Source organism: Streptomyces sp. NPDC127108 (assembly GCF_042677545.1).
Taxonomy (GTDB): Bacteria; Actinomycetota; Actinomycetes; order Streptomycetales; family Streptomycetaceae; genus Streptomyces.
The window spans coordinates 57,510-102,451 of the sequence record NZ_JBHXTE010000038.1 but is presented as its reverse complement, the minus strand read 5'-3'; the positions used below and the strand labels follow the sequence as shown (position 1 = coordinate 102,451).

Here is a 44,942-nt window from a genome sequence, read left to right as displayed (position 1 = left end):
CTCGTACTGGACGTACTTGGGTGATTCGGGCGTGCGGCGAGAGTGCGTGCCAGGCGTCGCGGGCCCGCGAAGATCCGCCGGACAGGCCCTAGGCCTTGCCCGCCCTGGGGTCGGGGAGCCAGGGGGCGAGCGGCACCCGGTCGTGCAGCGGAATCGCGGCGTACAGCGCCGACGCGGCCTCTTCCTCCGCGCGGGCGGCGTCCGGCCGCCCGGTGTCCCGCAGCAGCGCGGCCAGTTCCGTGCGTGTCTCGGCCTCGCCGTGCCGGTCCTGGATGCGGCGGCGGAGGGCGAGCGCCGCGCGGAGGTGCCGTTCGGCCTCCGCGGGGCGTTCCAGGTGCGCGGCGGCGCGGCCCAGCTCGTGGCGGGCCATGGACGCGGTGTGGGGTTCACGGACGCGCTCGGCGACGGCGGCGGCCCGCCGGAACCACTCCTCACCCGCCTCCTGACCGCCGCCGATGTGGTCGACGCCGCCCCCTGACCGGACGCCGACCTCGCCGCCTCCACCGCCGTGCACCAGCGCGAGCCCCACGCCGATCATCGCCCAGGCCTCCCCGTGCGGGTTGGCGATCGCCCGGGCGAGGGTGAGCGAGTCGCGGGCGTGGCGTTCGCAGGCGGCCGGGTCGCCCTGGTTCAGGGCGGTCAGGGCGAGGCCGAGCAGTCCGCTGGACTCGCAGTGCCTGTCGCCGAGGCGGCGGGACAGGGTGAGGCCGTCGCGCAGCAGGTCCTTCGCCTCGTCGTCGCGGCGCAGCCGCAGGCACAGATGGCCGAGTGAGGTCCGCGTCCACGCCTCGGTGTTGCGGTTGCCGGTGCCCGCGCACAGCGCGAGCGCCTCGCACAGCTCGGCCTCGCCCCGGCCGTACCGGCCCGTGACCCAGTGCAGGTACCCGAGCCGCTGCAGCATCGCGGCCTCGCCCTGCCGGTCGCAGATGTCCCGGAAGGCGGCCAGTGCGCGCAGCAGGTGCTCGTGGGCCTGCTCTGGCCGCCCGAGGTGCCACTCGGCGAGGCCGAGCCCGCCGCGCGCGAGAGCCTGCCCGCGCCGGTCGCTGATCTCCTCGAACAGCGTGAGCGCGCGCCGGTGGTGGTGGGCGCACTCCTCGTGGTTCCCGAAGGTCCAGTGTGCCATCCCCAGGTTGCTGAGCTCGATGGCGTGTCTGCGTACGTCCCCGAGCAGCCGGAACAGCGCGAGGGCGCGCCGGTGCCGCGCCGCGCTGCGGTGGTGCGTGCGGCCCGTGAACCAGTCGGCAAGGCCGAGCCCCGCGAGCGAGCAGGCCTCCCCGTGCCGGTCGCCCGTCTCCCGGAACACCGCCAGCGCCAGCCGGTGCTGCTCCGCGCTCTCCCGGTAGCGTCCGCGTACCGCGTACGTCCGGCCGAGGGCGCACCGCGCCATGGCCGCCCCGTGTGCGTCACCGGCGTTCTCGGACACCGCCAGGGCGCGCTGGTACTGCTCCGCCGCCTCGTCGTGCCGCCCGAGGCCGTCGTACACGACACCGATGTCGCGTACGGAGCGGGCCTGCCGGGCGAGGTCACCGGACCGCAGGGCCGCCTCCAGGCCGAGGCGGAGGCCCGCGAGGCTGTCCGTGCCGTACGCGTGCAGTCCCAGAAAGGAGTGGGTCGCGGCGGCGAGCCGCCAGGTGCAGTCGTGCCAGTCGCGGCGCGCGGCCTCCTCGGTGGCCGCCGTCAGGTTGGCGCGCTCCCGCTCCAGCCACTCCAGGGCCGCCGCGGCCGGAGCCGGTCCTGGCCCGGTCGGCAGGACGAGGCGGCGCCCGTCGTCCGCTGCCGACCGCCAGGGTTCGAGCCGCCGCCGCGCTTCCTCGGCGGCGTCGCAGTACCACCGGGCGAGCCGCAGCACGGCGGCCGTGCGCGCCTCCTCGGTGTCCTCGGCGTGGGTGCGGCCGTGCGCGTAGAGGCGCAGCAGGTCGTGGTGGCGGTAGCGGCCGTGCGCGAAGCTCTGCAGCAGGTGCTCGTCGAGCAGGGCTTCCAGGAGGTCCTCGGCCGTGTCGCGGTCCGTGCCGAGCAGGGCGGCGGCCGACTCCGGGGTGCAGTCGGTGCCGGGGTGCAGGGCGAGGAGGCGGAAGGCCCGGCGCCGGGGCTCGGGCAGCGACTCGTACGACAGCGCGAAGGCGGCGTCCACCGTCCTCCCGCCGACGGCGAGTTGGCGCAGTCGGCCCGCGTCGGCCTCCAGGCGCCGGGCCAGGTCCGTCGTGGACCAGGAGGGGCGGGTGCGCAGGCGGCGCCCCGCGAGCGCCACGGCGAGCGGCAGGTGGCCGCAGAGCTCGGCGACGCGCAGGAGCGCGTCGTCGGGTCCGGGGACCTGCGGGGACTTTGCCCCGGGGTGGTCCGGCGGGCCCGTCCAGGGGCGCTCGCGCTCCGTGACGCGGTCGATGAGCGCGGTGGCCTCCTTCGGGCTGAAGGGGGCGAGGCGGGTGGTGCGGGCGCCGTCGAGCCCGCCGAGGACACGGCGGCTGGTGATCAGGAGCAGGCAGGATCCGGTGCCGGGCAGCAGGGGCCGCACCTGCTCCTCGTCGGCCGCGTCGTCGAGGACCACCAGGGCGCGGCGGCCCGCGAGCCGGTCGCGGTACAGGGCGGCGCGGGCTTCCACCTGTTCGGGGACGAGGTCGCCCGGTACGCCGAGCAGGCGCAGGAAGTCCTCCAGGACGTGGGCGGGGTCGGCGGGGGGCCGGTCCGGGGAGAAGCCCTTCAGGTCGGCCCACAGCTGGACGTCCGCGAAGTGGCCCTGGGCGACGAGCTGGTGGGCGGCGCGGACGGCGAGGCGGGTCTTGCCGACGCCCGCCATGCCTTCGATGACGGCGACGATGACGCCGGTGCCGGTGCCGGTGCCGGTGCCCATGTCGGTGGTTTCCCCCACGAGCTCCCGCAGCTCGGCCTCACGGCCCGTGAACTCCGGTATGTCCATGGGGAGTTGGCGCAGCCCTTCGATGGCTCGCGCGCCGGCGGGCTCCGACGGCCCGTCGCCGTCCGTCACCCCCGCTCCCGGCCCGTGCGCGGAGCCCGTCACCCCCCGCCGGTCCAGGTCCAGCGACGGAGCGGACGTCAGGATCCGCCCGTGCAGCTCCCGCACCTCCGCCCCCGGGTCCACCCCCAGCTCCTCGCGCAGCCCGCGCCGCGTCCGCCGGTACACCCCGAGGGCGTCACCCTGCCGCCCGCACCGGTACAGGGCCAGCATCAGCAGCGCCGCGAACCGCTCGCGCAGCGGGAAGTCGCCGACGAGGCGCATCAGTTCGGGTACGACCTCCTGGTGGCGCCCGAGGTCGAGGTCGGCCTGGACGCGTTCCTCCAGGGCGGCGGCCCGCAGCTCGGCGAGTCGGTCGCGTTCCGTGTCCAGGAAGCCGCTCGTCACGTCGGAGAGGGCGGGGACGTCCGGGCCGTCCCACAGGGCGAGGGCCGCGCGCAGCTCCTCGGCCGCCCCTTCCGCGTCCCCGCGGGCCCGTGCGGCGCGGCCCCGGCCGACCCCGCGCTCGAAGGCGGCCGCGTCGACGCCGTCAGGGCCGACGTCGAGGACGTACCCGCCGGCGGACCAGTTCAGGACACCCGAGGGTGACCTGGGGCTCCGCTCGGGCTCCAGGACGCGCCGTAGCGCGGAGACGTACTTCTGGAGCTGCGGGACCGCGTAGGCGGGGGCAGGCTCGCCCCAGACCGCCCGGACGAGCTGGTCGCGGGTGACGGGCCGCCCTCCGCCGAGGAGCAGCACGGCGGCGACGGAACGCTGCCGCGGCGCCCCGAGGTCAAGGGCCCGCTCGCCCCGCCAGGCCCGCACGGGCCCGAGCAGCGCGAACCGTAACGGCCCCGCGGCCGCCCCGCTGTCGTCCGGTCCCAACAGAACACCTTCCGTCCCGCGTTCACGCCACCGTCACATCGCCGTGTACGAGCGACTGCCCGTGCATCGCCCAATGATTCACCCAATGGTGCGCCCAACCGTCCCGAGAACACTGGTGAGCCACGGGGGAACAAGACGAAAGGAAGTCGATGAGGTACGCACGGAAGCCGCTGCGAGCCATCGCTGTCTGCGCTGTCGCCACGGCGATGCTCACGGTCCCGGCGGGGTCGGCACTCGCGGACAACCACCAGACGTCGGCGCCCCAGCGTACGGCGTCGGCGCCCGCGTCCGGGGGCGAGTCGGCGGCCGCGTCGTTCCGGTGCCGGGACGTGGGCATCAAGTACGGGAAGACCAAGCGGAAGGCGCCCATCCGGGCGGGGATGTCGAAGCATGCCCGTATCAAGATGAAGGTCCCCAAGGGGAAGTACGTGCGCTACACCAAGCGGTGTGTGAGCTCCAAGGGGACGCACTGGGTGAAGACGACGACGTGGGCGCGGGGGTATCTGTACGTCGCCCACATCTAGGCCCCGGGGAACCAGGGGCCTCCAGGACCGGCCGGTGATCCGCGCCGGGGGGAGCCATCAGCGGATCGCCGGCCTCCACGTCCCGCTCGGGTCGGGTGCGGTGGAGGTGGCACGATCAGTGAATGACGCGCCTGCTGACCCACAGCGACCTCATCGCCCTCCTCGACCCCGCCGCCTGTCTCGACGTGCTCGCGGACGGGTTCCGTACGGCGGACGACGGGTCGATCGCCGGGCAGCGGGTGCGTACGGAGTTGCCGTTCCCGGGGACGGCGACGGCGTTGATTCCCGGGCTCCTGCCCGGTGTGGACGCGTACACCGTGAAGGTCAACGCCAAGTTCCCCGGCGCGCGGCCCGCGTTGCGCGGGGTGATCTGTCTGCACGGCGGCGCCGACGGCGAACTTCTCGCCCTCCTCGACTCGGCCACCGTCACCGCTTGGCGCACGGGCCTCGCCGCCGCCCTCGGCACGCACGCCCTCGCCGCCCCCGACCCCGCGGGCACCGCCGTGCTCGGCGTGATCGGCGCGGGTGCGCAGGCGGAGCTGATGGTGCGCGGGCTGCGGACGCTGCGCCGCTTCAGTGCCCTTGCTGTGTACGACACGGACGCGGGCCGCGCCGCCGACTTCGCCGCCCGCCACGACGGCGAGGTGTCCGCGTCCGCCGCCGACGTCGCAGCCCGCGCCGACGTGGTCCTCCTCGCCACCTGGTCCCGCACCCCTCTCCTCGGCCTCGCCGACACCCGCCCCGGCCAGCACTTCACCACCCTCGGCGTGGACGAACCCGGCAAGCGGGAGCTGGCCGCCGACCTCCTGCGGGACACCCTCCTCGTCGTGGACGACCGTGAACTCGCCGCCTCCATGGGCGCGTTGGCGTCCGTCGGCCTTCCGGCGTCCGCCGCCGACGCCACCCTCGGTGAGGTCCTGCGCGGCGAGCACCCCGGGCGCGTGGGCGCGAGCGCCTTGTCCGTGTACGCGCCCGTGGGTCTGCCTTGGCAGGATCTCGCCCTGTCGTGGCTCGCCCATCAGGAGGCGGAGCGGCGCGGCATCGGCGGCGCCGTCGACCTCCTGGGCTGACCTCGGGTCCGCCGCGCGGCGGAGCTGCTTCGTCCCGGTGGGCGATCCGGGCGGCGGGGCATGATCGCCAGGCTGGTCCCATGACGACGGACACCCGTACCGAACTCCCGCCTCCGCCCGGCCGGTTGCGGGCCTGCTGGGCCGCCGCCCACGCCCGCGCCGACGACGTCCCCCAGTGGGCGTGGCTGGCCGCGCTCGCCGTACCGCTGACCGTGCTGCCTTCGGGCGTCTGGCGCATCGCGGGCTGGTTCCTCGACGAGAGCAGCCACGGCAAGCGGGGTGACCTCCCGGTCTGGGTGCCGGGGTGGTCCTACATGCTGTTCCTGTCCCTCGTCTCGGAGCTGTTCGCCTTCACGGCGGTCGGCCTCGTCACGCGGTGGGGCGAGGTGTTCCCGCGCTGGGTGCCGTTCCTGCGGGGGCGCGCGGTGCCGACGATGGCGGCGGTCGTCCCGGCGGCGATCGGCACCGTGCTCGTCACGGCACTGTGGACGAGCGCGTTCGTGGCGGAGGCGGCCGGGGTCACGATCACGGGGGAGCCCCTCTCCGACGACTACCCGACCAGACAGGGCGCGTGGCAGGCCGCGGCCCTGTACGTGAGTTACGCCCCGCTGTTGTTGTGGGGGCCCTTGCTGGGGGCGGTCACCTGGGCGTACTGGCGCCGCCGCCGCACACCCCGCTGAGGAAGGTGGTCCAGGCGGGGGCGCCTATGAGGAGGACGGGGCCGCCGTCGGGGTCGGCTTTGCTGTCCCGGACGGGGACGACGCCGGGGAGTCCGGCGGCGACTTCGACACACTCGCCGCCTTCGCCGTTGCTGTAGCTGCTCTTGCGCCAGCACGCGTTGCTCAGGTCGTACTCGTGCATCGTCTGTAATCCTTAGCCGCCGATTCGACCAGGGCGAGGGACACCTCCGGCGACAGCGCGGCGCCCCTGAGCAGATCGTATGCGCGCTGTGCCCGCTTCACCACCGCCGGATCGTCCAGCAAGTCGCCCGAAAACGACGTCTCTGTATAGAGGGTTGGCGGCGCGTCGTCGAACTCCATCAACTGGAGCATGGCGGCCATCGACGCGCACGCTCCGTGCGCGCGCGGGACCACGGCCAGCAGCACCTTTCGTTGCCGTGCCAACGTGGCGATGTGCTCCAACTGCTCCGCCATGGCGATGGGCCCGCCGACGGGCACTCTCAGGGCGTTCTCGTGCAGGATCGCCCAATACTCGGGCCTCGTAGCGTCCTTCAAAATGCGGGACCGCTCCAACCGCGCGGACACGCGCTCGTTCACGTGCTCGTCCGTGACGAACGGATTGGCTGCGAGCGTGACCGCCTGCGCGTAGGGGGCGGTCTGCAGCAACCCTGGGATCACCGACGGGGCGAACTGGCAGATCTTGGTCGCCATCCGCTCCAGCTCGACGACCTCGGCGAAATAGTCGGCATACCGCTTGTCATCGATCAGCTTGCGCCACATTCGCTCGAAAAAGCCTGCGGTTTGCAGAACCGCGTCAATCCGCTGGGCCACATCCAACTGCGGCTTACGAATAGCCTGTTCGAACTGGCCGATGTACCCGCCGGAGACGAAAACCCGCGCCCCCAGCTCCACCTGCGTGAACGCGGCCTCCTCGCGCCGTCGCTTGAGTTCGGCGCCGAAGAACTCCCAGGCGGCCTGCCGGGATCCATGAGCACCTTTGGCCATGGATGAACTCCCCTCCTCAGCCGCGCACTTGTAGCGCACAGACTCCTGCCGAGTGTAGGCGGACGGCGTCATCGTGGAGACACGAAGCGTGAAATCCGACGGCAAAGGGGAGCCACGTGACGGCGATTAACGTCGCAGGCCACCGGCACTCTGCGGGTGGGCTCCAAGAGGTGGAGGAAACAGTGGAAGAATTGCGCGCCGCCCCGGAACTGACAGGAATTTCTTCGCCGAAAGCGGCCGGGCGCGGCCGGGGGGCGGTGCGGGCGTCATGAGGCTGCCGATCGGCACGTACGCGGTGGACACGAGGTCGGGCCGGGTGGGCCGGGTGATGGGCCACGAGGGGCCGTACGTACAGCTGCGGCCGTACGGGGGCGGCCGGGAGTGGGACTGCTCGCCGGAGGTGCTGAGGACGGCGACGAGCGCGGAGCGGCTGCGCGCGGCGACGGCGTACGCGAACGCCCGCAGCCGCGGTGAGGTGCCTTGACGGGAGACAGCGCGCCGGGGTGTAGAACGAGTAGTACGCTCGGAGTATGGCTGGAGACATGGAGTGCGGCGAAGAGGTCCCCCTGCGGGAGCTGAACCAGCAGACTTCCCGCGTAATGGCCCGAGTCGCGGCGGGTGAGACGGTCACGATCACCAAGGACGGCGTGCCGATAGGGGACATCGTGCCGAGGGGCGGCCGTCTGGGGCGGCCCTCGTACCCGTTCCGGACGGACGGGATGGGGCCGCTCGACCTCCCGGACCTCGACGGCCCGGCGCTCACCGACGACGAGATCGACGAGACCCTGCGCGGCATGGGCGGCATGGGTGGAACCGGGGGAGCGGCGGATGTCTGACGTGCCCGTGGCGATCGCGGACACCAACGCGCTGTACCGCCTGTTCACGCCGAAGGATCCCCGCCACGCCGCCCACAAGGCGGCGCTGGCCCGCGTCGGGCACCTGGTGGTCTCGCCCATGGTCCTCACCGAGCTGGACTACCTGCTGACCGAACGGGTCGGCGCCCAGGCGTCCATGACCGCCCTGGACTTCATCGCGCGCCAGGCGGAGGCGCGGCGCTTCGAGATCCCGGAGACCTTCCCGCACCTGCGCGGTGCCATGGCGGTGATGCGTGGCTACGGGGATGCGGCGGGCGGCAAGGGCGTCGGCCTGGCGGACGCCATGAACGTCGCGCTCGCGGCGGCGTTCCAGACGGCCGACATGCTGACCACGGACACGCACTTCCGCATGATGCGCCCCCTCACCGCGCACACCGCCTTCCGGCTTCTCCCCGACGACCTGTGAGGGTGCGCCGTACGCGAGAATGGCCCCATGAGCCTGTTCCGTGACGACGGTGTGGTGCTGCGCACCCAGAAGCTGGGTGAGGCGGACCGCATCATCACGCTGCTCACGCGCGGGCACGGACGCGTGCGGGCCGTGGCCCGGGGGGTGCGGCGGACGAAGTCCAAGTTCGGGGCGCGCCTGGAGCCCTTCTCGCACGTGGACGTGCAGTTCTTCGCGCGGGGCAGCGAACTGGTCGGCCGCGGACTCCCGTTGTGCACGCAGAGTGAGACGATCGCTCCGTACGGTAGCGGGATCGTGACGGACTACGCCCGGTACACCGCCGGGACGGCCATGCTGGAGACGGCGGAGCGGTTCACCGACCACGAGGGCGAGCCCGCGGTGCAGCAGTACCTGCTGCTGGTCGGCGGCCTGCGCACCCTCGCCCGCGGCGAACACGAACCGCACCTCGTCCTCGACGCGTTCCTGCTGCGCTCCCTCGCCGTGAACGGCTACGCGCCCACGTTCAACGACTGCGCGAAGTGCGGCCTGCCGGGCCCCAACCGCTTCTTCTCCGTCGCCGCGGGCGGCTCGATTTGCGCCGACTGCCGGGTGCCGGGCAGCGTCGTGCCGTCGGCGGAGACCCTGACGCACCTCGGCGCGCTGCTGACCGGTGACTGGGCGACGGCCGACTCCTGCGAGGCCCGGCACGCCCGCGAGGGCAGCGGGCTCGTATCGGCCTATCTGCACTGGCACATGGAGCGCGGCCTGCGCTCACTGCGGTACGTAGAGAAGAACTGACCAAGCAAGCTCAGCTAGGAGTGAGAGTCCCTCATGGCAGTCGCACGACGCGGAATCCTCGGACGGAGCCGCCGCGAGTACAAGGTGCCCGAGCCGCACCCCTCCGGCGCGCGTCCGCCGAAGATCCCCGGCGAGCTGGTCCCCAAGCACGTCGCCGTCGTCATGGACGGCAACGGCCGGTGGGCCAAGGACCGCGGCCTGCCGCGCACCGAGGGGCACAAGGTCGGCGAGGGCGTCGTCCTCGACGTCCTCAAGGGCTGCCTGGAGATGGGCGTCAAGAACCTGTCCCTGTACGCCTTCTCCACGGAGAACTGGAAGCGGTCCCCCGAAGAGGTCCGCTTCCTCATGAACTTCAACCGTGACGTCATCCGGCGGCGGCGCGACGAGATGGACGAGCTGGGCATCCGGATCCGCTGGGTGGGCCGTATGCCCAAGATGTGGAAGTCCGTCGTCCAGGAGCTCCAGGTCGCCCAGGAGCAGACCGTCAAGAACGACGCCATGACGCTGTACTTCTGCGTCAACTACGGCGGCCGCGCCGAGATCGCCGACGCCGCGCAGGCCATCGCACGGGACGTGGCGGCGGGCAGGCTCGACCCGTCGAAGGTCAACGAGAAGACCTTCGCCAAGTACATGTACTACCCGGACATGCCGGACGTGGACCTGTTCCTGCGCCCGAGCGGCGAGCAGCGCACGTCCAACTACCTGATCTGGCAGTCCAGCTACGCCGAGATGGTCTTCCAGGACGTCCTGTGGCCCGACTTCGACCGCCGCGACCTGTGGCGCGCCTGCCTGGAGTACGCCTCGCGCGACCGCCGCTTCGGCGGGGCCATCCCGAACGAGGAGCAGATCGCCAACAGCTAGACGGCGCGTACGCGAAGGGGCCCGCACCGCCGACCGGCGGTGCGGGCCCCTTCGTACGTCTGCGGGGCGGAGCTACTTCTTCTGCGCGCAGTCCGCACATGTGCCGAAGACCTCGACCGTGTGCGCCACGTTCACGTACCCGTGCTCCGCGGCGATCGTCTCCGCCCACTTCTCCACCGCGGGGCCCTCGACCTCCACGGCCTTGCCGCAGACGCGGCAGACCAGGTGGTGGTGGTGCTCGCCGGTGGAGCAGCGGCGGTAGACCGACTCGCCCTCGTTGGTGCGCAGCACGTCGACCTCGCCGGCGTCGGCGAGGGACTGGAGCGTGCGGTAGACCGTCGTCAGGCCCACGGAGTCACCGCGGTGCTTGAGCATGTCGTGGAGCTCCTGCGCACTGCGGAACTCGTCCACCTCGTCGAGCGCGGCCGCCACAGCGGCGCGCTGCCGGGTGGACCGGCCTCGTACGGGGGGTCCCGCAGCGGTCGTCACAGGTGCCTCCTAGCACTCGTCAGCACTCGTCCGCACTTTCGTGGTGCGTCGTCTCTCGCCCGGCCATTGTGCCAGGTCGCTGCCGGACGGTGACCAGAGTGATCTCAGACAGTGACCTCGTCCGACGCGCCCCGCGCACCCGGCACGTCCGCCGTGCACGCCGTCTCGCGCGCCGCCGAGGCCCGTGCGCGTCTGCGCGCGAGGGGCGTCGCGAGCAGCGTGAGCACGATGAACACGCCGATCGTGAGGAGCACGATCGTCGCTCCGGGCGGCACGTCCTGGTAGTACGACGTGACCGTGCCGCCGAGCGTCACGGAGACCCCGATGGCCACCGCGATCGCGAACGTCGCCGCGAAGCTCCGGGTGAGCTGCTGTGCCGCAGCGACCGGCACCACCATGAGCGCCGACACGAGGAGCAGGCCCACGACCCGCATGGCGACGGTGACCGTGACCGCCGCCGTCACGGCCGTCAGGAGGTTCAGGGCCCGCACCGGCAGACCCGTCACACGAGCGAACTCCTCGTCCTGGCTCACCGCGAACAACTGGCGGCGCAGCCCGACCGTGACGAGGACCACGAACGCGGCGAGCAGACAGATCGCCGTCACGTCCTCCTCGGAGACCGTCGACAGGGACCCGAAGAGGTAGGAGCTCAGGTTGGCGTTCGAGCCGCCGGGCGCGAGGTTGATCAGCATCACGCCGCCCGCCATGCCGCCGTAGAACAGCATCGCGAGGGCGATGTCGCCGCGTGTCTTGCCGTACCAGCGGATCAGCTCCATCGCGACAGCTCCGACCACCGCGACCGCCGTAGCCATCCACACCGGGGAGGTGGAGAGCAGGAAGCCGAGGCCGACCCCGGTCATCGCGACATGGCCGATTCCGTCACCCATGAGGGCCTGGCGGCGCTGCACCAGATAGATGCCGACCGCGGGCGCCGTGACGCCGACGAGGGCGGCGGCGAGCAGCGCCCGCTGCATGAATTCGTAGTTCAGGAATTCCATCGCCGGGTCCTCAGGTGAGCAGGCCGGTGCGGACCGGGGCCGCGTCGGCGTCGTGCGGGTGGACGTGGTCGTGGCCGGGCAGCGCGTGCTGGCCGACGGCCTTGGGCGGCGGGCCGTCGTGCAGCACGCAGCCGTCGCGCAGGACCACCGCGCGGTCGATCAGCGGCTCCAGGGGCCCCAGCTCGTGCAGCACGAGCAGCACCGATGCGCCCTGCTCGACCTGGTGGCGCAGGGTGGCCGCGAGGACCTCCTGGCTGGCCAGGTCGACGCCCGCCATCGGCTCGTCCATGATCAGCAGCTCGGGCTCGGAGACCAGGGCGCGGGCGATCAGGACCCGCTGGTGCTGGCCGCCGGAGAGGGCGCTCACGGAGTCCTTGGCGCGGTCCGCCATGCCGACCTGCTCCAGGGCGTGCGCCACGGCCTCGCGGTCGGCCTTGCGCAGGACGCCGAAGCGGGCCCGCGAGAGCCGCCCGGACGTGACGACCTCGGTGACCGTCGCGGGGACGCCGCCCGCGGCCGTGGTGCGCTGCGGGACGTAGCCCACCCGCGCCCAGTCCTTGAAGCGCCGCCGCGGCGTACCGAAGATCTCCACCGCGCCGCCGGTGACCGGGACCTGCCCGATGACCGTGCGCACGGCCGTGGACTTGCCGGAGCCGTTCGCGCCGAGCAGCGCGACCACCTCGCCGCGCGCCACGGTGAGGTCGATGCCGCGGAGCACCGGGCGGCCGCCCAGCTCCGCCGTCACCGCGCGCAGGGATATGACGGGCTCGCTCTTGGCGTCGGCCATGGCGGCTGCCTCTCGTGACGGGCCGGTGGTGGTCACTTGGTGCCGAGTGCCTTCTGCAGGGCGGCGAGGTTGGACCGCATCACCTCGATGTAGTCGTCGCCCTTCGACTTGTCCGTGATGCCCTCGATCGGGTCGAGCACGGCGGTCTTCAGCTTCGCGTCCTTCGCGAGGGTCTTCGCGGTCTTGTCGCTGACCAAGGTCTCGTAGAACACCGTGGTGACGCCGTCGGCCTTCGCCATCTCCTGGAGGTCCTTGACGCGGTTCGCGCTCGGCTCGCTCTCCGGGTCCAGGCCGGAGATGGCCTCCTCGGTGAGGCCGTAGCGCTCGGCGAGGTAGCCGAAGGCCGCGTGGGTGGTGATGAAGACCTTGCCGTCGGTGTTCTTCAGGCCGTTCTTGAAGTCCGTGTCCAGGCCCTTGAGCCGCTTCACCAGGGCGGCGGTGTTCTTCTCGTACGTGGCCCTGTGGTCCGGGTCGGCCTTCGCGAAGGCCTTGCCGACGCCCTCGGCGACCTCGGCGTAGCGCACCGGGTCCAGCCAGATGTGGGGGTCCTTGCCGCCCGGGGTCTCGTGGGTGTGGCCCTCGTGGCCGTGCTCCTCCTCGGAGCCGTGCTCGTCGCCCTCGCCGTGCTCGTCGTGCTCCTCGGCGTGCCCGCCGACCTCGGTGCCGTGCTTCTCCAGGCTGGTCAGCGAGGCGGTGTCGATCTTGGTCTTGATGCCGGACTGGCCGATGGCCTCGTCCACGGAGGGCTGCAGTCCCTTCAGGAAGAGCGCGGCGTCCGCGTTCTCCAGCTGCGCCGTCTGCTTGGCGCTGATCTCCAGGTCGTGCGGCTCCTGGCCGGGCTCGGTGAGCGTCGTGACCTCGACGTCGTCACCGCCGATCTCCTTGGCCAGGAACTCCATCGGGTAGAACGACGCCACCACGTCCAGCTTGCCCTCGTTGTTCTTGTCCGCCGCGTCGGAGGAGCAGCCGGACAGGGCGGTGACGCCCAGGACCGTGGCGGTCGCGAGGGCGGCGGTGGGTATGAGGCGTCGTACGTTCATGACAGTCATTTTCAACAAACTTGGAAACGGTTGTCAACAAAGTGTCGATCTGTACGCGTCTGCTCGCGCTCGGCGACAGCGGGAACCGGCCCGTGCCCGAACCGATTTGATCCGAGGGGTACGGCCGCCGGTAATCTGAAGCATTCGCTCCTGAGGCATGCGCTTCGTCAGCCCTGAAGCGTGGCTTCGCCGTCGTCGTAATGAAGAGAGCACCGTGGCCGCCGACAAGATCGACACCATCGTCAGCCTGAGCAAGCGCCGAGGCTTCGTCTTTCCGTGCAGTGAGATCTACGGCGGCCAGCGAGCCGCCTGGGACTACGGACCCCTGGGCGTCGAGCTGAAGGAGAACCTCAAGCGCCAGTGGTGGCGCTACATGGTCACCTCGCGGGAAGACGTCGTCGGCATCGACTCGTCCGTGATCCTGGCCACCGACGTCTGGCAGGCCTCCGGCCACGTCGCCACCTTCACCGACCCGCTGACCGAGTGCACCTCCTGCCACAAGCGCTTCCGCGCGGACCACCTGGAGGAGGCCTTCGAGGAGAAGAAGGGCCGCGCCCCGGAGAGCCTCGCCGACATCAACTGCCCCAACTGCGGCACCAAGGGCCAGTTCACCGAGCCCAAGCAGTTCTCCGGCCTGCTCTCCACCCACCTCGGCCCCACCCAGGACAGCGGCTCCGTCGCCTACCTGCGGCCCGAGACCGCCCAGGGCATCTTCACCAACTTCGCCCAGGTGCAGACCACCTCCCGGCGCAAGCCCCCGTTCGGCATCGCCCAGATGGGCAAGTCCTTCCGCAACGAGATCACGCCCGGCAACTTCATCTTCCGCACCCGCGAGTTCGAGCAGATGGAGATGGAGTTCTTCGTCAAGCCGGGCGAGGACGAGAAGTGGCAGGAGTACTGGATGGAGCAGCGCTGGAACTGGTACACCGGCCTGGGCCTGCGCGAGGAGAACATGCGGTGGTTCGAGCACCCGAAGGAGAAGCTCTCCCACTACTCCAAGCGCACCGCCGACATCGAGTACCGCTTCCAGTTCGGCGGCTCCGAGTGGGGTGAGCTGGAGGGCGTCGCCAACCGCACCGACTACGACCTCTCGGCGCACTCCAAGGCCTCCGGCCAGGACCTCTCCTACTTCGACCAGGAGGCCGGCGAGCGCTGGACTCCGTACGTCATCGAGCCCGCCGCCGGTGTCGGCCGCACGATGCTCGCCTTCCTGCTCGACTCCTACGTCGAGGACGAGGCCCCCAACGCCAAGGGCAAGCTGGAGAAGCGCACGGTCATGCGCTTCGACCACCGCATCGCCCCGGTGAAGGTCGCCGTCCTGCCGCTGTCCCGCAACCCGGAGCTGTCCCCGAAGGCCAAGGGTCTCGCGACGGCGCTCCGGCAGAACTGGAACATCGAGTTCGACGACGCGGGCGCCATCGGCCGCCGCTACCGCCGCCAGGACGAGATCGGCACGCCGTACTGCGTGACGGTCGACTTCGACACCCTGGAGGACAACGCGGTGACCGTGCGCGAGCGCGACACCATGAAGCAGGAGCGGGTCTCCCTCGACCAGATCGAGGGCTACCTGGCGACGCGCCTCGTCGGCTGCTGACGTTCACCCTTTCTTTGACGTCAAGGCCCCCGGTTCCGGCCACGGAACCGGGGGCCTTTGCTGCACACTGGGCGCCATGCCTTCGACGACCACGAGCAAGGTCAGCAGATGGGACCAGCATGGGCGCGAACACGTCGTCCATGTGCAAAAGGCGGGCGTACAGCGGCAGTTGACCTGCGACACCTGCGGCTGGAGCCGCAAGGCGCAGTTCCTGCCGTGGCTCAAGGCCGAGGAACATTTGGCCCAGGAGCATCAGGCGACGGTGGATCCGACGGGGGCGGGCGGCTAGGCCGGGCCCCGTAAGGGGCGCGGGGAACTGCGCGACCAGCCACGAGGCACCCGCACTCGGAAACGCAGCCGAGCCGCCACGGCGAGTGGCAGCGCACCTATCCACCGCTGCGGACCAGGTCGGCCGCCTTTTCCCCGATGACCAGCGCAGCGGCGTTCGTGTTGACGGACACGATGCCCGGCATCACCGACGCGTCCGCGACCCTGAGACCCGTGACCCCCCGCACGCGGAGGTCAGGACCCACCACCGCCTCCGGCCCCGTGCCCATCGCACAGCTCCCCGCCAGATGGAAGTACGGCCCCGTGGCCGCCGAGAGGAACCCCCGCAGTCCCGCCGCGTCCGTCACCCCGGCGCCCGGCAGCACCTCACGCGCCCCCCACTCGGCGAACGGGCGCGCGGCCGCTATCTCCCGCGCCACCTCAAGCCCGTGCAACATCCGCCGCACGTCCGACTCGTCCCCGAGATACCCCGGGTCGATCAGCGGCGCCGATGCCGGGTCGGCGTCGGCGAGCCGCACCGAGCCCCGGGCGCGCGGCACCGTGGCCACGCCGAGGGTGAAGCCGTTCACCGGCGCCGCCATCGTCGGCGGGTGGTACGGCACATGGATGAACATCAGCTGCATGTCGGGCCCCGGCAGGGACGCGTCGCTGCGCCAGGCGAGGGAGGCCTCCGAGAGGTTGGCGCGGCCCGCCGGTATCGGCTTCTCCGTCGCGTACACGAGCCCGCACAGCGGATGGTCCTGGAGGGCCCGGCCCACCCCCGGCAGATCGTGGCGCACCTCGATCCCGGCCTCGCGCAGTTCGTCGGCCGGGCCGATGCCGGACAGCAGCAGGAGCCGGGGCGAGTCGACCGCGCCCGCGCTGAGGATCACTTCGGCGCGCGCGTACGCCCGTACCGTCTCGCCGCCGCGCGTGAACTCCACGCCCGTGCACCGGTCGCCGTCGAAGAGCAGGCGGTGCGCGCGGGAGTCCGTGGACACCGTCAGCCGGGGCCGGTGCGCGGCGACGGGGTGCAGATAGGCGTCGGCCGCGCTCTGCCGGACCCCGTCGGTGACCGTCAGGTCGTGCAGGCCCGCGCCTTCCTGGCGGGGGCCGTTGAAGTCGTCGGTGCGGGGGTGACCCGCGGCCACGGCCGCGTCGACGAAGGTGCGCGAGAGCGGGTTGACGTCGGCGTCGGGGACGGGGGCGGGGCGCAGGGGCCCGGCGTCACCGCGAAAGCGGGTGTCCGCACCCGAGTTCGCGTCGGAACCCGCACCGCCGCCGATGCCGGAACCCGCACCGACGCCCATGCCGGAATCCGCACCGGCGCCCGCGCCGGAATCCGCACCAGCGCCCGCGCCGGAATCCGGCACCGTCTCCATCCGCCGGAAGTACGGCAGCAGGTCGTCGAACCCCCAGCCCTCGCAACCCGCCGCCGCCCACGCGTCGTAGTCGGCGCGGTGGCCGCGCAGGAACACCATCGCGTTGATGGCGCTGGAACCGCCGAGGGTGCGGCCGCGCGGGCAGGGCGGGGCGATGCCGCCGAGGCCCGGCTGCGGCACCGAGGCGTAGCCGTGGTCCACGTCCGAGCCGAACAGCGACGGCCACGCGAAGGGCGTCGCGAGGTCCGCCTTCGTCTCCCGAGGGCCCGCCTCGAGGAGCAGCACGCTGGTGTCGGCGTCCTCGCTCAGCCGGGCGGCGAGCACGCACCCGGCCGACCCGGCGCCGACGACTATGTAGTCGGCTTCGATCCGCCCCGACTCCGCCAACTCGCTTGCCCCTGACGCCACTTCAGCCTCCTGATGTCCCACGGGTGTGCCGGGGTTCAGGGAATCAGGAGGGGTGGGGGCGGGTCAGCGGAACGGGGGAATCGGGCGCTCTTCCGGGCGTCTCCGTCAGGGACGCAGCCCCCGTACGAGCAGGTCGAGCAGCGCCGTGAAGGCCTCCTCGGCGCCCGCGCGGGACCAGTCGGGTGCGTACGCCGGGTCGTGGTAGCGGGCCGTGGCCTCGAACAGGGCGCGGGCCGTGACGTCGGGGTCGGACGGGGTGAACTCGCCGCCCTCGACGCCCTGTCGGACGATCGCGGAGAGCTGTCCGGTGAGGTCCGCGATGTGCTCGTCGACGACCTCGCTGGCCTCGCCGACCAGGACCGTGTACGTCCCGAACAGCTCGGGGTCGTCGCCCGCCTTGTGCTGCTTGGCCTCGAAGAGCCCGGCCAGCCAGCGCCGCAGCCGGTCCTCGGCGGGCCCGTCCGCGTCGACCACGCCGGACAGGGCGTCGGACGTCCGGTCCAGCCACCGCTTGGTGACCGCCTCGCGGAGCGCGGCCTTCGTGCGGAAGTGGCGGTACACGCTGGCGTGGCTGACGCCGAGCACGCGGGCCACGTCCACCACGGTCGCCTTGGCGGCGCCGTGCCGACGAAGGACCTCCTCGGTCGCGGCGAGGATGCGCTCGGCGGTCAGGGTCTCGGTCGTAGCCATGGTCAAGAAGGTACCTGTCGCGACTGGCGGACCTGACAGGGCCGACAGGCCTGACGGATCCGCCAGTACCGGCGGCGCCGACCGGGCTGACGGCGCCGGTGCCCGGACATGTCAGTGCTCGCTGTCGAGGTGCGCCATCTGCGACTCGGGGTAGCGGGCGCCCGCGACGGCGTCGGTGGGGACGGCCTGCTCGATCGCGGCGAGGTCCGCGTCGTCGAGCGTGACGTCCAGGGCGCCGAGCGCCTCGGTGAGCCGGTCCCGGCGGCGGGCGCCGACCAGCGGCACGATCGAGGCGCCGGACCGCGGGCCCTGCGCGAGGACCCAGGCGATCGCGGTCTGCGCGACGCTCACGCCCTTGCTCTCGGCGATCTTGCGCAGGGCGTCGACGAGGTCGAGGTTGCGCTGCAGGTTGTCGCCCTGGAAGCGGGGGCTCATGCCGCGGAAGTCGTTCGCGGCGAGCTGCCGGTCGCGCTCGAAGTGCCCGGAGATCAGGCCGCGGGACAGCACGCCGTACGCGGTGACGCCGATGCCGAGCTCGGCGGCCGTGGGCAGGATCTCGGCCTCGATGCCGCGGGAGATCAGGGAGTACTCGATCTGCAGGTCCGAGATGGGGGCGACGGCGGCGGCGCGGCGCAGGGACTCGGCGCTGACCTCGGAGAGGCCGATGTGGCGCACGTGGCCCTTCTCGACCAGCTCGGCGATCGCGCCGACGGTCTCCTCGACGGGGACGTCCGGGTCGAGGCGGGCGATGCGGTAGACGTCGATGTGGTCGACGCCGAGGCGCTGCAGCGAGTACGCGGCGAAGTTCTTCACCGCCGCCGGGCGCCCGTCGTAGCCGGACCAGCCGCCGTCGGGGTCCCGGAGGGCGCCGAACTTCACGCTGGTCAGGGCCTGTTCGCGGTGGGCGGCGGGGGCGGTGCGCAGGGCCTCGCCGATGAGGAGTTCGTTGTGGCCCATCGCGTAGAAGTCGCCGGTGTCGAGGAGCGTGACGCCCGCTTCGAGGGCCGCGTGGATCGTCGCGATGGACTCCGTGCGGTCGGCCTCGCCGTACAGCGCGGACATGCCCATGCAGCCGAGGCCGAGGGCGGAGGTGGTGGGGCCGGTGGTGCCGAGCTTCAGGGTGCGCATGGGGACTCCAGGGCTTTTGCTTGGTCGGAGGGGGCGCCCGGCCGCGGGGTCGAGGTGCTCCCTCACGGAGTGGGCGTGCTTCCACCATGCACCCCTCGCTGACAGATTTCAAGTTTTGTTATCTGTTTTCTGTAACCTGTCACTCGGGGTGAGCCGCTCCGCCGTCCGCCGTGCCGTCCCGCGCGCCCACGCCCCGCTGGTCAGTGCCCCGACGGCCAGGACCGCCGCGCCGCAGCCCGCGATGATCCACCACGCGGGGCGGCTCGCCTCGGTGAAGTCGGCCGCGTACGAATCCGTGTGGGCCGCCGCGACGCCGGACGCGAGGACCGCGCCGATCACCGCGATGCCGAGGGTCTGGCCGATCTGGCGGCTGGTGGAGGCGACGGCGGCGGCGACGCCCGCCTGGGCGCGGGGCATCCCCGCGACCGCCGTGTTGGTGATGGGCGCGTTGACGAAGCCGAAGCCGAGGCCGAACAGGACGTAGGCGAGAACGCGCGTCGGGACCGCGTTCTCCGCCTCGAAGGCCGCGAACAGCACCCCGGACGCCGTCATCGCCACGCCCGCGATCAGGAGCGAGGGACGCGGCCCCCGGGCCCCGACGAGACGCCCCGACAGCGGCGCGCACACCAGCGTCATGGCCGCCATCGGCAGCATCCACAGACCGGCGTGCAGCGCGTCGAGACCGCGTACGTCCTGGAGGTAGAGGGTGGCGAGGAACAGGAAGCCGCCGAGGGCCGCGAACGCCGCGATCGCGATCACGGTGGCGCCGCTGAACGGCGCCGAACGGAAGAAGCGCAGGTCGATGAGGGGTTCGGCGCGGCGGGGCTCGTACAGGAGCAGACCCGCGAACGCGGTGGCCGCGATGGCGGCGAACGTCATGATCAGCGGCGAGGTCCAGCCCGCCGTGGGCGCCTCGATGATCGCGTACGTCAGGGCGCCGAGCACGCCGATGACCAGGAGCTGCCCGACGGGGTCGGGGCGGCGGGGCTTCGGGGCGCGGGACTCGGGGACGTAGCGCGTGGTGAGGAAGAGAGCCGCGAGGCCCACCGGCAGATTGACCCAGAAGATCGCCCGCCACCCCACCGAGTCCACGAGAAGGCCGCCGACCAGCGGGCCCGCCGCCATCGAGATGCCGACGACACCGCCCCACACACCGATGGCGCGGGCCCGCTCGCGCGGCTCGGTGAAGGTGTTCGTGATGATCGACATGGCGACGGGGTTGAGCATCGAGCCACCGACGGCCTGGACCATGCGGAACGCCACCAGGCACTCCAGGTTGGGGGCGAGGGAGCACAGGACCGAGCCGAGCGTGAACACGAGCAGGCCCGCCTGGAACACCTTGCGGCGGCCGATGCGGTCCGCGGTCGAGCCCGCGAGCATCAGCAGGGAGGCCAGGACCAGGGTGTAGGCGTCGATCGTCCACTGCATGCCCGAGACCCCGGCGTCGAACTCGCGGCGCATGGTGGGCAGCGCCACGTTCAGGACGGTGTTGTCGAGGCTCACGATCAGCAGGCTCATGCAGCAGATCGCGAGCACGAGCATCCGGCGCCGGTGGCTGAGCTCGGGCATACGGTCGACGGTATCCCCAGGCGGCGTGCCCCGCCTCGGACGGGATGCGGCGCCCCAGGGGGCGCACCCCGCGCCCGCCGGGCGTCAGCCGAGGTCGCGCGGCAGCCGCAGGCTCAGCACGGCGAGGCCGAGGAGCCCGGCGAGCTGGACGGCCAGGACCGTCGCGAACGCCTCCCGCAGACCCACCCCGGAGTGCAGGGCCAGGAACAGCGACCCGAGCGTCGCCACCCCCACGGCCAGGCACGACTGCTGCGCCGTCGCCGCGAGCCCGCTGCCCGCGCCCGCCCGCGCCGCGGGGACGGCCGACAGCAGGATGCGGAAGTACAGCGGCAGCTGGACGCCCTGGCCGAAGCCGCACAGGGCCAGGCCCGGAGCGAGGGCGAGCGGGGTGAGCGCGGACCAGGGCGCCCACAGGACGGTCAGGGCGAGGACGGTGACGCCCGCGCCGTGGACCAGCGCGCACAGGGTCAGGGCGCGGCTGCCCAGCCGGTTCACCAGGCGGGGCGCGAGCAGGGACGCGGTGAACTGCGCCACGCCCATCGGGATCAGGGTCAGGCCCGCCTTGAGCGCCCCGAACCCGAGGCCCTCCTGGAGGGTCACCGCGCTCACGAACATCCAGCCGCTGAACCCGATGAAGATCGGCAGGCCGATGAGCAGCCCCCGGCGGACGCCCGGCTCGCGCATCAGCGACGGCGGCAGGAGCGGGCTGCCGCCGCTGCCCTCCGCACGGCGCTCCACGACCGCGAACGCCCACATCAGGAAGGGTGCCGCGACCAGGGTGACGATCGACCACAGCGGCCAGTCCGCGGCCCGGCCCTCGGTGAGGGGCAGCAGGAACGCGGTCAGCGCCACGGCGAGCAGGACCGTGCCGGCGAGGTCCCCGCGCGCCGGGCGCTCCGCGCGGCTGTCCGGCACCGAGCGCACGGCGAGCACCAGGGCGAGCGCGGCCACCGGCACGTTGATCAGGAACACCATGCGCCAGCCGGTGCCCCACAGGTCGGCCGCCACCAGGACGCCGCCGAGTATCTGCCCGAGCACCATCGAGACCCCGCCGACGGAGCCGTACAGCGACACCGCCCGGGCACGGCGCTCCCCGCTGGTCGTCGCGTGGATCGTGGCGAGGACCTGCGGCAGCATCAGCGCCGACGCCGCGCCCTGCGCCACCCGCGCCGCCACAAGCCACCAGGCGGTCGGCGCGAGCCCGCACGCCAGCGAGGTCACGCCGAAGGCGACGGCGCCCCACAGGAACAGGCCCCGCCGCCCGTAGGTGTCGCCGAGCCGCCCGCCGAGGACGAGCAGGACGGCGTACGCGACGGCGTAGCCCGCGACGACCATCTCCAGGGTGGCGGCGGGGGCGTTCAGGTCGGACTCGATGTCGGGCAGCGCGACGTTGACGACGAAGAAGTCGATCATCGGCAGGGCGGCGCCGAGCAGGACGGTGACGAGGCCCAGGGGGGTGAGGGCGGGGGCCTTCGGGGGATGCGAAGAGAGAGAGGAGAGGGGAGCGGCAGGTGTGCGGGGCTGGGTGCCGTTGGTCGTGGAAGTCACGGATACGACGATGGGCGGGCGCCCAGGGGGGTACCAGAGTCTCTTTATCCTGGTAGCAGGCGCACCTGGAAACGGGGTGAGGGGTGCGGCAGCCTGGGGGTGTGACCGTTACCGCAGAGCCCGCCGTCGCGGCCCCCGCAGGAACCCACGCCGCCCCCGCGACCGCCCCCGACATCCGCCGCCAGGAACTCGCCGCCTTCCTGCGCAGCCGCCGCGAGCGCATCTCGCCGGAACAGGTGGGCCTGGTCCGCGGGGCCCGGCGCCGCACGCCGGGACTGCGCCGCGAGGAGGTCGCGCACCTCGCCGCGGTCGGCGTCACCTGGTACACGTGGCTGGAGCAGGGCCGGGCCATCCGGGTCTCCGCGCAGGTCCTCGACGCCATCGCCCGCGCGCTGCTCATGGACCCGACCGAGCGCGCCCACCTCTTCGTGCTCGCGGGCGTCATCGACCAGCGCCCCGACTACGACTGCCCGCTGCTCTCCCCGACCGCGCTGCGCCTGATGCACACCATCGCGCCCTACCCCGCCACCCTGCAGAACGCCCGCTACGACGTCCTCGCCCACAACCGCCCCTTCGCCCAGGTCTTCGGCGAGCTGACCGAGCTGCCGCCGCGCGAGCGCAACTGCCTGTGGCTGCTCACCACCAGCGCGCACTGGCGCGAGACGTTCCTCGACCGGGACGAGATGCTGCGCGACCTGATCGCCAAGTACCGCGTGGGCATGGCCGAGCACGTGGCCGAGCCCGCCTGGAAGGAGCGGCTCGACGGGCTGCTCGCGGAGTCGGCGGAGTTCCGCGAGCTGTGGGGGCGGCACGAGGTCGCGACCATGTCGCCGCACGTCAAGCGGTACCTGCACCCCGAGGTGGGGCTGCTCAGCCTGGAGCACCGCAACCTGTGGATGGCCCCGCAGCCGCAGGCGCACCGGCTCGTGGCGTACGTTCCCGCCGACGAGGAGACGGAGCGGGCGCTCGGGCGACTGGCGGAGCTGTCCCGCGAGTGAGGGACAATGGAGGCTTGCCCCCTTCCCGTACGTTCCCGGAGAGCCGCCCGATGTCCCAGCCGCTGACGCCGTCACCGACGCCGACGACGACGCCTCTCGCCATCGGCCCGCACACCGTGCGCCCGCCCGTCGTGCTCGCGCCGATGGCCGGGATCACGAACGCGCCGTTCCGCACGCTGTGCCGGGAGTTCAGCGGCGGCAAAGGGCTTTTCGTCAGCGAGATGATCACCACCCGCGCCCTGGTCGAGCGCAACGAGAAGACCATGCAGCTGATCCACTTCGACGCGAGCGAGACGCCGCGCTCGATCCAGCTGTACGGGGTCGACCCCGCGACCGTCGGCAAGGCCGTCCGCATGATCGCGGAGGAGGACCTGGCCGACCACATCGACCTGAACTTCGGCTGCCCGGTCCCGAAGGTGACCCGCAAGGGCGGTGGCTCTGCGCTGCCGTACAAGCGGCCGTTGCTGCGGGCCATCCTCAAGGAGGCCGTGAGCGGTGCCGGGGACCTGCCCGTCACCATGAAGATGCGCAAGGGCATCGACGACGACCACATCACGTTCCTGGACGCGGGCCGGATCGCCGTCGAGGAAGGCGTCACGGCGATCGCCCTGCACGGACGGACCGCCGCCCAGCACTACGGTGGCACCGCCGACTGGGACGCCATCGCCCGCCTCAAGGAGCACGTCCCGGAGATTCCCGTGCTCGGCAACGGGGACATCTGGTCGGCGGACGACGCCGTGCGGATGATGCGGCAGACCGGGTGCGACGGGGTCGTCGTGGGGCGCGGGTGCCTCGGGCGGCCGTGGCTCTTCGGAGACCTGGTGGCCGCGTTCGAGGGCACGGGGGCGCCCGCCGCTCCCTCCCTCCGTGAGGTCTCCGCCGTCATGCTGCGGCATGCCGCGCTGCTCGGTGAGTGGATCGGGGACGAGGCGCGGGGCGTCATCGACTTCCGCAAGCACGTCGCCTGGTACCTGAAGGGGTTCGCGGTCGGCTCCGAGATGCGCAAGCGCCTCGCGATCACGTCGTCCCTCGCCGAACTCGAGGACGGCCTCGGCGAGCTGGACCTCGACCAGCCGTGGCCCACCGGCGCCGACGGCCCCCGGGGCCGCACGTCCGGCAACAACCGCGTGGTCCTGCCGGACGGCTGGCTGAAGGACCCCTACGACTGCGCGGGCATCTCCCCGGACGCAGAACTGGACACCTCGGGCGGCTGACCCGCTCCTCCCAGGCCTGCCCCGACTGGCGTCCCACGCCTGCCTGAACTGGCGCCGATCCTGCCTTCACCACGCGTGCCTGCACTAGCGTCCGCGCTGCTCCTTGCATGTCCCGACGTCCGCTACGCCGACTGCACCGCTGCTGCAGCTAGCGCTGTGGGCAATCGTCCCGCAGGGCGGGACGGGTGGGCACAGCCCCGGCCGAGGGCGCCGATTCGTGCGGCGTTCAGGTGGGTTGCCCGGGGGTGGGACAGGTTGCCCGGCGCCGCGGGGCCCGCCCTGTGCCCACCCTCCCCCAAGCTCTCGGCTTCGCTCGAGCAGGGGGTGCCCCCATCGCCCTCTGGGCGGCCCAGCTGCCCACAGTGCGGGGGGCAGGGTGGGGTGGGGTGCAGCGGGCCAGCTGCCCGCAGGGTGGGGCGGGCTGGCCGAGGTGGGCGCTGGTTGCCGGTGTGTTGGGCTATGCGCCGCCCACCGCCGTCAGGAGGGCCAGAGGGGCCGCTGCCGAGCGGGATTCGCGGACGCAGGCGTGGGGGTAGGGGACCGGGGCGGGGTGGGCCGTGCGGGCGTAGCCGGCGAGGACTTCGGGGAGGCGGCCCGAGGCCGTGGTGGCGGCGTCGACGAGGGCGTGGGCGACGGCACGGGCCTCGTCGTGGAGGCCGTAGCGGGCGAGGCCGAGGGTGATGAGGGCGTTGTCGTGGGGCCAGACGGAACCCCGGTGGTAGGAGAGCGGGTGATAGGCGCCCTGCCCGGCGGCGAGCGTGCGAACGCCCCAGCCGGAGAAGAAGTCCGGTTCGAGCAGACGCCGCCCCACCGCCTCGCCGTACTCCTTGTCGAGGAGACCGGACCAGAGCAGATGCCCCGCGTCGGAGGCGAGCGCGTCGACCTGCCCACCGTCCCCGTCGAGGGCGAGCGCGGGGAAGGCCCGCGAGGGCATCCAGAAGTCCCGCTGGAACCGGTCGCGGAGGTCGGCGGCGGCCTGCGCGAGCAGGGCGGCGTACACGTCGTCGCCCCAGACGGTCCGCGCGAGCCACGCCGTGCGCCGCAGCGCGTCGTAGGCGTACCCCTGCGCCCCCGCGGCCATCACGGGCCCGAGCGTCCGGGTCCCGTCGGCGTCGCAGATCGCGCCGGGGGAGTCCTTCCAGTTCTGGTTGGCGAGCCCGCCCTCGTCCGCGCGGTACACCAGGTAGCCGCGGGCGGTGAGCCCGCCGTGGTCGAGCATCCAGCCGACGGCGGCCCGCGCGTGCGGCTCAAGACGCCGGGCGAGGGCGGTGTCGCCGGTCTGCTCGGTGTACGCGCCGAGGAGCACGAGGAACAGCGGGGTCGCGTCGACCGAGCCGTAGTAGCGCCGGAAGGGGACCTGGCCGAAGTGGGCCAGCTCCCCGTGCCGCACCTCGTGCACGATCTTGCCGGGCTGGGCGACGCGCCCCTCGGTGTGCTCGCCGGCCTGGGTGGCGGCGAGCGCGGGCAGCGTCGCGGCGGCCAGACGCGGTACGTAGGGGAGCGCGAACAGAGAGGTCAGGAGCGCGTCCCGGCCGAGCAGGGTGAGGAACCAGGGCACTCCGGCGGCGGGCACGCTCAGCTCCTCGCCGTCGGGCCCGCGCGCGGGCACCTGCAGCGAGGCGAGGTCGGCGAGGCCGCGCGTACAGGCCGCGGCCAGCTCGGGCCAACTGTCGGGCAGCGTCACGGAGGAGGTCAACTCGTCCTGTGCCTCCGTGAGTTGGCGCAGCGCGGCACTCGGCGAGCGGGGCGGGGCGGGCAGCGGCGGCCCGCCGTGCGGCCCGGCCACGACGGTCAGGGCCATGTCGACCGACCCGTGCGCGGCAAGCTCCAGGGTCCACACCATGCGGCGCGCGCCGGTGCCGGTCTCCTCGACGGCGTCCGGCGCGGGCTCGGAGGTGACGGTGGTGCGGGCCAGCCAGTCGCCCCGGCGGTACCCGAACTCGACGCCGAGGAGGGGAGGCTGGGCGGTCGCGGACCCGTCGGGCCCGGCCGCGCCGTCGACCGCCGCCGTCAGCACCCGCCGCGACCGCACGGCCCCCGTCTTCGCGTACGTACGGTGGTCCGAGCGCAGCTCGAACTGGTCGGTGAAGTCCGCGTCGACGGTCAGCGCGAGCAGCAGCGTCATCGGCACGGGCCGGTTGCTGGTGATCCGCAGCGCCTCCACCAACGAGCCGTCCACGACGGCCTGTTCACGGAAGAGGGTGTACGCGGGCGGCTCCTGGCGGCCGCCGCGCGGCACGAGCACGCAGCGCGCCACGTCGGCGTCCGCGTCCGGTCCGTACGCGATGGCGGGCGTGAGCACTTCGGGCACGGCGCCGTCCACCGTCAGCTGCCAGCGGCTCAGATGGCGGGCGTCGCGCACGAACAGCCCGTCGGGGGCGGTGCCGCCGGGCACGCCCCGGATGTCGCCGCCCGCGCCGACGGCGGCGAAGGTCGCACCCCGTACCAGCAGTCGATGATCCCGGTCAGTCATTCCGAGCCCCTTCGTCCGAACCAGGCCCCGCTGTCGTTTCCGTGCTCATGTCGCTCATGTCGCTCATGTCGCGGCCGTGCGCCGCGGCCACGCCCAGGTCGAGGGCGAGTGCCGCGCTCCAGCCGAAGCCGCGGGCGCCGCAGCCGTCTCCGGTGTACGGATCCACGTACTCGGCGAAGTCCGATGCCACCGCGGTGTCGAGGAGGGCGGCGCGCAGCGCGTCCGCGTGCTCCCGCGCGCCGTGCAGCCGAAGGCCGCGCTCCAGGAGCCAGTTGGTGTTGAACCAGGCGGGTCCGCGCCAGTACCGCCGGGGGTCGAACGCGGGGCTGAGCAGATCGTGGCTCGGCACCAGGCGGGCCCGGCCGCCGAGCTCGAAGTGCGGGCCGCGTGCCGTACGCACCAGATCGGCGACGACGTCCCGGGGCAGCCCCGGCACCACCAGGGGAATCAGCCCGGTGACCCCGCGCTCACCCACGAGCGCCCCGCTCGCGCCCTCGCCGCGGACCTGTGCCCGCCCAGGGCCCCCGGTCACCGGATCGGACCCCCCGGCCAGCAGGTCCCGGCACCGGAAGATCCCGTCCTCCGCGTCCCACAGCCGCTCCACGAGCACCCGCGTCAGCCGCTCCGCGCGGTCGTGCCGGGCCGTCGCGGGCACGCCCAGCTCGGCGGTGATGCGGGCGAGGGCGTGCTCGGAGGCGATGAGGAGGGCGTTGAACGCGGGGTCCTCGACGGCGAATCCGAACCCGCCGGTTCCGCCGGACGTTCCGGCACGCGCACGCATCCCGGCCCCGTACCCGTACCCCGCGTCCCGGTACTCCGTCGCAAGGCGCACGTACCGCCCGTAGTCGAGGTCCGTCGGCCGGTCCTGGGGCGAGCCGTGGTCGAGGTCGGCGCGGCGGTAGCTGTGCGGGCGCGCGGGCGGGACGCGGCTCAGCGGGCCGTCCCAGCAGGGGCTGTTGTCCATGCCCTGTTCCCAGGGGTGGACGACGGCCGCGAGGCCCGCGCCGCCGAGGTCGCGGTGGTGCAGCAGATGGCGGTGCCAGGCGGCGAGGCGCGGGTGGAGGCGGGACAGGAAGGAGCGGGCCCGGGAGAGGCCGGGGTCGGCCAGGTGCACCAGCCAGGCGGCCAGGGCGTGCACCGGGGGCTGCACGATGCCGGAGGTCTGCACGGCGAGCGGCGCGCCCGCCGCGCGTCCGGCGGTGGTGGAGCGCCAGAAGTCGGGGCTCGGGAAGTACGCGTCGAGCGGGACGGCGGGGTTGAACACGATGTGCGGCACGCGGCCGTCGGCCCACTGCGCGGACAGAAGCGTCTCCAGCTCCAACTGGGCGCGCAGCGGCGAGAGATGGCGTAATCCGATGGCGATGAAAGCGGAGTCCCAGGACCACTGGTGGGGATACAGCGCGCGGGAGGGGACGGTGGAGGTGCCGGTCCAGTTGGCGCCGAGGACGCGGGCCGCGCGCTCGCGGAGCGCGGCGGGGGCGGCCTGCGGGGCCCCTGGGGTCCGCGGGGGGTGCGATGCGGGCGGAGGGCCCGCGCCGCGCCGCGCCGAGGGCCCGGCTGTGCTTGCGGCAGGGGACCGGATCGCGGCCCTCGTCGTGGTCGTACGGTCCACGCGGCACTCCCGGGGGCTGTGGGAACCGCGCGCCGAAGCCGCGCCCGACAGCCTGTCAGTTTGGATCCATCCACCATAGAGTTACGTCTGCGCAACACGCAAAACTCAATATGTAACGCCGAGTTGACGAGCGCAAGAGGCTGTCGGGCCGCGTGCCCGGGCAGGGAGTGGGCATGAGGAACGGGACTCCGGCACGTCCGGCCGCCGCCCAGGCGAGCGCGGGCGACCTGCTGCACCTGGTCCGCAGCGGCCGCGCCACCACGCGCGGCGCGCTGCAACGCGTCACCGGCCTGTCCCGCGCCACCGTCGGCCAGCGCCTGGACCGGCTGTTCCGCGCGGGCTGGCTGCGGGAGGGCGCGGGCAACCCGGTCAGCTCGCCGCTCGGCGGCCGCCCCTCGGTGCGCCTGGAGTTCGACGACGCGCACGCCGTCGTCCTCGCCGCCGACCTGGAGACCCGGCACGCCCGCACGGCCCTGCTGACCCTCGCCGGAGAGGTCGTCGCCGAGCGCGGCGGGGCGCTGCGCGTGGAGGACGGCCCGGAGCGGGTCCTCGACCGGCTCGGCGCGGTCTTCGGCGAGCTGCTGCGCGAGAGCGGCAGGGACGCGGCCTTGGTGTGCGGCATCGGCCTGGCCGTGCCGGGCCCGGTCGACTCCGGGACCGGCCGGGTGGTGCAGCCGCCGATCATGCCCGGCTGGGACGGCTACGACATAAGAGGCAGGCTGCGCCGCGCCTTCACGGAGCACACCGGGCACGGCGGCGTGCCCGCCCCGGTGCCGGTGCTCGTCGACAACGACGCGAACCTCATGGCGTACGCGGAGCAGCGCGCCCACTACCCGGACTGCTCGGCCTTCGCCCTGGTCAAGGTCTCCACCGGGATCGGCGCGGGCGTCGTCGTCGACGGCTCCCTCTACCGGGGCATCGACGGCGGCGCGGGCGACATCGGGCACATCCGGGTGCCCGGGGTGCCGGGGAGCGCCGCCGCGCCGTGCAAGTGCGGTTCGTACGGCTGTCTGGCCGCGGTGGCCAGCGGGCGGGCGGTGGCGGCCCGGCTCGCGGCGGCGGGGGTGCCGGCCGCGTCGGGCTCGGACGTGCGGGAGCTGCTCGCCGCGGGGCACCCGGAGGCGGTGGGGCTCGCGCGGGAGGCCGGGCGGCAGGTCGGCGAGGTCCTCGCCACCGTCGTGACGCTCCTGAACCCCGGCGTTCTCATGATCGCCGGAGATCTGGCCGGAACACCCTTCCTCACGGGTGTGCGCGAGCTGCTCTACCAGCGGGCCCTGCCGCGCTCCACGGCCCACCTGGAGATCGTCACCTCGCGGCTCGGGGGCCGCGCGGGGCTGATCGGGGCGGGTGCGCTGGTCGTGGAGCACCTGTACGCGCCGGAGCGGGTGGAGGAGCGGCTCGTGGCGCTCGGGGTGTGAGGCGGTTTCGCGGGGGTGTCGCCGAGGGGGCGCGGAGGTGCCCGGATGCCGAGACCGGGCCCGGATCCGGCCGCTTCAAACGGCGTGATTCTCGCCACCCTTGATGGGGCTTGCGCTCAGATGAGCGGGTTCCGGGTGGCTGCACTTCTCGGAGGGGTGGCACTCAGTGCCATCGCTCGATCATTTATGGCCTGAACTCACATCTGAGTTTGATCCGCTCATCTGAGCAAAATGGCGGGTGATCGAGAGTTGTGCGTTCAAGTCCTGAACGCAATTACGCCACCTGCGCTACTCCCGAGTCACTTTCGATCTAGCGGCGGACGGGTGGTTACGCCCGGTCGACCCACAAGTGGACGTACCCAGACGCCTTCGATCTGGGTATGTTCCTCGCCGTCAGGGCAGCCACCGCGTCCTCGAGGAGTCGAGACCCGTGTCGGAAAACAAAGATCCCCACGTACCTCAGGGAACTCAGGGCGTGAAGTTCGTCTACGACTTCACCGAGGGCAACAAGGAGCTCAAGGACCTCCTCGGCGGCAAGGGCGCGAACCTCGCCGAGATGACCAACCTGGGCCTTCCCGTGCCGCCGGGCTTCACCATCACCACCGAGGCCTGCAAGGTCTACCTCGAGAGCGGAGACGAGCCCGCGGCACTGCGTGACGAGGTGAGTGCGCACCTCTCCGCCCTCGAAGCCGCGATGGGCAAGAAGCTCGGCCAGGCCGACGACCCGCTCCTCGTCTCCGTCCGCTCGGGCGCCAAGTTCTCCATGCCCGGCATGATGGACACCGTCCTGAACATCGGGCTCTCCGACAAGTCCGTGCAGGGCCTCGCCAAGCAGGCCGGCGACGACCGCTTCGCGTGGGACTCCTACCGCCGCCTCATCCAGATGTTCGGCAAGACCGTGCTCGGCGTCGACGGCGAACTCTTCGAGGACGCGCTGGACAAGGCCAAGCAGGCCAAGAAGGTCACGGTCGACACCGACCTGGACGCGGCCGAGCTGAAGAAGCTCGTCACCAAGTTCAAGAAGATCGTCAAGTCCGAGGCGGGGCGCGACTTCCCGCAGGACGCGCGCGAGCAGATGGACCTCGCCATCCACGCGGTCTTCGACTCCTGGAACACCGACCGCGCCAAGCTCTACCGCCGCCAGGAGCGCATCCCCGGCGACCTCGGCACCGCCGTCAACGTCTGCTCCATGGTCTTCGGCAACCTCGGCCCCGACTCCGGCACCGGCGTCGCCTTCACCCGCGACCCGGCCTCCGGCCAGCAGGGCGTGTACGGCGACTACCTCCAGAACGCGCAGGGCGAGGACGTCGTCGCGGGCATCCGCAACACCGTGCCGCTCGCCGATCTTGAGCAGCTCGACAAGAAGTCGTACGACCAGCTCATGCAGATCATGGAAACGCTCGAGACGCACTACAAGGACCTGTGCGACATCGAGTTCACCATCGAGCGCGGCCAGCTGTGGATGCTCCAGACCCGCGTCGGCAAGCGCACCGCCGGTGCCGCGTTCCGCATCGCCACCCAGCTCGTCGACCAGGGCCTGATCGACGAGGCCGAGGCCCTCCAGCGCGTCAACGGCGCGCAGCTCGCCCAGCTGATGTTCCCGCGCTTCGACGACGAGTACGCCAACGGCGGGAAGGGAGCCGAGCAGCTCGGCCGTGGCATCGCCGCGTCGCCGGGTGCCGCCGTCGGCAAGGCCGTCTTCGACTCGTACACCGCCATCAAGTGGTCGCGCTCCGGCGAGAAGGTCATCCTGATCCGCCGCGAGACCAACCCCGACGACCTGGACGGCATGATCGCCGCCGAGGGCATCCTGACCTCGCGCGGCGGCAAGACCTCGCACGCGGCCGTCGTCGCGCGCGGCATGGGCAAGACCTGTGTGTGCGGCGCCGAGGACCTGGAGGTCGACACCAAGCGCCGCCGTCTGACGGTGAACGGCCACGTCGTCGAGGAGGGTGACGTCGTCTCCATCGACGGCTCCACCGGCAAGGTGTACCTGGGCGAGGTCCCGGTCGTGCCGTCCCCGGTCGTGGAGTACTTCGAGGGCCGCATGCACGCGGGCGCCGACGACGCCGACGAGCTGGTCAAGGCCGTGCACCGGATCATGGCCTACGCGGACCGGGTCCGCCGCCTGCGGGTGCGCGCCAACGCCGACAACGCCGAGGACGCGCTCAGGGCCCGGCGCTTCGGCGCCCAGGGCATCGGCCTGTGCCGCACCGAGCACATGTTCCTCGGCGAGCGCCGCGAGATGGTCGAGCACCTCATCCTCGCGGACACCGACGAGGAGCGCGAGAACGCCCTGAAGGAGCTCCTGCCGCTCCAGAAGCGGGACTTCATCGAGCTGTTCGAGGCCATGGACGGCCTCCCGGTGACGGTGCGTCTCCTCGACCCGCCGCTGCACGAGTTCCTGCCCGACATCACCGAGCTCTCGGTGCGCGTCGCCCTCGCCGAGTCCCGCAAGGACCACAACGAGAACGACCTGCGCCTGCTCCAGGCCGTGCACCGCCTGCACGAGCAGAACCCGATGCTGGGCCTGCGCGGCGTACGCCTCGGCCTCGTCATCCCCGGCCTGTTCACCATGCAGGTCCGTGCGATCGCCGAAGCGGCGGCCGAGCGCAAGAACGCCAAGGGCGACCCGCGCGCGGAGATCATGATTCCGCTCGTCGGCACCGTCCAGGAGCTGGAGATCGTCCGCGAGGAGGCCGAGCAGGTCATCGCCGACGTCGAGCGCAGCACCGGCGTGGCCCTGAAGCTGGCGCTCGGCACGATGATCGAGCTGCCCCGCGCCGCCCTCACCGCCGGACAGATCGCCGAGGCCGCCGAGTTCTTCTCCTTCGGCACGAACGACCTCACCCAGACGGTGTGGGGCTTCTCCCGCGACGACGTGGAGGCGTCCTTCTTCACCGCCTACCTCGAAAAGGGCATCTTCGGCGTCTCCCCGTTCGAGACGATCGACAAGGACGGCGTCGGCAAGCTCGTCCGCGACGCCGCGGCGGCCGGCCGCGCCACCCGCCCCGACCTCAAGCTCGGCGTCTGCGGCGAGCACGGCGGCGACCCCGAGTCCGTCCACTTCTTCCACGAGGTGGGCCTGGACTACGTCTCCTGCTCCCCGTTCCGCATCCCGGTGGCCCGCCTGGAAGCGGGCCGCGCGGCCTCCACCTCGGCGGGCAGCGACCACCGCTGACCCCCGGCGGGCCAAGCCCCGCGAAGACCCCGGGCCCGCCGCCGTGTCCCCGACCCTCAACCGATGCGGCGGCGGTCCCGGTCCACGATGAAGGGGCGCCATCCTGTGCGGGGGTGGCGCCCCTTCGCCCTGCCCGCCCGAGTCGAGGCGATCCGGTGGAGGTGTACAGGGCTCCTTCTGCGTCCAACTGAGCGGTACCAAAACCGATCAGAAGGAGCTTCACGTGCAACATCCCGCATATCGGCGGCGCCTCGTGCCGGTGCTCGCGCTGGGAGTGGTGGCCGGGCTCGCGCCGGGGCTCGTCGCCGGGTCGGCGTCGGCCGCCTCGGGGGACAGGGCGGCCGCGGCGGACTCGGCGGCCCCCGCGGCCCCCACGTCCGCGAGAGCCGCCGCCGGAGTCGACGCAGAACGCCTCGCCCCGTACACCCGTCAGAAGCTCACCTGGAAGCGGTGCGCCGCCGATCAGCCCGCCAAGTACCAGTGCGCCACGCTGAAGGTGCCGCTCGACTACGACAAGCCCGAGGGTAAGCGGATCGACGTCGCGATATCCCGGGTCAAGACCAGTGTGCCGGGCAAGCGGCGCGGGGTGCTGACCTCCAACCCGGGCGGGCCCGGAGGGTCGGGGCTCGATCTGTCGCTGATGTTCGCCAAGGGCCTGCCGAAGAACGTGCGCGAGCAGTACGACATGATCGGGTTCGACCCGCGCGGGGTCGGCGCGAGCACGCCCCTCGAATGCGGACTCACCGAGGCCGAGCAGACCTACCCGCGGCCCACCCGCAGTGCCGCCGAGCACGCCGCGAACACCAAGTGGGCCAAGCGGGTCGCCGACAAGTGCCGGGCGAAGTACGGGAGTTCGCTGACCCACATCAGCACCCGCAACACCGCGCGCGACATGGACGTCATGCGCGCCGCCCTCGGCGAGAAGAAGCTGTCGTACTTCGGCGTCTCCTACGGCACCGCGCTCGGCGCCGTCTACATGCAGCTGTTCCCGCAGCGCGCCGACCGCTTCGTCCTGGACAGCGCCGTCGACCCGGGCCGGATGTGGCGCGGCATGTTCCAGGTCTGGGCGCCGGAGGCCGAGCGGGCCTACAAGCGGTGGACCAAGTGGACGGCCGCGCGCAACGCCACGTACCACCTGGGTGACTCCCCGGCGAAGGTCGCCCGGACCTTCCGCAAGCTGGTGGCGCGAGCCGACGTCGACCCCATCGTCGTCGACGGCCAGAAGCTCGACGGCGCCGCCGTGCGCGACATCACGCGCGCCGAGTTCTTCACCGTCCGGAGCGGCGCGAAGACGGTCGCCGACCTGAAGAAGGCGGCCGAGGGCCGTCAGGTGCGCGAACTGCCCGGCGCACAGGAGCAGTCGCTCGACAACATGACCTCGAGCCAGCTCGCCGTCGTCTGCTCCGACGCCTCCTGGCCGCGCGACCCCGAGACGTACCGCCGCGACGCGATCCGCGACGGCGCCCGCTACCCGCTGTACGGCGACTTCGCCTCCTCCATCACCCCCTGCGCCTACTGGGACCGGGGCGCCGAGCCCGCCACCAAGGTGGACAACAAGGTCAAGTCGCTGGTCGTGCAGAACGAGTGGGACTCGCAGACCCCGCTGGTCACCGGCAAGGCCATGCACCGCGCCCTGAAGGGCTCCCGCATGGTCACCGTCGCCGGCGGCGAGGGCCACGGCGTCGTCTTCGGCGGGAGCAGCAACGCCTGCGCGGAGAAGGCCACGATGGGCTACCTGGTCACCGGCAAGCTCCCGGCGAAGGACCTCACCTGCAAGGCGACCTCCGGCGGCCAGCGGCGCGCCGAGACCGCGAATCCCGCACCCGCGCCCTTCGGGCTGCGCTAGACCGGGGCCCGTGCGCGGGGACGCCCTCCCGCGCACGGGCGTCAGTCCCCGGTCCGCGGACAGGACGCGATTCCGGAGCGGGCGAAAGCGCATCCAACCGATCTGGATCGGGCAACTGCGGCTGCTTTCGCCCTATGTCCCCTCAAGGGGCGGCGTCACTTCCTAGAGTCCCCGCGTGGGCCGGAGAACCAGCCCGCATCACCCTCAGAGGAGGACTCGTGACCAGTGTGGAAGTGTCTCTCAAGACCCTGCTGACCGAGGCCGACGGAGCGCTGGGAGCCGCCGTCGTCGACTACACCAGCGGCATGGCGCTCGGCACCCTGGGCGGCGGAAAGGACCTGGACCTGTCCGTCGCGGCAGCCGGCAACACCGACCTGATCCGCGCCAAGGTGCGCACCATGGAGACGCTGGGCATGAAGGACAAGATCGAGGACATCCTGGTGACACTGGGCTCCCAGTACCACCTCATCCGGCCGGTGACCGGGAGGGCCGGGAACGGCCTGTTCATCTATCTCGTCATCGACAAGGGCCGGTCGAACCTGGCCATGGCACGCCATCTCCTGAAGCGCACCGAGGAGCAGATGGAGGTGTGACCTGCGGCGCTTTTTCTGCGCCCACTACTTGAAGAATTCTTCAAGCAGCCATCTCTGCATCTGCCGAACTCTCGGCTCGAAAGGCCCCAGGCCGGGAAGGATGAGACGTCATACCGGGTGCGGCGGCAGCCGAGGCCGCCGCACCTCGTCTCCAGGGCCTCATCCACGTCAGGAAAGTGAGTGATCCCGTGCAGGCGCCCCTCTACCAGGTCAAAGCAGAGTTCTTCCGGATGCTCGGGCACCCCGTCCGCATCCGTGTCCTCGAACTCCTCCAGAACGGGCCGGTATCCGTACGGGACCTGCTCATCGCCATCGACATCGAGCCCTCGAACCTCTCCCAGCAGCTCGCCGTGCTGCGCCGCTCCGGCATCGTCGTCTCCACCCGCGAAGGCACCACCGTCACCTACGCGCTGGCCGGCGGCGACGTCGCCGAACTCCTGCGCGCGGCACGCCGCATCCTCACCGAACTCCTCGCCAGCCAGACTGCCCTCCTGGCCGAACTGCAGGACTCCAACGACCCCGAACGGCCCCCCGCGCACTCCCCCCAGGCGTGAGTGCGCCCGCTACTCGTCGATCCCCGACCGCTCCACCCCCGCCACGATCCACCGCTGGAAGAACAGGAACACCACGAGCAGCGGCACGATCGACACGGCCGCCGCGACGAACAGTTCGTGCAGGCGGATGACTTGGGAGGTCGTGAAGGAGGCCAGGGCCACCTGCACGGTCCACGCGTCCCGGTCCTGGCCGATCACCAGGGGCCACAGGAAGGAGTTCCAGGCGCCGATGAACACGATGGTGCCGACGGCGGCGAAGACGGGGCGGGAGTTCGGGACGACGATGAGCCAGTACGTACGCCAGTGTCCGAGGCCGTCCACCCGCGCCGCGTCCTCCAGCTCCTTCGGGAAGCCCAGGAAGTACTGGCGGAAGACGAAGCAGGCGAACGCGGAGAAGAGCGTGGGGACGATCAGGCCGCGCAGGGTGGAGATCCAGCCCAGGGACGAGACCAGGACGAAGCTGGGGACGAAGGTGACCGCGGCGGGGACCATCATCGTGGCCAGGATCGCGTAGAAGACGTGATCGGCGTGGCGGTAGGGGATGCGGGCGAGGCCGTAGCCCGCGAGGGAGGCCAGGAGCAGGGTGCCCGCGGTCGTGAGGACCGCGATCAGGGCCGAGTTGTACAGGGAGCGGGCCATCGGGACGGTCGAGTCCTCGAACAGCTCCCGGACGTTCGACCAGTGCAGGGTGGCCGGGAAGAACGTCCAGTCGGGCGACGTGATGTCCTGCTCGGACGCGAGGCCGTTGCGCACCAGGAGGTAGAAGGGGATCAGGAACAGCAGGGCGAGGGCGACGAGCAGCGCCACCCTGAGGGCACGGCCCACCTTGACCCAGGCGTCGTACACGTCAGTCCTCCTTCCTGCCGAGGCCGAACCAGCGCGCCTGGCCGATCGCCACCACGGCGATGATCAGGGCGAGGAGCACCGCGCCCGCGCTGCCGAGGCCCAGGTTCTGCCCCTGTCCGAGGGCCGTGTAATAGAGGTAGACGAGGGGCGGCCGGGCGTACGGCGGGTAGCCGCGGGCGTCCGAGAGCAGGTTGTAGAACTCGTCGAAGGCCTGGAAGGCGTTGATGACCAGGAGCAGGGTCACCGCCACGGACGTCGTGCGCAGTTGGGGCAGCGTGATGTGGCGCAGGACCTGCCAGCCGGGGCGGGCGCCGTCGACGGCCGCCGCCTCGTACAGGGTGGGGGAGATGCGCTGGAGCCCGGCCAGGAACAGGATCATGTAGAAGCCCGCCTGGAGCCAGAGCCGTACGGTGACGATGACCAGCCAGTACCAGGGCGGGTCCGTCGTGGACAGCCACGCCGTCTGGTCGGCGCCGAACCAGCCGAGCACGGTGTTCGCCAGACCGAAACGCACCCCGTTGAAGATCGACATCTTCCAGATCAGGGCCGCCACGACGTAGCTGCACGCCGCCGGCAGGAAGAACACCGAGCGCAGGAACGTCTGCGCGCGCCGCATCCGGTTGACCATCAGCGCGAGCGAGAGCGACAGCACGAACGTCGTCGGCACGATGAAGGCGGTGAAGACCACGAACGTCCACAGGCTGTCGGTGAACGCGTCGTTCCGCAGCATCGACGTGTAGTTGTCGAAGCCGACGAAGTCCGTGGGCGAGACGGTGTTGTGGGCGTCGAAGAAGCTGAGGTAGACGCTCCAGCCCAGCGGTACGTACGTGAAGACGATCAGGCCGAGCGCGAAGGGGCCGACGAACACCCAGAACCAGAGGTTGCGGTTCTGCGGTCCCGCGAGGCGCCGCCACAGCCGCTCGCGCCGCACGGCGCCCGCGCTCACGACGACTTCTTCTTCACCCGGTCCAGCTCCGCCGACACCTTCCGCACGACGGACCGCAGTTCGCTCTCCGGGTTCGCCCCGGACTTGATGATCCGGCTGAGCGCGTCCTGGTACGCGACCCGGCTCGTCGGGGTCCAGAGCAGCGGCTCGGCGTAGCCGTTCTCGGTGGAGAAGCGCACCGCGTCGGCCGCCGGGCCCTTGGTGAGGACGTCGGCCTTCTTCGCGAGCGAGAGGCGGGCCGGGATGTGGAAGCCGTACGACAGGGCGAAGTCCCGCTGGTGGTCGGTCCGTTCGACCCACAGCCACTTCACGAAGTCCTTGGCCTCCTGCTTGTGCGCGCTGCGGGCGCTGACCGCCGAGCCGTACGCGCCCACCGGCACCGCGGGCTCGGCGCCGGGCGCGGCGGCGGGGAACGCGGCCACGCCGAAGTCGTCGCCGAGAGCCTTCTCCACCGCGGGCAGCGCCCACAGGCCCGACCACTGCATGGCCGTGAGCCCCTGGACGAACGCCGACGGGTCCGACCAGTCGGAGGGCGCGCCGAGCAGCAGTGACTTGTCCTCGTACAGCGTGCGCAGCGGGGCCAGGGCGCGGGCGGCCGCGGGGTCGTCGAAGCCGACCTTGCCGTCGTCGGTGACGAGGCTCAGGCCCGCCGCGTACAGGGGCGTTCCGCCGAGTGCGCCCGCGCCGCCGTCGTTGCCGAGGAACAGCCCCTTGACCTTCTTGGTCGTCAACTCACTTGCCGTTTCGACGAGTTCGGTGAGGGACTTGGGCGGGGTGCGGCCCGCGTCGGCGAGGAGGCTCTTGCGGTAGTAGAGGAGCTGCATGTCGACGACCTGGGGGACGGCCCAGATCCGGCCGTCGTACGTCTTCGGCGCGAGCACCGCCGGGTTGAAGTCGTCCTTCACGGAGTCGAGCAGGTCGGTGAGGTCGACGACCTGGCCGCCCTGGATCTGGTCCAGGGTGGGGCCGTTGACCTCGAAGACGTCAGGGCCTGACTTGGTGAGGAGCGCGGCGGCGGTCTGCTCGTCGTAGTTGCCGGGACGCCACTGCACGGACACGTCGGCCTTGTCGTACGCCTCGGCGTACCGCTTCACGGCCTGCTCGGTCCCGGCCTCCCCGTACTGGTGGTACCACTGGGACAGCTTCGGTCCCTTGCCGTCCGAGTCGCCGCCGTCGCGGCCGGTGTTGGAGCCGCACGCGGTGAGCAGCCCGAGTGCGGCGCCCGTGCCGGTGCCGAGCAGTGTTCTGCGACTGATGGTCATGACGTGTCCCCCTGAGCCGGTTGGTCGGGTACGTGTCGGGCCCAACGATCAACCATGCGGGAGGATTACGACAGGCGCATTGCAGCCGCGTGTAGCCCTCGCGGGGCGCCCCAGTCCCGCCCCTTCTCCGAAACCGGGGGCTGCGCCCCCTGGACCCCGCTTGTCGGCGCTCCGCGCCTCGTCCTCAAACACCGGACGGGCTGGAGAGTGTGCGGGTGTATTTCAGCCCGTCCGGCGTTTGAGGACGAGGCCCGAAGGGCCGAAAAGGGGGAGAGGGGCGCAGCCCCAGAGGTGACCCCGATCAGCGCCGAGCCGCGAGGCGGAACCGCAACCGGCAGATCACCGCGTCCGTGTCCCGCCGCACCGCGTGCGCCAGCACGGCCCCCCGCTGGTTCTGAAGGAGCCGCTGCCACAGATGAGCGGGCTCCACCTCGGGGATCAGCACGGTGACCCGGGTCCCCGGGTGGTACTGGTACACCTTCCGTACGTACTCGGCGACGGGCCGCCCCACGGTCCGGGCCGTGGAGGGCAGCTCGACCAGGTCGACCCCGGGCCCCCACAGCTCCCAGTCCCGGCGAAGGGACTGCGCGGCCGCCCGGTCCTCGACGTCGTCGTACGTGACCGTCACGGCCCGCACCTCGTCGCCGAGGGACACCGCCGCGTTCAGGGCCTCGCAGGTCAGCCGGGACAGGCCGGACACGGGGACGATCACCAGGGAGTGGTCGCGGTGCGGCGGCTCGGGGACGCGGCCGAGGCCGAGGTCATCGCCGATGCGGCCGTACGCCCGGTGCACGACCTCGAAGACGGCGACGATCGCGGGCAGCGCGAGGACGATCAGCCAGGCGCCCTCGGTGAACTTCGTGGCCGTCACGACGACGGCCGAGACACCGGTGAGGACCGCGCCGAAGCCGTTGAGCAGCGCCTTCGCGGGCTTGCCCACCTTGCGCCAGTGGATGACCATGCCGGTCTGGCAGAGCGTGAAGCCGACGAAGACCCCGATCGCGAACAGCGGTACGAGGGTGTTGGTGTCGCCGCCGGAGAACAGCAGCAGCCCCGCGCCCGCGACGGCGAGCGCGATGACGCCGTGCCGGTGGACCTGCCGGTCCGCCTTGAGGGCGAAGACGTGCGGCAGGTAGTTGTCCCGGGCGAGGAGGCTCATCAGGACGGGCAGCCCGCCGAAGGACGTGTTGGCGGACAGCGCGAGCAGGATCATCGTCGCGAACTGCACGACGTAGAAGGCCCAGTTGTGGCCGAGGGAGGCGTCCGTGAGCTGGGCGAGGACGGTGACGCCCTCGACCGGCTGCAGGCCGAAGCGGGAGATGAGGACGGACAGGCCGATCAGCATCACGCCGAGCAGTGCGCCGAGCGCCACCTCCGCGTGCTGGGCGCGCTTGACGCGCGGGGTGCGGAACGACGGCACGGCGTTGGCGATGGCCTCCACGCCGGTGAGCGCGGAACAGCCCGAGGCGAAAGCTTTCAGCAGGAGCAGCGCGCCGACCGTCGTGGCGTTGTCGGAGAGGACCGAGGCATGGCCCTGGGCTGCCTCGGTGGAGACCGGGCCGTCCCGGAACAGGCCGACGACGACCATCGTGAGGATCGCGCCGACGAACACCGCGGTCGGGGCGATGAACACGCGCGCCGAGTCGACGATGCCGCGCAGGTTGACGGCCGTGATGACGACGAGGACGCCCAGGCACAGCGCGACGCGGTCGCCGTACAGCTCGGGGAAGGCGGAGGTGAGGGCCGCGACGCCCGCCGTCACGGCGACGGCGACGTTCAGGACGTAGTCGAGGACGAGGGACGCGGCGGCGACCAGGCCGGAGCGGCGGCCCAGGTGCGTCTTCGCGGCGGCGTAGCTGCCGCCGCCGTCGGGGAACGCGGCGATGACCTGGCGGTAGGAGGCGACGAGCACGGCGAGCAGCGCGGCGATGGCGAGGGTCACCGGCAGCGTGAAGCCGAGCCCGTAGCCGCCGGCCGCGGCCAGGACCAGCACGATCGCCTCCGGCCCGTACGCGACCGAGGCCATCGCGTCCAGGGACAGCGCGGCCAGGCCCTGGAGGGCGGTGAGGCGATGACGGTCACCCGGGTCCGCCGCGCCGGTATCAGGAGGTTCCGCGAGTGCCGGAGCGTCGGGGCGCTCGGAAACGGTCGTCATGCTCGTGCCTTTCATGCAGGTCAGCCGGTGTGGTCGAGTCGGCGTGCCAACCCAGCGTCAACGCGGGTAGGGCGGACGCCGACACCCCTTGGCGGCTCTTTGACGGGTGCGGGGTGCCTCTTGACGACTTGTTGAGGGGGGTCGTCAGCGTCGCGTCAAGGTGTGCCATGCACGTGTATGCGCCGCGTCAACGCCGCAGACGGGGTCGGGGCTCCGTCCTACGGTGCGGCACATGGGACATGACTGGACGACTCGGGGCAGGCACGCGGCGCACGCACCGGACGCGCCCCGGACACCGGACGCGGACGCCGTGGTGACCGACCGGCGCTGGGCGTCCGACCTGCGGGCCGCCGTCTTCTGCTCGCTCGCCCTGTTCGCCCTGATCGTGCTGGTCGACTTCGCGGGCGGGACGCTGAGCGCCGTGCGGACCGGGTTGTGGGCGGGCCTGGCCGTCCTGCTGTACGCGATCCTGCACCCGGTGCGGGTCAGCGCGGGGCCCGGCTGGCTCGCCGTGCGGGGGCCGCTGCGGCGTCGGCACGTGTGCGTCAACCTGCTCACCAGCGTGCGGGTGAGCGAGACCGTCGCCGCGCGGCTGGTCCTGTGCGACTCGCTCGGCAACCGGGTCGAGTTCGACCCGAAGGTCCTCGCCGAGAATCCGCTGCTGCTGCACCGCCTCGACGCGGGGGCCCGCGCGTCCCAGGCGTCGGGTCTGCTGCGGACCGGGTCGGTGGAGCTCGCGCGGCTGCTCGCGCGCTTGAACGGGCGGGAGGCCAAGGCGGTGTTCGAGGCGTCGGGGCTTCGCTAGAGAGGCAGCGATCGACCTGCGGGGGCTGGTCGCGCAGTTCCCCGCGCCCCTTACGGGGCGCGCCCACGCGGCGGAGCCGCACATCGATACAGCCCCGCGCCCCTTACGGGGCGCGCCCACGCGGCGGAGCCGCACATCGATACAGCCCCGCGTCCCTGCGGGGCTCAGCCCTTGAGCGCCGCGTACGTCACCCCCGTCAGCACCTCCGACGCCGCCCACAACCGCTCGCTCGCCACGTCGTCGCGGGTCCGACCGGCTCGCGGGGACCGGGCAGGTGCGCCGCGCCAGGCGAGGAAACGGGGGCCCGTGAAGGAGTCCGGGCGCACCCCCGGCGCCGTGGCCGCGTACAGCGTGGGCAGGGCGCCGGTCTCCGCGGACTGGCCGACGATGCGGTTGACCACCGCCATGAACGCCTCCGTGGCCCGGCGGCCCGCCATCCGGGGCCCGGTCGCCTGGAGGTTCGTCGCGGCGTAGCCGGGGTGCGCCGCCGCCGCGACCACGTCGGCGCCCGACTCGGCCAGGCGCCGCGCCAGCTCGTGGACGAACAGCAGGTTGGCCGACTTGGAGCGGGCGTAGGCGGGCCAACGGCGGTAGCGCAGCTCGCTGTTGAGGTCGCCGATGTCGATGTCGGCGAGCGCGTGCGCCATGCTGGAGACCGTGACGACACGGGCGCCGGGCGTCTCGAGGAGCCGCGGCAGGAGCAGCCCGGTGAGCGCGAAGTGCCCGAGGTGGTTCACGCCGAACTGCGTCTCGAACCCGTCCGCGGTGCGCCGGTACGGCAACGCCATCACGCCCGCGTTGTTGACCAGCAGATCGAGCCGCCCACCGCGGTCCCGCTCGAACCCCTCGGCGAACTCCCGCACGGAGCCCAGGTCCCCGAGATCGAGTCCCCGGAACTCGACGTCGGCGTCCGGCACATCGACCGAGAGCCGCCGCGCGGCGTCCCCACCGCGCTCCGCACTGCGACAGGCGAGCACCACCCGGGCCCCACGACGAGCCAGTTCCCGGGCCGTGACGTACCCGATCCCACTGTTGGCCCCGGTGACCACGGCGACACGCCCCTCCTGATCGGGAATGTCACGCGCGCCCCAACTCCTCGTACGCCCACTGCCCGTCATGCGGCTGAGCGTACGCGTGTATGTGTGTGCGGGCGGTCAGGCCGAAGCGCCCCCGTCGACCACCAGGTCCGTGCCCACCACCGACGCCGCGTCGTCCGACGCCAGGTAGAGGACGGCCGCGGCGATCTCGGTGGTGTCCGAGACGCGGCCGAGGGGGGACTCGCCGCGCATGCGGTCGGTGCGGGCGGTGGCGGTCTCGCCGGGGCGCAGGGACATCGTGGTGGCCGACGGGCCGGGGCTGACCGCGTTGATGCGGATGCCGTCCTGGATGTGGTCGAGGGCGGCGCCGCGGGTGAGCGCGGAGACGGCGGCCTTCGCGGCGACGTAGCCGGCGATGCCCGGGCGGCGCTTGTGGGCGCCCAGGTTGGAGGCGATGTTCACGATCGCGCCGCCGCCGTCCTGTGTGCGCATCTGGCGCACCTCGGCCTGGAGTGCGAGGAAGACGCCGGTGACGTTGGTGTCGAGGAGTGTGTGCCAGTCCTCCTCGGGGAGGTCGGCCACCGGGGCGCCGCCGCGGAAGACGCCCGCGTTGTTCACGGCCACGTCGAGGGCGCCGAAGCGGTCGACGGCGGCGCGCACCGCGGCCTGGACGTCGGCGGGGCGGGTCACGTCGGCGGTGTGCGCGAGGGCCGTGCCGCCCGCCTCCTCGATCAGCGTCACCGTCTCCTTGAGCGGGCCCTCGGAGCGGCCCGTGACGACGACGTTCGCGCCCTCGGCGGCGAAGGCCAGGGCGATGGCGCGGCCGAGGCCGGAGCCGCCGCCGGTGACGAGGGCGGTGCGGCCGGTGAAGCGGGTGCGGGCGGCGGGGGCGGGCATGGGGACTCCTCGGCGTATGAGAGCGCCCGGCCCACGAGTATTGGACCGGACGATCTAATACTAGGCGGAGACCCGGGCCTCGTACACCCCGACCCCGATGTCGTCATCGTCGAGGCACCGCCCCGTCTCCAGGTCGAAGCGCTGCTTCAGGAGCGGCGAGGCCACGAACGGGCGGCCCTCCGCCGAGCCGACCAGGCCCCGCGAGAGCACGGCCGCGCCGGAGAACGGGTCGCGGTTGTCGATCGCGTACAGGCGTCCGGCGCGGTCCAGGAACAGCGCCGCCTGGCGTCGCCCGTCGGGGAGCAGCACGGCCACGCCGCGGCCGGGAGTGAGCCGGGCCGCGGCGCACACCGTCAACCAGCCTCCGTCGAGGCGCAGTTGGACGCTGGCGTCGGCGGTGGTGGGGCTCGCGGCGGGGGCCGCCTCGGTCATCGTCGTCATCGCGCGGAGCTTCCTTCCAGGGGCCGCAGGGTCAGCAGCGGCAGGTCGGGCTTGATCTGGTCGCGCTCGGGGACGAACGCCACCAGCGGGTCCGGTGCCTCGGGCGCGTTCACGAACGACACGAAGCGGGCCAGGCGGTCCGGGTCGGCCAGGGTCTCGGCCCACTCGTCGCGGTAGTGCGTGACGTGGTCCGCCATCAGGGCCTCCAGGTCGGCGCAGATGCCGAGGGAGTCGTCCACCACCACGTCCCGTACGTGGTCCAGGCCGCCGTCGATCCGCTCCAGCCACGCCGAGGTGCGCTCCAGGCGGTCGGCGGTGCGGATGTAGAACATCAGGAACCGGTCGATGAGCCGGATGAGCCCGGCGTCGTCGAGGTCCTGCGCGAGCAGGTCCGCGTGGCGCGGGGTCGCGCCGCCGTTGCCGCCGACGTACAGGTTCCAGCCGCTCGCCGTGGCGATCACGCCGAAGTCCTTGGAGCGGGCCTCCGCGCACTCGCGGGCGCACCCCGACACCGCCGACTTCAGCTTGTGCGGCGCGCGCAGGCCCCGGTAGCGCAGCTCCAGGTCGATCGCCATGCGCACCGAGTCCTGCACGCCGTAGCGGCACCAGGTCTGCCCGACGCACGACTTCACCGTGCGCAGCGCCTTGCCGTACGCGTGCCCCGACTCGAAGCCCGCGTCGACCAGCCGCGCCCAGATCGGCGGGAGCTGTTCGACCCGGGCGCCGAACAG

General features: G+C 72.3%; 40 protein-coding genes (1 of these 40 only partly in view). 18 read left to right on the top strand and 22 right to left on the bottom strand.

Going from position 1 to position 44,942, the window contains the following annotated elements; all coding sequences use genetic code 11:
* Positions 1–88: 88 nt before the first annotated feature.
* Entirely contained in the window at positions 89–3,835 is a 3,747-nt protein-coding gene (locus ACFVHO_RS28840) for a BTAD domain-containing putative transcriptional regulator (RefSeq protein WP_385720681.1), read from the bottom strand.
* Positions 3,836–3,984: 149 nt separating this feature from the next.
* On the opposite strand from ACFVHO_RS28840, the gene ACFVHO_RS28835 reads away from it, so the two are divergent.
* From ACFVHO_RS28835 to ACFVHO_RS28825, 3 genes are all read left to right on the top strand, one after another.
* Positions 3,985–4,359, top strand: coding sequence for a hypothetical protein (locus tag ACFVHO_RS28835; protein WP_385720678.1), 375 nt, complete (start codon positions 3,985–3,987; stop codon positions 4,357–4,359).
* Between the two features lie 122 nt (positions 4,360–4,481).
* Positions 4,482–5,429 carry an ornithine cyclodeaminase family protein gene (locus ACFVHO_RS28830; protein WP_385720675.1) on the top strand — a complete coding sequence of 316 codons (948 nt, stop codon included), beginning with the start codon at positions 4,482–4,484 and terminating at the stop codon, positions 5,427–5,429.
* Between the two features lie 80 nt (positions 5,430–5,509).
* Positions 5,510–6,109 (top strand): hypothetical protein, encoded by a 600-nt coding sequence (locus tag ACFVHO_RS28825; protein WP_385720673.1) that lies wholly within the window; start codon positions 5,510–5,512, stop codon positions 6,107–6,109.
* Here the strand turns inward: ACFVHO_RS28825 and ACFVHO_RS28820 are convergent.
* Positions 6,069–6,290, bottom strand: a complete 222-nt coding sequence (locus tag ACFVHO_RS28820) for a DUF397 domain-containing protein (RefSeq protein WP_385720670.1) — start codon at positions 6,288–6,290, stop codon at positions 6,069–6,071. The genes ACFVHO_RS28825 and ACFVHO_RS28820 overlap by 41 nt on opposite strands.
* Positions 6,272–7,114, bottom strand: coding sequence for a helix-turn-helix transcriptional regulator (locus ACFVHO_RS28815; protein ID WP_385720667.1), 843 nt, complete (start codon positions 7,112–7,114; stop codon positions 6,272–6,274). Before ACFVHO_RS28815 ends, ACFVHO_RS28820 begins: the two co-directional genes overlap by 19 nt.
* A gap of 268 nt (positions 7,115–7,382) precedes the next feature.
* On the opposite strand from ACFVHO_RS28815, the gene ACFVHO_RS28810 reads away from it, so the two are divergent.
* From ACFVHO_RS28810 to ACFVHO_RS28790, 5 genes are read left to right on the top strand one after another with little or no spacing between them, the layout of a single operon-like run.
* On the top strand, positions 7,383–7,598 hold the full coding sequence (locus tag ACFVHO_RS28810; protein ID WP_380857134.1) for a hypothetical protein: 216 nt from the start codon (positions 7,383–7,385) through the stop codon (positions 7,596–7,598).
* A gap of 46 nt (positions 7,599–7,644) precedes the next feature.
* Positions 7,645–7,950, top strand: coding sequence for a type II toxin-antitoxin system Phd/YefM family antitoxin (locus tag ACFVHO_RS28805; RefSeq protein ID WP_385720664.1), 306 nt, complete (start codon positions 7,645–7,647; stop codon positions 7,948–7,950).
* Entirely contained in the window at positions 7,943–8,395 is a 453-nt protein-coding gene (locus ACFVHO_RS28800; RefSeq protein ID WP_385720661.1) for a PIN domain-containing protein, read from the top strand. Before ACFVHO_RS28805 ends, ACFVHO_RS28800 begins: the two co-directional genes overlap by 8 nt.
* A 27-nt stretch (positions 8,396–8,422) precedes the next feature.
* Positions 8,423–9,172: a DNA repair protein RecO gene (gene recO / locus ACFVHO_RS28795; protein WP_030357672.1), complete on the top strand. Its 750-nt coding sequence runs from the start codon at positions 8,423–8,425 to the stop codon at positions 9,170–9,172.
* Between the two features lie 33 nt (positions 9,173–9,205).
* Positions 9,206–10,033: an isoprenyl transferase gene (locus ACFVHO_RS28790; protein WP_385720657.1), complete on the top strand. Its 828-nt coding sequence runs from the start codon at positions 9,206–9,208 to the stop codon at positions 10,031–10,033.
* Between the two features lie 72 nt (positions 10,034–10,105).
* On the opposite strand, the gene ACFVHO_RS28785 is transcribed toward ACFVHO_RS28790, so the two are convergent.
* From ACFVHO_RS28785 to ACFVHO_RS28770, 4 genes are all read right to left on the bottom strand, one after another.
* Complete coding sequence (locus tag ACFVHO_RS28785) at positions 10,106–10,522, bottom strand: Fur family transcriptional regulator (protein ID WP_385720654.1); 417 nt, start codon at positions 10,520–10,522, stop codon at positions 10,106–10,108.
* 104 nt (positions 10,523–10,626) lie between these two features.
* Positions 10,627–11,520: a metal ABC transporter permease gene (locus ACFVHO_RS28780; protein ID WP_385720651.1), complete on the bottom strand. Its 894-nt coding sequence runs from the start codon at positions 11,518–11,520 to the stop codon at positions 10,627–10,629.
* Between the two features lie 10 nt (positions 11,521–11,530).
* Positions 11,531–12,307 carry a metal ABC transporter ATP-binding protein gene (locus tag ACFVHO_RS28775; RefSeq protein ID WP_385720648.1) on the bottom strand — a complete coding sequence of 259 codons (777 nt, stop codon included), beginning with the start codon at positions 12,305–12,307 and terminating at the stop codon, positions 11,531–11,533.
* Positions 12,308–12,339: 32 nt separating this feature from the next.
* Positions 12,340–13,347 (bottom strand): metal ABC transporter solute-binding protein, Zn/Mn family, encoded by a 1,008-nt coding sequence (locus ACFVHO_RS28770; protein ID WP_385720645.1) that lies wholly within the window; start codon positions 13,345–13,347, stop codon positions 12,340–12,342.
* Positions 13,348–13,561: 214 nt separating this feature from the next.
* Here ACFVHO_RS28770 and ACFVHO_RS28765 point away from each other — a divergent pair, with 214 nt between their 5' ends.
* Together ACFVHO_RS28765 and ACFVHO_RS28760 are read left to right on the top strand one after the other, a co-directional pair.
* Complete coding sequence (locus tag ACFVHO_RS28765) at positions 13,562–14,941, top strand: glycine--tRNA ligase (protein WP_385720643.1); 1,380 nt, start codon at positions 13,562–13,564, stop codon at positions 14,939–14,941.
* Positions 14,942–15,017: 76 nt separating this feature from the next.
* Complete coding sequence (locus ACFVHO_RS28760) at positions 15,018–15,230, top strand: hypothetical protein (RefSeq protein WP_385720640.1); 213 nt, start codon at positions 15,018–15,020, stop codon at positions 15,228–15,230.
* A 97-nt stretch (positions 15,231–15,327) separates the two neighbouring features.
* Here the strand turns inward: ACFVHO_RS28760 and ACFVHO_RS28755 are convergent, their stop codons facing one another.
* The 5 genes from ACFVHO_RS28755 to ACFVHO_RS28735 all read right to left on the bottom strand — a co-directional run bounded on the left by ACFVHO_RS28755 (position 15,328) and on the right by ACFVHO_RS28735 (position 21,933).
* Positions 15,328–16,998: a GMC family oxidoreductase gene (locus ACFVHO_RS28755; protein ID WP_385720639.1), complete on the bottom strand. Its 1,671-nt coding sequence runs from the start codon at positions 16,996–16,998 to the stop codon at positions 15,328–15,330.
* Between the two features lie 105 nt (positions 16,999–17,103).
* On the bottom strand, positions 17,104–17,688 hold the full coding sequence (locus ACFVHO_RS28750; protein ID WP_385720636.1) for a TetR family transcriptional regulator: 585 nt from the start codon (positions 17,686–17,688) through the stop codon (positions 17,104–17,106).
* 111 nt (positions 17,689–17,799) lie between these two features.
* Complete coding sequence (locus ACFVHO_RS28745) at positions 17,800–18,816, bottom strand: aldo/keto reductase (RefSeq protein ID WP_385720633.1); 1,017 nt, start codon at positions 18,814–18,816, stop codon at positions 17,800–17,802.
* A 108-nt stretch (positions 18,817–18,924) separates the two neighbouring features.
* Positions 18,925–20,385, bottom strand: coding sequence for an MFS transporter (locus tag ACFVHO_RS28740; protein WP_385720631.1), 1,461 nt, complete (start codon positions 20,383–20,385; stop codon positions 18,925–18,927).
* An 84-nt stretch (positions 20,386–20,469) separates the two neighbouring features.
* Positions 20,470–21,933: an MFS transporter gene (locus ACFVHO_RS28735; RefSeq protein WP_385720628.1), complete on the bottom strand. Its 1,464-nt coding sequence runs from the start codon at positions 21,931–21,933 to the stop codon at positions 20,470–20,472.
* Positions 21,934–22,034: 101 nt separating this feature from the next.
* Here ACFVHO_RS28735 and ACFVHO_RS28730 point away from each other — a divergent pair, with 101 nt between their 5' ends.
* Both ACFVHO_RS28730 and dusB read left to right on the top strand, forming a co-directional pair.
* Positions 22,035–22,931: a helix-turn-helix transcriptional regulator gene (locus ACFVHO_RS28730; RefSeq protein ID WP_385720625.1), complete on the top strand. Its 897-nt coding sequence runs from the start codon at positions 22,035–22,037 to the stop codon at positions 22,929–22,931.
* A 50-nt stretch (positions 22,932–22,981) separates the two neighbouring features.
* On the top strand, positions 22,982–24,145 hold the full coding sequence (gene dusB / locus ACFVHO_RS28725; RefSeq protein ID WP_385720697.1) for a tRNA dihydrouridine synthase DusB: 1,164 nt from the start codon (positions 22,982–22,984) through the stop codon (positions 24,143–24,145).
* Between the two features lie 457 nt (positions 24,146–24,602).
* Here the strand turns inward: dusB and ACFVHO_RS28720 are convergent, their stop codons facing one another.
* Positions 24,603–26,618 (bottom strand): glycogen debranching N-terminal domain-containing protein, encoded by a 2,016-nt coding sequence (locus tag ACFVHO_RS28720; RefSeq protein ID WP_385720622.1) that lies wholly within the window; start codon positions 26,616–26,618, stop codon positions 24,603–24,605.
* Positions 26,611–28,230 (bottom strand): hypothetical protein, encoded by a 1,620-nt coding sequence (locus ACFVHO_RS28715; RefSeq protein WP_385720620.1) that lies wholly within the window; start codon positions 28,228–28,230, stop codon positions 26,611–26,613. The genes ACFVHO_RS28720 and ACFVHO_RS28715 overlap by 8 nt, the downstream gene beginning before the upstream one ends.
* A gap of 173 nt (positions 28,231–28,403) precedes the next feature.
* Here ACFVHO_RS28715 and ACFVHO_RS28710 point away from each other — a divergent pair, with 173 nt between their 5' ends.
* The 5 genes from ACFVHO_RS28710 (at position 28,404) to ACFVHO_RS28690 (ending at position 35,822) form a co-directional block, all read left to right on the top strand.
* Positions 28,404–29,648, top strand: a complete 1,245-nt coding sequence (locus ACFVHO_RS28710; protein ID WP_385720617.1) for an ROK family protein — start codon at positions 28,404–28,406, stop codon at positions 29,646–29,648.
* Between the two features lie 430 nt (positions 29,649–30,078).
* A complete protein-coding gene (gene ppdK / locus ACFVHO_RS28705) occupies positions 30,079–32,829 on the top strand; it encodes a pyruvate, phosphate dikinase (protein ID WP_385720614.1) in 2,751 nt (916 codons plus the stop codon).
* 223 nt (positions 32,830–33,052) lie between these two features.
* Positions 33,053–34,675 carry an alpha/beta hydrolase gene (locus tag ACFVHO_RS28700; protein WP_385720611.1) on the top strand — a complete coding sequence of 541 codons (1,623 nt, stop codon included), beginning with the start codon at positions 33,053–33,055 and terminating at the stop codon, positions 34,673–34,675.
* A gap of 218 nt (positions 34,676–34,893) precedes the next feature.
* Positions 34,894–35,268, top strand: a complete 375-nt coding sequence (locus ACFVHO_RS28695; RefSeq protein ID WP_385720608.1) for a hypothetical protein — start codon at positions 34,894–34,896, stop codon at positions 35,266–35,268.
* 188 nt (positions 35,269–35,456) lie between these two features.
* A complete protein-coding gene (locus ACFVHO_RS28690) occupies positions 35,457–35,822 on the top strand; it encodes a helix-turn-helix transcriptional regulator (RefSeq protein ID WP_289951028.1) in 366 nt (121 codons plus the stop codon).
* Positions 35,823–35,831: 9 nt separating this feature from the next.
* Here ACFVHO_RS28690 and ACFVHO_RS28685 read toward each other — a convergent pair whose 3' ends face one another.
* The 4 genes from ACFVHO_RS28685 to ACFVHO_RS28670 all read right to left on the bottom strand — a co-directional run bounded on the left by ACFVHO_RS28685 (position 35,832) and on the right by ACFVHO_RS28670 (position 41,031).
* Positions 35,832–36,668, bottom strand: coding sequence for a carbohydrate ABC transporter permease (locus ACFVHO_RS28685; protein WP_385720605.1), 837 nt, complete (start codon positions 36,666–36,668; stop codon positions 35,832–35,834).
* A gap of 1 nt (position 36,669) precedes the next feature.
* A complete protein-coding gene (locus ACFVHO_RS28680; protein WP_385720694.1) occupies positions 36,670–37,599 on the bottom strand; it encodes a carbohydrate ABC transporter permease in 930 nt (309 codons plus the stop codon).
* 11 nt (positions 37,600–37,610) lie between these two features.
* Positions 37,611–38,876, bottom strand: a complete 1,266-nt coding sequence (locus tag ACFVHO_RS28675) for an ABC transporter substrate-binding protein (protein WP_385720602.1) — start codon at positions 38,874–38,876, stop codon at positions 37,611–37,613.
* Between the two features lie 301 nt (positions 38,877–39,177).
* Positions 39,178–41,031 (bottom strand): APC family permease, encoded by a 1,854-nt coding sequence (locus ACFVHO_RS28670; RefSeq protein WP_385720599.1) that lies wholly within the window; start codon positions 41,029–41,031, stop codon positions 39,178–39,180.
* A 232-nt stretch (positions 41,032–41,263) separates the two neighbouring features.
* Between ACFVHO_RS28670 and ACFVHO_RS28665 the strand changes: the two genes are divergently transcribed.
* Positions 41,264–41,836 carry a hypothetical protein gene (locus tag ACFVHO_RS28665; protein ID WP_385720595.1) on the top strand — a complete coding sequence of 191 codons (573 nt, stop codon included), beginning with the start codon at positions 41,264–41,266 and terminating at the stop codon, positions 41,834–41,836.
* A 164-nt stretch (positions 41,837–42,000) separates the two neighbouring features.
* Here the strand turns inward: ACFVHO_RS28665 and ACFVHO_RS28660 are convergent, their stop codons facing one another.
* The 4 genes in view from ACFVHO_RS28660 to nirB are tightly spaced (at most 60 nt apart) and all read right to left on the bottom strand, a layout consistent with a single transcriptional unit that may run on beyond the window.
* Positions 42,001–42,954, bottom strand: coding sequence for an oxidoreductase (locus ACFVHO_RS28660; protein WP_385720593.1), 954 nt, complete (start codon positions 42,952–42,954; stop codon positions 42,001–42,003).
* Positions 42,955–42,990: 36 nt separating this feature from the next.
* A complete protein-coding gene (locus tag ACFVHO_RS28655) occupies positions 42,991–43,770 on the bottom strand; it encodes an SDR family NAD(P)-dependent oxidoreductase (RefSeq protein WP_385720590.1) in 780 nt (259 codons plus the stop codon).
* A gap of 60 nt (positions 43,771–43,830) precedes the next feature.
* On the bottom strand, positions 43,831–44,202 hold the full coding sequence (nirD, locus tag ACFVHO_RS28650; protein WP_385720691.1) for a nitrite reductase small subunit NirD: 372 nt from the start codon (positions 44,200–44,202) through the stop codon (positions 43,831–43,833).
* A 5-nt stretch (positions 44,203–44,207) separates the two neighbouring features.
* Positions 44,208–44,942, bottom strand: the end of a protein-coding gene (gene nirB, locus ACFVHO_RS28645; protein WP_385720688.1) for a nitrite reductase large subunit NirB. 1,770 nt of this gene lie beyond the right edge of the window; 735 of the gene's 2,505 nt are visible here — the last part of the coding sequence; its start codon lies off the right edge, out of view; it ends in the stop codon at positions 44,208–44,210.

Excerpts from the sequence above, each read along its gene's own strand:
- ACFVHO_RS28835 (WP_385720678.1), top strand. The coding sequence starts at position 3,985 with ATGAGGTACGCACGGAAGCCGCTGCGAGCCATCGCTGTCTGCGCTGTC.
- ACFVHO_RS28830 (WP_385720675.1), top strand. The coding sequence starts at position 4,482 with ATGACGCGCCTGCTGACCCACAGCGACCTCATCGCCCTCCTCGACCCC.
- ACFVHO_RS28825 (WP_385720673.1), top strand. The coding sequence starts at position 5,510 with ATGACGACGGACACCCGTACCGAACTCCCGCCTCCGCCCGGCCGGTTG.
- ACFVHO_RS28820 (WP_385720670.1), bottom strand. The coding sequence starts at position 6,290 with ATGCACGAGTACGACCTGAGCAACGCGTGCTGGCGCAAGAGCAGCTAC.
- ACFVHO_RS28815 (WP_385720667.1), bottom strand. The coding sequence starts at position 7,114 with ATGGCCAAAGGTGCTCATGGATCCCGGCAGGCCGCCTGGGAGTTCTTC.
- ACFVHO_RS28810 (WP_380857134.1), top strand. The coding sequence starts at position 7,383 with ATGAGGCTGCCGATCGGCACGTACGCGGTGGACACGAGGTCGGGCCGG.
- ACFVHO_RS28805 (WP_385720664.1), top strand. The coding sequence starts at position 7,645 with ATGGCTGGAGACATGGAGTGCGGCGAAGAGGTCCCCCTGCGGGAGCTG.
- ACFVHO_RS28800 (WP_385720661.1), top strand. The coding sequence starts at position 7,943 with ATGTCTGACGTGCCCGTGGCGATCGCGGACACCAACGCGCTGTACCGC.
- recO (WP_030357672.1), top strand. The coding sequence starts at position 8,423 with ATGAGCCTGTTCCGTGACGACGGTGTGGTGCTGCGCACCCAGAAGCTG.
- ACFVHO_RS28790 (WP_385720657.1), top strand. The coding sequence starts at position 9,206 with ATGGCAGTCGCACGACGCGGAATCCTCGGACGGAGCCGCCGCGAGTAC.
- ACFVHO_RS28780 (WP_385720651.1), bottom strand. The coding sequence starts at position 11,520 with ATGGAATTCCTGAACTACGAATTCATGCAGCGGGCGCTGCTCGCCGCC.
- ACFVHO_RS28775 (WP_385720648.1), bottom strand. The coding sequence starts at position 12,307 with ATGGCCGACGCCAAGAGCGAGCCCGTCATATCCCTGCGCGCGGTGACG.
- ACFVHO_RS28770 (WP_385720645.1), bottom strand. The coding sequence starts at position 13,347 with ATGAACGTACGACGCCTCATACCCACCGCCGCCCTCGCGACCGCCACG.
- ACFVHO_RS28760 (WP_385720640.1), top strand. The coding sequence starts at position 15,018 with ATGCCTTCGACGACCACGAGCAAGGTCAGCAGATGGGACCAGCATGGG.
- ACFVHO_RS28750 (WP_385720636.1), bottom strand. The coding sequence starts at position 17,688 with ATGGCTACGACCGAGACCCTGACCGCCGAGCGCATCCTCGCCGCGACC.
- ACFVHO_RS28745 (WP_385720633.1), bottom strand. The coding sequence starts at position 18,816 with ATGCGCACCCTGAAGCTCGGCACCACCGGCCCCACCACCTCCGCCCTC.
- ACFVHO_RS28740 (WP_385720631.1), bottom strand. The coding sequence starts at position 20,385 with ATGCCCGAGCTCAGCCACCGGCGCCGGATGCTCGTGCTCGCGATCTGC.
- dusB (WP_385720697.1), top strand. The coding sequence starts at position 22,982 with ATGTCCCAGCCGCTGACGCCGTCACCGACGCCGACGACGACGCCTCTC.
- ACFVHO_RS28720 (WP_385720622.1), bottom strand. The coding sequence starts at position 26,618 with ATGACTGACCGGGATCATCGACTGCTGGTACGGGGTGCGACCTTCGCC.
- ACFVHO_RS28710 (WP_385720617.1), top strand. The coding sequence starts at position 28,404 with ATGAGGAACGGGACTCCGGCACGTCCGGCCGCCGCCCAGGCGAGCGCG.
- ACFVHO_RS28675 (WP_385720602.1), bottom strand. The coding sequence starts at position 38,876 with ATGACCATCAGTCGCAGAACACTGCTCGGCACCGGCACGGGCGCCGCA.
- ACFVHO_RS28670 (WP_385720599.1), bottom strand. The coding sequence starts at position 41,031 with ATGACGACCGTTTCCGAGCGCCCCGACGCTCCGGCACTCGCGGAACCT.
- ACFVHO_RS28665 (WP_385720595.1), top strand. The coding sequence starts at position 41,264 with ATGGGACATGACTGGACGACTCGGGGCAGGCACGCGGCGCACGCACCG.
- ACFVHO_RS28660 (WP_385720593.1), bottom strand. The coding sequence starts at position 42,954 with ATGACGGGCAGTGGGCGTACGAGGAGTTGGGGCGCGCGTGACATTCCC.
- ACFVHO_RS28655 (WP_385720590.1), bottom strand. The coding sequence starts at position 43,770 with ATGCCCGCCCCCGCCGCCCGCACCCGCTTCACCGGCCGCACCGCCCTC.
- nirD (WP_385720691.1), bottom strand. The coding sequence starts at position 44,202 with ATGACCGAGGCGGCCCCCGCCGCGAGCCCCACCACCGCCGACGCCAGC.